Genomic DNA, 55266 nt, shown 5'->3' on the forward strand with positions numbered 1-55266 from the left:
CGGATAGAAGTTCGTTCCGGTACTGGCTGGAACGCTCGTCACACCCCGACCCTGGATCAGACGTTAATCACACGAAGGGGCAACATGAAACCCGATCCGTACGCCCGACGATGCAGAAGGCTTGACAAACGAGTCCCCATAGAAGCGGACGTTACAACTTAGCCACTACAGTACGAAACAATGCTAATTTGGTTTATGTCAAATGCATAGGATACCGAAGGAATGTGCCGTAGTGATCATGCCCGTCATAGCCAAACGACCTGAGCATTCGATTCCCTCTTACTCTCAGTTTAAATCTCGTTATTAGAGCAGGCGTTCAAACATAAGGCGACTATGAACCAGTTGATCGCCGATTGTAACATTGCATCGCACTCGGGCTATTAACCGATGCGTTTGCGAATATTGCTTCGCGGTCGGTTCACGGTCTCTGCCAGTAGCGCATAGGCGACGTCGAGTTGCTCGCAGCCGCCTTGCTGCCGTGCAATCACCTCGATGGCGCACAGCAGATGCTCGGCAAGTTCAAATTCTTCCTCCTTGCAAGCTCTCGCGAATGCGGCAAACACATCGTCATGCAATGAGCGTCTCATGGCCAATCAATGTTTGGGGTTGTTCGACAGACATCCTTCTCACAGGCTCGTCACTAATGCAGTATTACCCTTCCCATCACAGGAAGGTCAAGCGAGGGACCTGCGTCATTGCCCCGGTGACGGCTCGCGGTGAGTGCTGGTCAGCATTCGCCCTTTTTCGCGTGCCCCGGTGGACAGTGATCATGTCCGTGATGGTGGCGATGCTCCTCCCATTCGTCGCGGTCCCAGTAGCGGTGTCCGTCCCACTAATGGTCCCCGTGCCATCCCGGCGATACCACGACCACGGGTGCCGGCGCGACCATAACGGGCGGCGGTACGCCGATATTGATGCCAACCCCGACGTCGGTGGCATTCGCAGTTCGTGACGCACCGATTCCAATACCCGCTAGTACCGCGGCAATGAAAAGATGTTTCATCGTTTCCCCCCGAAAGAGCAGCAATAAGTTGCTTCGTAGGCACGCTGGTGTCAGCACAGCAAACTGTTACAAGAAGAGTCTGGTTTCCTTTCTGCTGAAAGCGACCCATCGGTTGGGTCCGCGCGAGCCACCTTACGCAATGTTGACGGAGCAAGGACAAATTTCGGTGATAGCAGTGCAGACTCGCTGGCAAAAGGCGGGAATCGTACCAAAGCGCAAGGACGCTTTAACCATGAAAACAGGGCCGCTGGACGTGCGATTAACAGACGATTACGTTTGTTTCGAGTGGACGACGTTCGCAGCTGCAGCCCGTTTTGCTTCAGCCGTTTGTGCATGGCAGGGTGGTCGGGGGGGGGCGCCGCAGCGGCCGTTTGCACCTGATCATGATCCGCTCGCGGGGAGTGACCGCTTACTGTGAGTGCGGCCGACGTCTGAATGTGCGCGCGTAAAAGTACGGTTACGCCAGATAAGCGATACCCCGGGCCGCCGGCCCATAGCGCGTCAGCGCGTCGACGCGGTGCAATGGCCACTTTGCAAACGCTGGCTCACGACATACGCTATGACTACGGGAAGACTCTTTCATTGGGGCATTTCATGACCTCCGTTCGTCGATACGTCTTGGTGGTGCTGGCCGTAGCCGTTCTCGCGACGTTGACCTACATGACTTTTGGTCGGACTCGCACCGTGCCAGACGTTACGTTCGGATTGCTGTCCGGTCAGAAGGTAATGACAAGCGAACTGCGCGGCAAAGTGTATCTGGTTAATTTCTGGGCGTCGAATTGTGCGCCCTGCATCCGCGAGATGCCCCAGATGACCGAAACTTACAACAAGTTCAAAGGAAAGGATTTCGATCTCATTGCCGTAGCGATGCATTACGATCCGCCCGCGAATGTGGCCAACTACACCCAGACGCAGCACTTGCCGTTCAAGGTTGCGCTGGACCCGGATGGCGGCCTGGCGCGGCAATTCTATAAAGTCCGCATGACGCCGATCACCTTTGTGGTCGATAAAAACGGGAGGATCCTCAAGCGGATCGTTGGGGAGCCTGATTTTCCCGCTCTGCATGCCCTGATCCAGCGCGAACTGGCACGACCGCTTTGACGGACCGACCAGGATGGTTATTGCGGTGTTTGCGTCATATTTCCAGGGGCTTACGGAAGAGGCTGAGATTCAATTTGAGGTCGAAGGCAATGCGCGCGTCGCTGCCGACGCGACGCTGTCCCGTCGTGCCGTGAGCAACGTGATGTCGAACGCCCTCGAACACGCATTTCCTGGCTCATCGGTCGAACTCTGTGCGTCCGATTCGGCAAAGTACACCGTCATCGAGGTAACGAACCAGGGGCATGCGATTGCGCCCGAACACGTCGACAGATTTTCGAACGGTTTTATCGGGTGGACGCTTCCCGGCACGGCTCAGCGAAGAATGCAGGTCTGGGGCTTGCTATCGTGAAATCCATCATGGAACTTCACCGGGGCAAGGTGGACGTTGCCAGCTATGGCGAACGCACAACCTTCACGTTGTACTTCCCAGTGCCACCCGTACGTGACCGAATCGGCTGAATACACAAGAGCGCTTGACCTTCCTGTCATGTGAAGTTTCAGCATCAGGCGATTTTCAACTGATGAGAGGTGACCGTGAAATTTGAAGTGAAGGACATGTCGTGCGTTAGATGCGTAAAGGCGATCAACAGGCCATCACACAGGCGGACGCGAGTGCCACGTTTGCAATCGATGTAGCCGCGAAAACGGTTAAGGTCGAGTCTACCGTGAACGAAGAACGGATGATGGCTGCAATAGGCGGAAAGCCGCGTCGCACGCGCGCTACTTCGCAGCGGTAGAGCGCCTGACTGTAACGAGTTGGCGTCAAGGTGAGGAATAGTTCGGATGCCGCGGAAACTTCAGCTGGCGAACGAAGATTGAGTGAAGTCTGTTGTGTTGATGCCGAACCAGACAATAACGTATCCTTGCACCCCGGCCTTTCGGGCGTTGACTTGAGAAGGGATGTTGCGGCGATAAGGTACGCGTAGGACTCCATAAAATAATTGCGGATTTCATCAAACAAGTTGTGCCGTGAAATGCCGCCATTGTGATTGGCAGCACTCGGCCATCGCTACGTTCGCGCACACACATTCTGCCGAACAAACGGGTTGTGGCGGCGATCAGTCCCACACGGCGCGCGTACTCGAACCGGCCAGTAATCGAAACGGTTCCCCTGATGTGACCGGAACTATGTCAGCTTATGCGTCCGCCTCGTCAGGGCCTTCGGCTTTCGCCGCTTGCCTCGATGCGCAGAGACAACTGGCCTGTTCATTCAGGCCTGGATGCATCCAGGCCGACAGACGCCACAGTGCCTGGAGCCGTCGACGACCATTTTTGTCGCGGTCGACGATCCGGCCGTCCCTCTTTTGGCTTTCTTGATATAAGTCAAGGGCGCCAGTAGCCCGCACGGCAGGATATCCATGGGAAGTTTTCCGGCAAAGATTGACCGAGCAGACGCCTTGTCCGGTGACAGGACGGCGGCCTTGTTGGCAGAGGAGGGGACAATGTCTCCAAGAATTCCCATCCTTGCGGTGTTGTTCATGATGCTGACGGCTCCGCTTCAGGCTGCAAGTGAGGACGTGCGCCCGGAAACGCCCGCCCTCCTTGAGTCGGTGCTGGAGACGGCTCCCGTCGAAATCGATGGTCAGCTCCTGTTCACGGTCCGAGGGGTTTCGTCCTTTCCCGCCGGGCAGCGCGCCGAGGCCATCAGGGGAAGAATCGAGAAGGTAGCGGCGGACGCTTCATTCCCGAGCGACCGGCTGAGCACCGAAGTTGTCGAGAACGTCACGATCATCATGGCCGGGGAGGCTACGCTGATGATCGTGAGCGAAGCGGACGCGCAGTTGGAACACACCAGCCGCGACCATCTCGCCACATTGCATCGGATGCGGATCCAACGGGCTATCGACGAATACCGGCAGTCCCGAAGAGGCGACGCCCTGCGCAAGGCTGGGCTGTATGGTGCCGGAGCCACGGCTTTGCTAGCGCTGGTGATCGCAGTTCTGCTGGTGCTCAACCGGTGGTTGGACAAAGTGCTCTCCCAACGTCTGAAGGGTCGTGTCCACGCCGTCGGCATCCAGTCCTTTGAGATCCTCCGTTCCGAGACCATCTGGAAGGCATTTCATGGCCTGATGCTTGTGGCTGGCGTCGCGACCATCATCGTGTCTGCGTACGCCTACCTGCACTACGTACTTGCGCTCTTTCCCTGGACCCGCTCCATCTCCAACGGCCTGTTCGACCTTGCCGCTGGCGGGGTCGAGCATATGGGAAGATCCGTGGGCGCCAGCATTCCGGACATTCTCATTCTGGCCGTCATCTACTTTCTGTCCCAGTTCGTCCTGCGCCGGCTCCGTAATTTCTTCGATGCGATGGCGCAGAAGCGCGTTACTTTCGCCCAATTCGAGCCGGAATGGGCCCTCCCGACCTACAAGCTTGTCCGGGTCCTCATTCTCGCCTTCGCGCTTATCATCGCGTACCCGTACATTCCTGGCTCCGAGTCTGCCGCTTTCAAAGGGATTTCGATCTTCATTGGCCTGGTACTCTCCCTCGGCTCCTCGACAGCGATTTCCAATCTCATTGCTGGCTACCTGATGACTTATCGAAGGGTGTTCAAGGTCGGCGACCGGGTGAAGGTAGGGGACGTGACCGGCGAGGTGATCGCCATCCGCCTCCAGGTGACCCATCTGCGGACGGTCAAGAACGAAGAGGTCACGATTCCCAATTCCCAGATCCTGAACGGCGACGTAACAAACTTCAGCTCCATGGCCGGCACGCGAGGACTAATCGTCCACACCACGGTCGGAATCGGGTACGAAACCCCCTGGCGACAGGTGGAGGCGATGCTGCGCGTGGCCGCGGAGCGGACTTCGCGTGTACTCAGGGAGCCGCAGCCATTCATCCTGCTAAACAAGCTGGGGGATTTTGCAGTCACCTACGAACTGAACGTCTATGTCCGTGAGCCGCATATGATCGCCCAGATCTATGCGGACCTGCACCGACACATCCTCGATGTCTTCAACGAGTACGGCGTGCAGATCATGACCCCCGCCTACGAGGGCGATCCCGACGAACCAAAGGTTGTACCGCGGGAACAGTGGTATGCGGCACCGGCATCGCCCGATCAAAAGGAAGAAGCGGAGAGCGCGGAGGACGGCGAGTCGCAGCGGTGCACGGGCGCGAGCACGCAGAGCTAACGAAGGCCACCCCGGCGCGGCTGCTCAGCCCATGGCATGGGGGCAAAAAGGGTGGCGTTTTTTCTATCGAGCAACGAGGCGTGCGTGGATCCGCTCTGGCCAGCAAGTTTGCCCAGAATGTCCGCGGTCTGGCGAACCAGGTGACTGATTGCGAAGGGGGAAGTGATGACTCATGTGCGCCAATTGACAGGCTCGATCGCGCCGCTACGCAAGGCGAACATGGCCGTACTTCTGACGTTGCTTGTCATTTCCGTGTTCGGTGTCCCATCTTTCACCGAGCCCGGCGGTCTTGTTGGCAGAACCTTGCAGGATCTGCTCCTCTCTTTGATTCTCATAACCGGCGTCGTATCGGCAACAGAACGGCCAAGAGCCTTCCTGCTAATCACACTGGTCGCGCTCGCCGCCATTACCCTTCGCCTGGCCGGTTGGGTAGTACCGGCTCATCTTACATTGGCTATACGTGACGCAACCACTCTCGTTGCAGTAGCGCTAATTACCGTGATCATTGGAATGAATGTATTCGGTCCTGGCAAAGTGACATTTGACCGAATCGATGGAGCCATAGCACTTTACATATTATTGGGCGTGCTCTGGGCACAGGCTTATCAACTCGTTAGTAGCGTAATTCCGATGGCGTTTTATAGTGCTTCCCTTCACACGAACTCATTGGATCGCTCCATCTGGATCTATTTCATTTTTGTCACGTTGACCACGGCCGGCTATGGCGACATTCTGCCCATCGCACCTCAGGCGAGATCGCTCACGAATCTTGAGGCGCTAGTCGGTCAACTCTATCCGGCGATCGTGCTTGCGCGACTCGTATCGTTGCACTTGGCGGGCGAGAATTCCGGCGCATCCAATTCGTGACCGGCACTGTCCAGATGATCATTCATTTTCGGAGCGGTGCGCGCGTACCGGGGGTCCGCGACACCCGACACATTTCATTTCACGTCGCCCGAGCGGAACGACCAGTGAGCGCGCTTTTCTCGCTGGCGCTCGCGCTACATGTGCGGCTGCCTAACGGCGTCGAATTCGACGTTCGCCACGCTAACGTTGAAGCGATTGCGTGATCATCCAGATGCTCGGGAGGCTCGCGTGTTCCCGTTCGACGAAGGTCTGAAGGTCATTTTCCACCGTGATCCGGTTGATTTCCGCTACGGAATGAACAGCCTGTCGATCATCGTTGAGCAGGCGATGCGCATGAACCCGATGGATTTGTCGCTTTACGTGTTCACGAACCGACGATGTGATCGAATCAAGATCATCGGCTGGGACCACAACGGGTTCTGGCTGCTGCCCAAGAGACTCGAAGAAAAGGACCGCTCCGTTTGGCCCGCCTGTAGTACCGGGATCGTCACGCTGGATGTCGGACAGTGATCCGGTGACGGCCTCCTTGCCCATAAGACGGGCAAACTCGATCGCCGCCTGGACTTTCGGGCCCATCGAACCACTTGCCAAGTTTCTCGAGATCGTCCGGGTGCGCCTGCGCGATGGCCCGACTGTCCGGTGTACCCCAGTCAACGTACGCCGCATCCACATCGGTCGCCACGATCAACATCTCTGCAGCCAGTTCCTGCGCGAGCAACGCGGAGCACAGGTCCTTGTCGATGACCGCCTCGACGCCTATCGGCTTGTGATTTGCGTCATAGCAGGTTGGGATTCCGCCACCGCCCGCGCAGATAACAATTGTGCCGTGCTCGAGCAGCCACCTGATGGAACGGATTTCGAAGCTATGATTGGGTCGAGGGCTCGCGAGGACCCGACGGAATCTGTCGCCGTCCGGGGCGATGCTCCATCCCCGCTCCTTTGCAAGCCGCTCGGCCTCTTCTTTTGAATAGACCGGACCAATCGGTTTCGTCGGATGCTGAAAGGCGGGATCATGCGGATCGACCTCGACCTGCGTCAGAATCGCTGCGAACGGCACGTCGAAAGGCAGCAGGTTGCCGAGTTCCTGTTCGATCAGGTAGCCGATCATCCCTTCCGTCTGCGCACCGAGAACGTCGAGCGGATAAGCCTCGACTTCCTTGTAGGCTGCCCCCTGGAGCGCCAGCACCCGCGGAGCGTTGCCGTGCGCAATGACGATTTCGTTGCCCGGCGCGACCAGCGCCATCTGCCGGGCGGCGAGCCGTACGCGTATATCCCGATGGAGCTGCAGCACGGCGAGTGGCGCCTGGCTGCATGGCTGTCGCCCAGAAACGAATTGTTGTCCGTGAGGCGATCGGCCTCCTGAGATGCGTTGACCTGCATCAAGCCAGTGAGGCATCGCTTGTGTATCGTAAGTTGCAGGTCACGCAACTACAGCAGAACGCTTCCTGTTTCGCACGAGACTCCTGTCGGAGTAACGCCTCGTTCGCGGGCCGGTTTCAGTACGCGGAGCGATCAGACCGGTAGGGAATATTATGGACAAAGCCGTTTCACGCAAGGCCGCACGCGATACGCACGAAACGCCTGTTTTGTACCGCACAGCTGAGGAAAGGGCGGCACAAGGGCGGGCCATACGCGATTCGGTGCCCAGGGCGACGCAGGGAGGGTGGAAGTTGCCCGAACAGCGCCGGGATCCTATCGAACTGCTCCACGAATCCAATGAAAGTCGCCTTCCTGGCCTGATTCCCGTTCGCTTCGGGCGAATGTCGGCGTCACCATTCGCCTTCTATCGTGGCGCCGCCGCTGTGATGGCGGCGGATCTGGCGACGACGCCAACCAGCGGTCTGCGTGTACAGGCATGTGGTGACGCACACCTGATGAACTTCGGCGGCTTTGCGACACCCGAGCGCAACGTGATCTTCGACATCAATGACCTGGACGAGACGCTGCCGGCCCCGTTTGAATGGGATCTGAAGCGGCTGGCGGCAAGCGTCGTGATTGCAGCGCAGCATCTGGAATTGCCGTATGGCGACACGACACGCCTAGCCACGGAACTCGTGCGTGAATACCGTGAGCGCATGCACGACTATGCCTCCATGCGCGCGCTCGATGTCTGGTACGACAGGATCGACCTGCAAAAGTACCGGGATCGGTCGGGCGATCCCGCGATTGTCGAAGCCGTACGCAAGCGGATTGCGCAGCGAATCGAAGTGGAACGCCGCAAGACCGTGCCTGACTATCTGTATCCGAAGCTTGTCTCGGAGGAAGGCGCTCACCCCCGGATCAAGGACGAGCCGCCGCTCATCTTTCACCCCACCGACGAACTCGCCCCTGGTCTGCAGACGGGTTATTCGGAAGCGATTGCGTCGTATCGAGAAAGCCTCGCCGAGCACGTGCGCGTTCTCTTCGACAGGTTCCATTTCGTCGATCTTGCGATCAAGGTCGTGGGCGTAGGCAGTGTGGGCACGATGTGCGCTGTGGGGCTGTTCATGGCCTCCGACAATGACCCGCTGTTCCTGCAGGTCAAGGAGGCGAAGAGGTCGGTACTTGAGCCCTATGCGGGCGCGAGCCGTCATCCAAATCACGGCCAGCGCGTCATAGCCGGGCAGCGCCTGATGCAGGCCGCCAGCGACGTATTTCTCGGCTGGAGTCGTGGACAGAATGGGCGCGACTTTTATATCCGCCAGCTTCGCGACATGAAGATGTCCGTCGTTATTGAAGCACTCGATACAGCGATGCTCCGGCAGTACGCGCGCATGTGCGCGCACGCGCTTGCGCGCGCTCACGCGCGTTCGGGCGATGCGGCAATGATCGCCGGCTACATGGGTTCGGGCCAGACCTTCGACGACGCGATTACCGAGTTCGCCACGGAATACAGCTCACAGAACCGCCGCGACTACCGCGAATTTGTCCGGGCGATCCATGAAGGTCGGATTAAGGCAATGACAGAGGAATAGGCGGGGCGTTGGTGCTGCATGTCAGGCTATTGACAGGAGTCAGCTAGACCAGCCAGAAGAGCGCTGCTTGTGGCGGCCTCGTTTGCACGCATGCGCGATGAGGTTGTTTTTTACTGGAGAATGAAAGTGATCCGCCAGTTCACTCAGGCTGCGCAGAGGAACCTGCCGTGGCTGGCAGGTTCAGTCGCGCTCCTGCTTTCGTTGAGCGCGAGCGCAGCCATCCATCAGGACTTTGGTGACCGGTTGCCCGACAATCCGCCAAACGTGGAGGCTCCATCAAAGCCGGAAATGGGTGGTCTGGATGACATGCTGAGCCAGCAGGGAGTCGCAGAAGGCTCGGAGAAAGCGCGCATTCTCATCGCATGGTTGGAAAAGGTCGTGAACAACCCCGTTATCGAACGGCGTATTCCGGGTGGTGCCCGTGCGCTTGACGCGATATTTCTCGACGAGGGAAAACGCGAAGCGCTCATGTCGAGCGGGCTCGCGCGTCTTACGCCGGCAGACCGACTGCTCTACCTCCAACTGTTCACTCGCCTGCTTGACGAACTCGTTCCTGTCAACTGCTTTGGCCTTGTCGATATCAGCGCTGTGATGAACCGCATCACGATCGCCCAGATGTCCGACGCGGATGCGGAACAGTATCTTCAACTTCTTTATAAGGTGCTCGTGAGTAGTGCGTCCGACGTTACCGAACGTTTGCCCACACCCGAGCAGTATGCGGCGGCAATGGAAACACTCTCGAGAGAGATCGTCATTGAACTGGATGCCGATCCTGTCAATCTCGACCGGTACCAGTTGTACACGACGCACCCTGCGTCGGCCACACCGTCTGACGTGTGCTGGATGACGAGGGTCACACTGCATGCGATCGAGAAGATGCCCGAAACGGAGCGCGACATCGTCCTGATGGCAGCGATCACGACTCCCGACGCGACATCGCTTGCCAGACCTGACGAGACGAACCCTGAGCATGTGCCGCTTCCTTCGTGGGCCAGACCGCCCAACACCACGATACCGTGAAGGTGCACGCCTCAGGCCGGTCCCTCGAGATATGACGCGCCAGGCGATCGGGTTGCGGATTCTGGCGTGATACAACCCGCGTTCGCTGTATCGGCAAACTGTGCGTGATTGATTCAGGTCAACGGGACGGATCCGCGTGGGTGCCTAAATTCAATTCACAGTCGACGCAAATGCCGATACGTACCACGCGAACTTTCTCGTTTGGTTTCCTTAACACGACCTTGTATTCGATCGCGTAGGGTTTTGGCTACAACTGCAACCGATCGGTAGGCACGGTCCCATTCTGAACCGGCCCAAAAGGAGAGTGCGATGGTCGAGGAACACGTTCCCATCGTCGAGGTTGAAAACAAGTCGTCCGCCAGAGGATGGCGCGCGATACTGCCGCCGGCACAATGGCTGTCGGGCTATCAGTTGCAGTGGCTTTCATCTGACATCGTCGCGGGCGTAACACTTGCCGCCTACGGCATACCTGTTTCGCTTGCTTACGCGACGCTTGCCAGCTTGCCGCCGGAATACGGTATCTACTGCTATCTGGCTGGCGGAATGTTTTACGCCCTGTTTGGCTCGTCTCGCCAGTTGGCCATTGGGCCGACCTCTGCGATTTCGATGCTCGTCGGGGTAACCGTCGCGGACATGGCCGGCGGAGATCCGGCCCGTTTCGCATCGATCGCGGCATTGACGGCGATACTAGTCGCAGTTATGTGCGTGCTCGCATGGATTCTGCGGCTAAGCTCGCTCGTCAATTTCATCAGCGAAACGATACTACTTGGCTTCAAGGCCGGCGCGGCGCTGACCATTGCGCTGACACAACTGCCCAAGCTGTTTGGGGTCAAGGGCGGCGGTGAACAGTTCTTCGAGCGGATTGTGATTCTGGCCGGACAACTTCCTGATACGCATTTCGTCGTGCTCGTGTTCGGGATGGGTGCGCTGGTCCTGCTGCTATTGGGCGAAAAGTTTCTGCCCGGTCGCCCAGTCGCGCTGTTTGTGGTCGTGCTGTCAATTGTCCTGCTCACGGTGACACCAGTCGGCGAGATGGGATTCAAGGTCGTCGGCACATTGCCCCGCGGGTTGCCAGAATTTCGGTTACCCGGGCTGCGTGTACGTGATGTCGATGGCATCGTTCCGCTAGCGTTCGCATGTCTGCTGTTGTCATATGTGGAAAGTGTATCGGCCGCGCGCGCCATCGCACAAAAGAACGGCTATGAAATCGATCCACGCCAGGAACTGCTGGGATTAGGCGCGGCCAATCTCGCCGTAGGTTTTTTTCACGGCTATCCCGTTGCGGGCGGCTTGTCGCAGTCCTCCGTCAACGACAAGGCTGGCGCAAGGACACCGCTCGCGCTGGTGTTTGCGTCAGTCACAATTGGCATCTGCCTGATGTTCTTGACGGGTCTGCTCACGAACCTGCCGAACGTCGTGCTTGCCGCAATCGTGCTGGTGGCGGTCAAGGGCCTGGTGGACATTCGCGAATTGCGCCACGTATGGCGCGTGAGTCGTTATGAGTTTCTGGTGGCGATGGTCGCATTTGCCGCCGTATTGCTGCTCGGCATCCTCAAAGGTGTGATCTTTGCGGTGCTCGCATCGATGCTGCTGCTCATCCGGCGCGCCGCGCATCCGCATGTGGCGATCCTCGGACGCATTCCTGGTACGCATCGCTATTCGGACACCGAGCGTCATCCCGACAATGAGGATATTTCCGGTGTTCTGATGTTTCGCGTCGAAGCGTCGCTGCTTTACTTCAACATCGAACATGTACGGGAGACCGTATGGGAAAGGATCCGCTCAAGCCCCACTCCCATCAGGCTTGTGATATGCGACCTGTCCAGTTCTCCGACGGTCGACATCGCGGGTGCACGCATGCTCGCGACATTGCACGCGGACCTTGTCAAGGGCGGCATGCGTCTGCGAGTCATTGCAGCCCACGCACACGCACGCGATATCCTGCGTGCTGAAGGACTTGAACAGCAGGTCGGCGACCTCGGCCGACGCGTCTCGGTCGATGACGTAGTCGAGACATTCCTGCGTGAGCTCGATGCGAAGTCCGTGACGTCGGCCGAACCGGCACCCGGAATGCTGCCCCCGGGTGCGGGAACGCTGGCTTGAGGCCATTGGGTAGCAATGCAGACGTGCGATTCTGCATCTGGTCTGGAACAGAAGATACAGCGTGATCGGCTACGTGGGATCGTCACTCTGGTTCGTGCCGATTCTTGCTGTGATGGCGGGTCTTATCCTGAAACAGGTAGCCGATACGTCGGCGCGTGGGAGAAATGAAGACGCTGCCCGTAGCGCGTCACGCCGCGCTGCTTCGCGAACCCGATCTGCTGGACGCTGCTATCTTGCGCGAGCATTTCCCGGGCGAAGATAGGGCAGTGGCCCGGATTCCGCACACGCAGGGACTGGTTGGCGCGTCGGAAACAGGTTTGCAGCGAGCGGCGGGCAACGCAGCTGTGAAGGGATTCGGCGCGCAGTTAGACAGTGTTCCGAACCGGAATGAAAGCGGCAATGCATAGGCTCGCTGAAACGACAGCATTCGCACATATGATGAGATGCTGATCTGTATCAGATTCGCGGGGCCTCGCGCGATTAATGATGAAATTGCTTGACGCACAGGATGCGTGGACGGGGCACCATCAATGAGCCAGGTAGCACCGCATCGTCACATTCGACTCTTCTTGTCGCCCATCGGAAGGCGTTCGATCTGGATAGCAATATGTTCAGGATGGGGGCGCTTCTCATTGAAATACATGCAGGAGTGTCCAGAGCCGGGCACCCGCTGTCCATGGCGACACACACGGTCGTAAAGCCAGCGCTGTGTGCCCGACCGTATCAGATATTGACCTCTACTCTGGTGACTTCGCTACCAGCTTTAGCCGCTTCTATCGCAAGGTTTGTCCGCGACATTGCGAACGCCAACCGGGATGGAATGCGTCCAAATTCTCGCACTAGGGAAACTCGTCATGAGAATTCGTTGGCAAAGCAGATTCTCTCTTGGCATTGCTGCGCTTCTGATAGTGATGGCGCCCGCGGGCAAGGCCGTCGGTGAAGAGGGTATCCACAAATCCGTACCTGCGGGGCAGTTCTCGGGAACGAGCGTAACGCAGACGAAAGCCATCATCTTCGAGATTGACGCGGAGCGTAACAGCGTAACGCTTCTGCAAGAAAACGGTGAGCCGATTGATGTCATAGTTGACCGATCAGCTGGAAACGTCAACGCATTGAAGCCCGGTGACGCCGTTTCCATCACATATAGCCGCGCGCTTCTGCTAAGGGCGGAAAAGGCATCCTCGAATGGAATACGCGAGCGGGTCGATAGCGGATTTACCACTGCCCAGTCGTTGGGATCGTCGCTTGCAATGCACCGGGTTCAGGCCGTCACGACTGTCGAGCGGATCGATCGCGGCAAGCGACAGTTGACCCTGCGGGGCGCAACCCGTACGGTAACGTTGGAAGCGACATCGGATAGTCTGTTGGACGGACTGAAAGTCGGTGACAGTGTACGCGTTGACTTCGTTGAGGCGACAGCCATTCGCATCTCACGTGACGGCAATCCACTGAACTAGATAAAGTAGCAGTACAAATGAGATGAGGCATTAGTCTATAGATTGGGGTTTTGATAAGTCTTCAGCAGCACTGTCGCATGGGAAGTCTGGCGATCAACGCAAAGCCGAGTTGATGATGGATCGTGTGATCATTTAGCTGCGTGCGCGCTGGTCTACCTCTTGGGATGTAATCTGCGGCAGGCTGCTGGCGAGCGGTGAAGTTATCTTTTGAACTGACGAAGAAGCCAGCGGTAGTCGTTCACAGATGAGGAATCCATACGTCGCAATACTCGGCGCGGTGCGGTGGTGGAAGCGTCGCTTGGTCTCGTCCGTCATCGTGTCTGAGCCCCAGTTTCTGCCTTCAATCGAGGCTCAAGAAAGCAGTTGATCTGCGTCGGGTCCCGCGCATCCCACCTGGCGCGCGGTTGCGGCACAGCTGATTTCACGGCAAACCATTTCGGTTGTCGATGGCGTCGTCGTGGCGACTTCGGCCGACGCAGTGGCCGTGATTGCGCCAGATCCGCTCATCCAGTGCTTGCTGAACTGCGTAGCGGAATGGTCGCGCGTCGTGGACATGGCGCCTTGATTCAGGTCATGCATTTCCGGCGTGCAACGTCACCTCGACTTCGAGACCCCCGAGGCGTTTCGAGCGACGAACATTGACCGTCGCCGCGTGGAGGGCGACGATTCGCTGAACGATCGACCAGCCGAGCCCGCTGCCACTTTCGGTGGTTCCCCGAACCCGGAAGAAGCGCTCACCCAACCGCGGACGATCCGCATCGGCGAGGCCAGGGCCGCTGTCCTCAACTATCAGGAGGGCTTTGGTGTCATCTATGGCCGTTTTGATCAACACGGACGCGCCGGGCGGGCTATAACGGATGGCATTGTCCACGAGGTTGCGAACCAGGGCCGCGAGCAACGTTTCGTCGCCGGTGACGTGGCAGGGCCTTTCACCGTCGAATTCTAGCGACTGCCGCTTCGCGATCGCCGTTGGCGCCAGTTCTGCGGCGACCCGTTGTGCAAGTGCGCTCAGATCGAGCTTCGTGAATTCCAGGGTAGCTCCCGAATCGAGCCTTGAAAGCACCAGCAACTGGTTCACGAGACGCGTCGCACGGTCACAACCTTCGAGGGTGGCGCGTAATGCGTGCTGACGCAGGCGATCGTCCGTCTCTGCCAACGCGACCTGAGCCTGCGACCGGATCGCCGCGATAGGTGTGCGCAATTCATGCGCGGCGTCATCAGTGAACCGGCGTTCTGCGTCACGTACCGTCTGGATACGCTCGAATAGCTGATTGAGCGCGTCGAGCACCGGGGACATTTCGGCAGGCGTTTTCGTCATCACGACTGGCGCGAGATCATCCGGCCCACGCCGGGCAATGCTCCGGCCCAGTTTCTTGAGTGGCGTCACGCCTTGTCGCACCGCCCACCAGGTGGCAAATCCAAGAAGGGGCAGGGCCGCCGCCATAGGCCACAACGTACCGCGCAACACCGCTAGCAGTATCGCGGTGCGTGAATCGATACGCTCTCCGACATAGATGCGTGTCTCCTTTCTCGTTCCGGGCACGGAAAACACGCGCCACGCATCACCATTTATTTGCACGGTTGCGAAACCCTGTCCGAACTCACCATTGGCGGAAATCATCGGCTCAGCCGGTGCATTGGCGGAACGCACGACTGCCTGTCCCTCATGAAAAATCTGGAAGGCAACCTTCGGTGCATACGGATGCGGTACGCGCGTATCGACCTCGCCATCGTCGTCGTCCATCGACTGAGTCTGCTGGACAATCAGCAGTGCCGCTGCCTGTGCGAGGTGACTGTCAAGCAGTTCGTCGAGTTCCCTTCGGGCGTCACGCCAGATGAACAGCGCAGTGATCAGCCATACGCCGATTACGCCGCCAATGACCAGGACCAGCAAACGTCCCTGCAATGAGCGAGGCAGGATCATCACGTAGCGCAATCTTGTCGCATGAGAACGTATCCGACGCCACGAACTGTCCTGATCAGGTCGCTGCCGAGTTTGGAGCGCAGGCGATGGATGTGCACTTCAACTGTGTTGCTCTCCACTTCCTGACCCCAGCCGTACATGGCCTGTTCCAACTGCTCGCGCGACATGACACGGTCCGCATTGAGCATCAGCACGTAGAGAAGATCAAACTCGCGCGTGGAGACGGTGATGGGTTCTCCATTCCGGTAGACAAGTCTTGCTGCCGGTTCGAGTGTGACGTCCCGCACTTCCAGCTTTTCCTGCGGCTGACCGTGCGCGCGGCGCACGAGCGCTCGCAGGCGGGCGGCAAGCTCCAGAAGATCAATGGGCTTGACGACGTAGTCGTCGGCACCGATGTCGAGTCCACGAACGCGCTCGGGAACCGTATCGCGTGCGGTCAGCACCAGCACGGGCATGGTCACGCCCGCGTGACGCACCGACGACAGGACCTCGATGCCATCCTTGAGCGGTAGTCCGAGATCAAGCACGGCCGCCGCGTAGAAGCGGGTACGCAGTTCGGTTTCGGCAGCCTGGCCGTCGCGAACCCAGTCGACCTGAAACCCTGCTTGCCGAAGCCCCGCGCGAATTCCATCGCCAAGCAACGGATCGTCTTCGACGAGAAGGATACGCATTATGTCCTTAACCTTTGAAGGTCGTCAGTCGGCATCTTCGCGCGCGGTCTGGTGCGAAGTAGCTGCACCGCGATCGGGCATCATCGGCGCAGGTGCGACTTGCCACTGCCACCACCAGAATGCAAGCACACTGGCGAGCACAATCGCAGCAACGCTTCGCCACGCGCGCTTGATGCCTTCGTCGGGGCGCCCGGACTTATGCCCGCTCAGCATCGCGCCGACCAGGTTCTCCCGATGAAGCCAGCTGCTCACGACGACGCCGGTCACATGTATACCAATGAGCGCAAGCATGACGCTGGCCAAACCCTCGTGCAGTTCATCCAGCCAGTTACCTCCGATATCGTTATAGGTCGCCCAACCCGTCATGGTCAATGCGCATGCCAACGCTAGCATGGCGACGATGACGACGGCGCCGGCCGGGTTGTGTCCAACATGGCGTTGTGGATGGCCACGCAATATCCCAAGAAGATAGCGCCCCACGTAAGCGGGGCCGCGAACGAAGCTGGAAAAACGGGCGTACTTCGTCCCGACCAGCCCCCATACAAGTCGAAAGATCACAAGACCACCTGCCGTGTAGCCTAGCGCGACATGCACGAGCCGCCAATTCTCGCTTTCCGCGGTCAGCCATGCACCGGCAAAGCAGGCCGCGAACAGCCAGTGGAAGATCCGTACGGGCGCATCCCAGACCAGAATGCGACGTACCGCGGTGTCGCCTGCGCTGCTGCTATTGCGGTATGCGGATGAAGTGTTCATTGAAGTTTCCTTGTTCGGCGCGGGTATGGCAAGCCGCGCAATTTGACGCGCTCTTGATCATGGGACGCTTCCATACGTCGGCAGGCACTTCTGCATGCTCTTGCCGGAACCAGTGGGAGCGGGTAATGCGATCTTCGGGCGGAGCAGCGTGCGCGGCCGCGTCTCCTGCCGAATTTGCGGCGAGCCACGTCGAAATCTGTTTGACGGAGTCGACATCGAGTGACGCATCGGTGCCGAAATGGTGCTGCAGGTTGCCCAGAATGCGCTGCCATGACGCGGCAGGCAGCATGCCCGGGGGGTAGGCGATATGGCAGGTCGCGCATTCCTGCCGATACTTTGGCAGCACGTTGACCTGGCTGGGTGTCCCTCCAGATTCGGCGGCAGCAATCGCGGCCGTCAGAGTAGCTATAACTGCGGCGACGCAAACCATAAGAAGACGCGGAACAAGGGTGAACAGCATGGGAATCGCTCCGAGGAAGGACTTTCGATAGTGCAGGGAGCCATCTACGGCTTGAGCGTCAGAAGCCATGCAAGCAGATCAGCCTTCTCGGCTGCGCTGCACTCTCGTCCGACTACGTCGTTGCAATTGCGGCGAAACCATTTCTCGGTCTTCGAGGCGTCGGTAAAGCGGTCCGGGTTGAACGCAGGTGATAGAGGTGCGATTGACTTGCCCGTGGCGGCATGCCTTCCCGTCTGCGTGGGCACTGCGCCGTGGCACGAAGCGCAACGCCACTCATGGTCATGTGAAGAATTGAAGAACTGTTGCCCGCGCGACGGGGCGGGCTCCGCATTGCCCGACTGCGTACGGTAAGTGCCGAGGAGTTCTAATGGCGTGACAGCATTGGCTGTCGCCATTGAGGTCACGGCAAGGACCAGCAGAAGTGCCCCGTACGGACCCGGCAGCGAATGAAGCGATTTGCTCACGAGAATCTCCGGTAGTTGCCGATCATCCTGGGCAAGCTTCCTTACCGGAGTCTTAACGCTTCGATCTCGCGGTTTGCTCACGTTGCGTTTGCTGTAACAGGGAATCGGGTCAGCCTTTAGCTTGCGACGTCCGTTATCGGCACACGCATAACGGTCACACCTCATCCAACTGCCTCAATCCTTTGACGCGCGTCAAGGAGTGGCGCATATCGCCAGGCAGTATCCAATCGGAGACCGTTACTTATGTGGAGCCGCCATGTCTTCGTCCTCTTATCGGGAACTCGAGCGCGATGTTGCGCATCTCAAGGCTGTGATCTCGTTGCTCGAACTGAACAGAGCGTATTTTGCAGTGCGCAGCCCCGTGAACGATCCGGCGTATTGGAAGGCGCGCCTGAGAATTGCGCTGAATAGCACCGCATGTGACGATGCTATCGCCGCGCAGATCGAGGGTCTGCTCGGACGATTAGCCCTGTTACAAGCCGACGTCGACGGCGATCAAGGCTCTGACCGCAGAACACGGGCTCGAGCGTCACCGAGGAGCACTTAGCGCTACGGCTGGAGCGAACACGGATACGGAAGATCTGCTCAGGCTTATTCGCCCATCAGCTTTCCCCGCATCGGCAGCCGGATCATGTCGACGTGACCGGGCAGATTCCCCGACAATTCGTTTTCCGTGTAGCTGAAATACACCACTGCCAGGCGGCCCGGGTCCAATATCCGAAACACGTGCACGGTGCTGAAAATCGGATCCGTTGATGCGTCGAACACTTGCGCGCGTCGTGGCAGCTTGCCCGTCGCCTCCAGTTTGCCCACCTGATGACAGGAGACTTCCGCATCAGATGTGCCCGTAGTCGGCGCGTTATCACGGAAGCTATTCTCGTCGTGCGATCGGGAGAGGTAACAGGTGACGCCTTTCAGGAGAGGATCGTCAAATGCCAAAATACTGATCTCGCCGCCATAGCGGTGAGAGTGGGTTGCGATTCTCGCTAATTCCTCGCCAGCAACAGGGAATGTCATGCAGGTTGCCAGAATTGCCGAGGTACAGAGTGTTGCAAGACGACGTGCCATGATGTGTCTCCCATTCTCGCCTGGAATGCCAGAACGAAAGCCATTGATGGACGTCTGGCCGGTTAAGCCAGCTTACGGGGCTCCATCTTTTGAGGATTGACCGATATCAACGGGCGATCAGGCATCGTCGGGACCGTTCTGCGCAAGGTGCGGACGTCAGCGATGCGGTTCTGAAGAATTGACCTGATGTCCCAGTCGACTCAACGCAACGCGCTGCGTGGTCTTCAAGCGCTCCTCGCCTCAATAGCGGAGAGCGGCAGCAAAACGGTTACTGCGAAGCCCTGGCCGGGAGCGCTCTGGACTGTCAGTTCGCCGCTCAGGGCCGCGACTCTTTCGCGCATGCCTATTAAACCGAACGAGCCTGGAGACGGTCGAACATCGTTTCGACAGCCGCGTCCGTTGTCTGCGATACGCACGATACAATGTGATTCGCTGCTCGCGATCTCAAGCGTAACCTGCGTCGCGCCGGCATGGCGTGCCACGTTGGTCAGTGCCTCCTGAACAATCCGGAACACGGCAGTGGAGCTGTCGTAATTGAAGTCGATATTATCCGCGTCGATATGCTGGACGACGGATATCGGGTATCTCGACGAGAACCGTTCGATGAACCACTCGATAGCGGGCAGCAGCCCAAGATCGTCGAGCATGGCGGGACGCAAATCGGTCGCTATGCGCCGTACAGAAACGACCAACTGATCGATTAGCGCATAGATATTGCTCATGTCGGCCTTTTCGTTCGTCGCGTCGACATCTCCGGTACGATTGCCATTTTTCGCGCATTCAATCTTGAGCGCGGCCAGTTGTTGACCGAGATCGTCGTGCAGTTCGCGTGCAATCCGGGTCTTTTCCTCCTCGCGGGCTCGCTGAATGTTCGCCGACAGCCGTTTCAGTTCTTCGCGCGACTCACGCAGCGCCTCGTCGGCAAGTCGACGCTCGGTTACGTCGATAACCCATCCGACCATGCGGTAGGCTTCGCCGGACTGATTCCACAGCGCCTGGCCTCGCGCGTGCACCCAACGGTATTCACCGGTTTTTGTGCGTATCCGGTATTCGATCTCATAGGCGCACCTTTGCGCGAGGTGCGCGGCGAGCTTTGTCCTGACTCGTTCGACGTCGTCCGGATGTATCAAGTCGAGGATGAGCTGGCTGTCATTGGGCAGTTCGTGCGCCTCGTACCCCACGATTTCCTTGAATTGGGGCGACAGATAAACGGTGCCTGTCTGTGGATTCCAATCCCACAGTCCAGCGCTTGCGCCCCTGACTGCGAGCTGAAACCGTTCCTCGCTTTCCTTGAGCGCCTTCGCGATCCGATGACGCTCTATTGCATAACGTATGGCGCGACCAAGCTCCGACGAGTTGATGTCCCGCTTTGACAGATAGTCCTGTGCGCCCTCCTGAATCGCCTTTAGCCCCACCGACATATCTTCAAGTCCTGTCAGAACCAGTACAGGCAGTTCAGCGGCATGCTGCTGCAACGCTCTGAACGTTTCGATTCCTTGTGCGTCCGGCAACCCCAGATCCAGAAGCACGATATCAAACTGCGTCGACCGAATACTCTTAAGCGCATCGGACAAAAGGCTGGCATGGAACAAGCGGTGCTGAAAATCCAGCACGTCAGACAGTGCTTCCTTTATCAGCAAGGCGTCCGTGGGGCTGTCCTCAACGAGCAGGACCCGGACTTCCGGTGCCGCGTTCATGATCTGGCGGGAGGCAAGGTCACCACGCCGAACCAGAAATCACTGATTCTGTGCACGACCTCGACAAACCTGGTGAAGTCGACCGGCTTGGTTATATAGCAGTTCGCATGCAGCCCATATGTCCTCGCCACATCTTCTTCTGACTTGGAAGTCGTCAACACGACGACTGGAATGTTCATCAGCTCGGGATCCGCCTTCAGTTCCTGAAGAACTTCGCGTCCGCTCTTTTTGGGCAGGTTCAGGTCGAGAATGATCAAACCGGGTCGTGGCGCATCGCTATGCCTGCCTTCGCGCCTTAGAAATTCCATCGCCGCAACGCCATCCCCGGCTACGTGCAAAGGGTTGAGCAGCTTGTAGTACTCGAACGCTTCACGCGTAATCATGACGTCAGTCGGGCTATCCTCGACCAGGAGGATATGGATCGGATCGTCGGCGGCCTGCGTAAGCATGAGCTACTCCCGCGGGTTGTGCTGTGGTGGGATACGGTCTTCAGTTACCGCGTTTAGCGTGAAGAAGAATGTCGTGCCGTCGCCCGGTTGGGACTCGACCCAGATGCATCCTCCGTGCTGCTCGACGATACGCTTGCAGAGCGCAAGGCCGATCCCCGTCCCGGGGTACTCGGCCCGGGAATGAAGGCGCTGAAAAATCATGAATATCCGGTCGAAGTATTGGGGGTCGATGCCGATACCATTGTCCTTCACTGAAATCACCCATCTGCCCCCTTCAAGGCGTGCACCGATGTCGACACACACAGCCCGATCGACCTGCCGAAACTTGACTGCATTGCCGATCAGATTCTGAAACAGCAGTGCGAGTTGCGTCGGAATCGCCATGACGGAAGGCAGTGCACCCCGAGTGATCTGCGCGCCGGACTCCTGCAGCACGACGCTCAAGCTCTTCAGTGCCTGGTCAAGTGCGGCAGCACACTCAGTCAACTGCTGAACTGCGCCCGACCGTCCGACACGGGAATAGGAGAGCAGGTCGTCAATCAGCTTTTGCATCCGCGTCGCGCCATCCACTGCGTGCGTGATGAACTCATCTGCGCGCGCGTCGAGCTGTCCTTGATAGCGACGCTGAAGCAGCTGAAGCGGACCTGCAACGGCACGTAACGGTTCCTGCAGATCGTGGGAAGCCACGTACGCAAACTGTTCGAGATCCTGGTTCGAGCGGGCGAGTTCTTCCGTCCTGCGTATGAGTTCCTGTTCCGCGCGCTTTCTCTCCGTGATGTCGACTATGGCGGCGAGCACGAAGTTTTCATCGGAGGTCGTGACTGGATTGAGCCCGATCTCCACAGGAAACTCCGAGCCGTCCTGACGAAGGCCGTACAGGTCACGCCCTCTGCCCATCGGGCGGGGTTTCAGATCACGCAGATAGGCGGTGCGAAAAACTTGATGACCTTTCCGGAAACGTTCTGGCACAAGCGTTTCGATCGACTTCCCGAACAACTGCTCGCGGCCATAGCCGAACAGATTCTCGGTCTGCGCATTCACGAGGACGATCTTTCCTTCCTGATCCACCATCACCATCGCATTCGGCGCAGCTTCCACCACTTGCCGGAAGCGCTCCTCCAGGCGTCTGCGTTCGGTGATGTCCACGATGGCGGCAAGTACAAACATGCCCTCGGCCGTCGCAACAGGGTTCAGCCCGATTTCGACGGGAACTTCGGTACCGTCCTTTCGCAGCGCAAACAGGTCACGGCCGGTGCCCATCGGTCTGCTCCTCAGGTCGCCGTAGAACATGCGGCGGTAGTCTGGATGCGCGCGGCGCAGGCGCTCGGGCACGAGCATGTCGACACTGTTTCCGACAAGTTCGCTGCGCAGATAGCCGAAAAGCTTTTCCGCCTGCACGTTGACGAGAACAATCAGACCCTCGCGGTCGGCCATGACCATCGCGTTGGGTGCGGCTTCTACGACTTGCCGGAAAAGCTCGTGAGTCAAGCTGCTCAGTTGCCTGTACGGCTCCATTCGGTCTCCGTCGTTTAAAGATGCAACCGCCATACCGACGCCGCCTGGCGGAGGCCGTGCCCTTGCCGCGGCAGCGGTAGCTCGTTTATGGCCTACGCACCGTACAAATATGATCGCTCGTTTCTGTCCCTGTGTGTGCTGCCGCCACCTTTGCGCCGGACAAGTAGGCATCCGGGTTTTCCCTTCCCCGTGCCGACCTTATAAGGGTGAGCCCGAGGCGGAATTTTTCTGCCTCGCGTGAGTGCACGAGGTCAAGCCGATTGATACAGGTCAACGACGACAGTTCGGCGCACGCGATGATGTCAGGGAGGCCTGAGCGGTTAGCAAGGCACGGTGAATCTGGGCACCGGACGGAGGCGAAGATGGGCATTGGCATGCAGATCGTCTATCAAGGCTTCTGTGGAACGGCACGACTGGAAGGCGAGGCTGCCGCGCAACTGGTACGGCTGGAACGTTACAGCGGGCTTCTTTCAAATTGCCATCTGGCAATCGAGGAGGTACGTACGCAATCGGCCAAGCCGACCTACGACGTTCGTCTCGATCTGATCACTCGTGCGCGAGACTTCAAACCCATCGAACATTGTTCGAGCGAAGATGCGGAACAGGCCATCCGCTGGGCGTTCGATGCCGCGGAAAGGGAACTTCAGGCGACTGAGAATGCAGCGAAACAGCGGCGGCAATAACGTCTGGCGGGAGGACACAGTTTCAGAGACCACCCTCCGCGAACACGCCGTTCTCGGGATCCGATTCTGTGTTATCGACACACTGAATGTGCCACTTACCAATAATGGGCACGTGATGAGCATGGCGGTACCACAACGCTAGACCCGACTCGCCCTCGCACGGAGCTGCGGGCGAACCGAGATCGAGTCCCGTGAGTTCGCAGATCGCACGGTCGTGGTCCGCGCCATGAATGCGCGTGTTTCCTTTCGGGTACGCCAGGGTACCCCATTCCGGCAGATCGATCACTGCGTGTCCTTCCCGTGACCATTTGCGCGATTCGCGGTCGAGCCAGAGAACCGCATAAGCTACGTCAGTGCATTCGAATGTATCGATGTGGACCGTAATTCTCATCGTAGTCTCCGTGATCGAAAAAGATAAACGCGGAAAAAGAAGATCATTGCGACATGACCCACTCGATCAGTTTATGGGCATCTTCGGCGGACAGCGGGCCGCCGCGTTCGGGCGGCAGAGGCATGGGCGTGTCCCCCCAATGCGCACGGCCACCTTTTCTGAGCTTGATCTCCAGCATCGCCTTCGCATCGGGCACGTCCCGATACCGGTCCGCGATCTGACGAAACGAAGGAGCAAGGAAGGGCGCATCCGACGTGTGACAGAACATGCAATGCTGCTGGTCGACCAGTTCGGTCGGTTCATCGACTCGCGCATTGGCCGTGTTAAGTCCGGCAGCGAAGAGACCAGAGGTGAAGGCAAGCAGGATGGACCAACGGGCATGAGTCACGGTAAAGGCTCCTCTATGGATGTGATGATTTTCCTGTTAGTCAATGACGTCAGATAGAGGTCGTCTCGGCGAGTGATCGACCTGCGGACCACGGCCCATACGTAGCAGCAACTGCGGCGTCGCATCGACGTTCAGCAGGCTTCTTAGCGTTTCGCGCAGCGTCGTGACTTCGATAGGCTGATTGAGGTACGACGCCGTCAGTCCTCTGGACGCCGCGAGCAGCAGCATCCGTTCGAGCGCCTGCCCGGTCGCCAGCCAGGCTTCGGGGTCGTCGCGTTCCGTGGAGATACCGACGAACAGCGGCGACCCTTCGACTAGCCGCTGATGCGTGGCCGGTGCGCCGGCGCCAACGTCAAACACACGAACGACCGACGTGACCAGGGGCGCCGCGATATTGAGCAGCCCGCCGACAGCCGCGCCATACGCGGGCATACCATCATCCCGGCGGCGCGAATGAATCCAGCTCGCGAGCTCCCTCCGAAAGCGCGCATCGGCGAATTGCGCATGGTCTGCCTCAGCTATCAACTGAGCGATCGCGTGTCGTGCAGTCTCCGCTTCCACGCAAGTCGCGATCGCACCTTCCGCGTCACACGCGGCGGTCAGATCCCACTGAAGGCGCGGCGCTACGGGTTCGTCGACGAATGGCGTCCGGGTTGTAACGCGGGTCGTCAACGCAACGAACAGAGTGGCTAGCGCTTTGTCGAGGTGACCATCTCGTGAGACTCGCAACTGGGCGACGATGTCGGGATCGGATTCGGAGGGAAATACGGTGATCGCATAGGACAGCCCGAAATGGCTCAATGCGACTCGCAGGTTAAGCAGCGCTGCACCGCAACTTATGAGAAGTTCGCGATCGAACGGATCGACAACGGGCAACGCCCGCGTGCGATCCGCGCACACCTGAACGGTGGGACCATCGACGATGAACCGCCAGGGCTGCGTGTTGTGATTAGAGGGAGCGAGAACCGCGTACTGCAGTGCAAATCGCAACTGCTGTTCGGGTGACGCGCCAGCATCGAAATCCGTTTCGTTCAGTTCCCACGCGGACAGGGTTATCGCGTTGTTCATGTGAGATCTTCCTTGGCCCGTGCGACGAGGACGTCCCTTGCCTGGTGTTTATCGTGGCATGTCATGGCGACTCATCCTTGAGGCAAATCAACGTCTTTATTGACGTCGTCGGTCGTCACGCCTGGGTGCCACCGATGCTGCACAACCTGCTTCTCGCGCCGCGCGGTCAGACCTTTGCGAGCCGCTCGGGGTCGACGATCCGGACCGTTTTGCCGTCGGCATGCACGAGATGCTCACGCTGAAATCTCGAGAACATACGGCTCACGGTTTCAAGCTTCATTCCAAGGTAGCAGCCAATTTCCTCGCGCGTCATCCGCAGGTGGAACTCAGCAGCCGAAAAGCCGCGCGTCTTGAAACGCCGGGAGAGATTGAGAAGGAACGTGGCCACGCGCTGCTCCGCCGACATGGTGCCGAGCAGCATCATTTGCACGGACTCTCGCACGATTTCGCCGCTCATCATCTGATAGATGTGATGCTGCATGGACTTTACCTCGCGACAGATGATCTCGAGCTGCACGAACGGGATGATGCAGACAACACTATCTTCAAGCGCGATCGCGTCGCAGTTGTGCTGGCCGGCACATACGCCATCGAGGCCAAGCGTTTCGCCCGAGATCTCGAATCCCGTCACGTGCTCCCGACCGTCACGGTGCATGACGACCGTTTTGAACGATCCAGCGCGTATTGCATAGATGCTCTTGAAAGTGTCGCCGGCGCGATACAACGTGTCGCCGCGTTTGACGGCCTTCGTAGAGCAGATGACCGCGTCGAGCTTCGACAGATCCTCTGCGCTCAGATCAGGCGGCATACAGATGGAGCGCATCGAACACGAGGAGCATCGCGTCGTGCCTCGACGCGGCGCGTTGCTTTGCTCGGCGGGCCGAATCGGAATGATCGCGGCAACGGCGCGTTCCGGGGCGGGACTGGACATCAGCGTGTTTGGCGCCAGCATGTGCATCTCCTCATTCGTCAGTTGCGCGCGCGATGCGCGGCAAGGACCTGATCGACTGCGTGCTGAGCCTGGTTATGCTGTCTTCTTGTCGGGATACGGTGCACGCTTGCCGCATCGGTGTGATGGCGGCGTCGATACGCTTCAAGTATCGGTGCTCGTATCTCAAAAAAGTATCGGCAGGACTTTAAGAGGAGATAGGATACGAGGCAATGAAGCTAAGAATATTCCTACCGACATTGACACTAATAAGCTGGGTCATATCTCGTCGTCATCGACGAGTTTGTAACGAATCGCGTATCGTACAAGTGCGTTCTCGTTTGCCAACTGCATTTTCTCAAGCACGCGTGTCTTGTGCGTGCTGACGGTCTTTACGCTCACACATAGTTCGTGAGCGATTTCTGTAATGCTCTGACCGGCGACGATTCGTCTGAAAACATCAAACTCCCGATCCGACAACCGTTGATGCGGCAGCGCTTCGACAGGTTCATTCAGGGTTTGCGCGAAGCGTTCGGCCATCGCCAGGCTGATGTACACACCTCCGGCAGCTATCTTCGTGACGGCGTTGACGAGCTCCACGCTTGCGCTTTCCTTCGTCAGATAGCCGGAGGCGCCCGCCTTGAATGCGCGCACCGCGTACTGCTGCTCGGCGTGCATCGTCAGCACGAGGATGCGCAGGGCGGGTTGCTCGTCCTTGATCTGCCTGATGAGTTCGATGCCGTTGCGACCGGGCATCGTCAGGTCGAGAACCAGCACGTGCGCTTGTGTGGAACGAATGAGCGCGATGGTGGTCACGCTGTCCCATGCTTCGCCAGCCACTTCGAATCCGCTGGCGCTCTGGAGTATGTGACGCAAGCCGTCGCGTACGAGCGCATGGTCGTCGGCCAACAGTACCTTGATCATGGTTGGGTTTCTTCCTGTCTGACAGATTTGCAGGGAAACTTGACCGTTTTCGCGAAGCCGTCGTCGGTCGCCACAACGACGCATTTGCTGCTTCAAGACGTTGCCGGGCACGACCGGGGCCGATATTTTTCGATTGTACGCGTTCGTATGTCGCCCGCATGACCCCAAAAACAGTCGCGGCATCCTGCCTACGGCCCGGCCGTGATCTGTGTGCTTACATAAAAACGCCGTCACCCGCCGTCCCAAGGCGCAGCCGTAGTCCGGTTGACCTGAGTCAATCGGTGGCGAGAGGGCAGGAACACACTGCATTCATGCAGGTTCGTCGCTGTTTCGAGTGGCCCGTGCATCACGACTGGAGGTTCATCATGTACGACCGAATCGTTGTTGCGCTTGACGAAAGCGCGAGCGCGCAGATGGCGCTCGGCGAGGCGGTCAGGCTCGCGAAACTGTCCGGCGGCGTAGTGTATGCGCTGTCCGTCGTGGACCGTGGCCGGTGGCCGGGGGAGGTGAGCGCACGATTCGAGTTCGAACCTGAACCTTCCGCCGCGTCAAACGCTGCCACTCGCATATTTGATGAGGCGAATGCGCTGTTCCGGGAATCAGGCGTCAGCGGAAAAACGCGGGCGATCGATGCTTACGGTGAAAGCGTGTCGGAGGTATTGGCACGCGCGGCTGAAGAATGCGACGCGGACATCATCGTGGTCGGTACGCACGGAAGGCGCGGCACCCCGCGGTTCTTGCTCGGCAGCGTCGCCGAGTCACTCGTGCGCTCGACGCAGAGACCTGTTCTGCTGCTCCGGCATGACGGCTCTGGCGCGCGCACACAATCGTGATTCGTCACGACGCGGCGTCTTGCCCATGCAGATGCGCCCGCGCAATGCTTCTTCTGTCGCATTGGCGAAGCGGCAAGGTGGCGTGACAACCGACGCAAATGTGCATCGGCGTCACGCCATTGTTTGCGTCAGGCAGTTGTTGCCGCGCCGTTTGCGCTCAATGCGACATCAGCACGGGCAAGGTCATCGATTCCAGCATCGTCTGGGTTACGCCGCCGAACACACGTTCGCGGGCCCGGGAATGGGCGTAAGCGCCCATCACAAGCAGATCGATGTGCATATCCGACGCCCGGTTGAGCAGGATGGCACCGGCATTCGCACCGATGTGGATGCGTGTCGTGGAAAACGATGCGCTTACACCATGCCTATCGAGCCATGCGGCCACGTCGGTACCCACGGGCGCCTCACGGGCCCCATCGGCGTTTTGCACGATGTCGACGGTCACGTAACGGGCGCTCTCGAGCAGCGGAAGTGCGTCAGCCACGGCGCGAGCGGCCTCGCGGCTGCCGTCCCATGCGATCAGAACGTTTTCGCCCAACGCGTGCACAGTGCCCGCATGAGGAACGACGAGCGCCGGACGGCCCGCGTCGAGAATCAGATTGCCGACGAAATTGGGCGCCACATACGAAGCAGCGTCTTTCGAATCGTCCTGACCCAGGATCACCAGGTCGGCATGACGGGCATGGAGCATCGCGACTTCCGGCGCGGGTCCGCGCGGCGCACGCCATTCGACGCTGCGGTGGCCTGCCTGCTCCGCAGCAGCGAGAAAGCTGTCATGCGCTTTCTGCCGGAGTTCAGCGTGGCGGGCATCGAGTTCCGCGAACGGGCGACTCTGGCTCTGTCTGAGCGCGCCGGGCAGCAGATCGGTGCAAACCGCATACAGGCCAATGAGATGGGCGTCCCAGCGCTTCGCGAGATCAAGGGAAAGCGCGATCCGGGCTGCGCTGTGACGGCTATCGTCAATGTGGACGAGCAGAGTCTTGTAGCTCATGTCAGTTCCTTTTCGACAGGTGTGTCGGTGGCCATCTCCGAGGTCGATCCGGCGGTGTTCGCCGGAATCATCAGGACGGGACAGGCCGCACCTCGCAACACCCGTTCGGCGACACTCCCCAGCACCATTCGCCGGAAGCCCCGCCGTCCATGCGTGCCCATGACGATGAGATCGGCGCGCCACTCGTTGGCCGTTTCGGTGATGCGATGGGCGATGTCCTCTCCTGGCGTAGCGACGTCGACGACACGCGGCGCGCCTGTCAGGCTGAGCTTTGCGATTCGTGCGCTCGCATCGGAGGCGATGCGCTTGCCTTCTTCCTCGAGAGCGTCCCGGATGATGGAAGGATCGAAGCCGGGGACGTCGTAGGCGATCATGGGCACGTCGATCACATACAGCGGCAGAACCTGAGCACCGTGTTCAGCGGTGAGGTACAGAGCGATATCGAGGGCGCGCGACGCGGTGTCGCTGCCGTCGAGTGCGATGAGTATGCGGTTATACATGGCAAATCTTCCACGACACTAGTGCGAGAAGAGAACGGGCACGGTCATCGACCGGAGCAGCGTTCGGGTGGCGCCGCCCATCACCAGTTCACGCAGACGCGTATGCGCGTAGGCGCCCATCACGATCAGGTCGCAACCGAGATCCGCCGCTTGGGACAACAGCACTTCCCCGACGGGCGTGAAGCGTTCGGCATTGACTTCGCGCACCTCGACTTTCACGCCATGACGCGCAAGCGTGAGCGCAATGTCGGCGCCTGGAATACGTTGTCCCGTCGGCTCATCGCGATCCGCGTTGACTGTGAGCAGGGTGACGTTTGCAGCGCTCGACAAAAAGGGCATCGCATCGTGGAGTGCGCGGGTCGCTTCGCGGCTGCCGTCCCACGCGATCAGCACGTGCCTGCCACATTCCGCGAACGAGCCGCTCGACGGCATCAGAAGCACGGGCCGGCCGGCCGCCATGATCAGATTCTCGACAAACTGCTCGGCAATGAACGACTCTGGATCGTTCAGGTCCGTCTGCCCCGCGACGACCAGATCGGCAAGGCGCGCATACGGTGGCATCGATTCATTTGGGTAGCCTTCGGCCGATATCCACTGTCCGTCGACTCCCAGCCGGGCCAGTGCGGCGAGAAAGAGACGTTTGAGATCGACACACCGCTCCTGCCGTTGGCGCTCGTGTTCGACGTAGTAGCTGGCCGTGCCGACCATGACCAAGAGGGCGTGCGAGTCTGGAACATACGCCGAGAACACACCCGTCAGTCTCGCGTGGAAACGGCGCGCAAACTGCAACGCCAGTTCGAGCCGCGCCGGTGCATGAGTGCTGGCATCCAGATGAACAAGAATGGTTTGGTAGTTCATCGCCATTGCTCCAAATGGAATGCGGATTAACGGGCGGTGCCCGCGGTGCGATGAAGTCTATGACCCGTTCTCGCACGTCGGTTGACGCAGATCAACCGTCTACCGGTGGCGGGCCAGCTTGATACAAGTCAATTGCGATGAAGTACGCGCGTCTAGAGTGAAGATCGAAGCTTGCCGACGTACGCACCGCATCGCACAAGGAGCAAGGATCATGATCCGGTTACCAGACCCTTCTGCGCCGAAAGGGATTTGCCGGGCCGAACGCGCTGAGCCGATCCGGCTGACTGACCGCGGAAGACTGGCCGCGCGATCTGAACGCATTGGAGAGCCGTAGCATCAGACGAGATCGCGATGCCGTGCGCCGTATCGAGGCGGGGCTGGCGCGATCGGGTGACTCGTATGCTTTCACGTCCGCCCGTCAGTCCGCAATGCAGGCCTATGCCCACGAGACTCTTTCTGTTTTGGGGCGACGCTGCGTTGAACACGGCGCAACACCAGGCCGAACTGATCGATGAACTCACGCACCTTTTTAGCGCATGGCGAATTTTCTGGTTCGCTTCGCTGCAAAAGCTGCCCGGCGCTGATGCACCGCTTGACAGTTTCAGCGCATGGCTGCGTGCCTGCCGGGACGAAATGATGAGCGTCGTCGGCTCGCCGGCGGTGCAGTCGCGGGCGCCTGCCAATACGGCAACAACAGGAGTCTGAGATGAAAACAGATCGTGTGGCTTTTGTCACGGGTGGCATGGGCGGCCTTGGCGCTGCGATCAGCAGGGCGCTTCACGACGCGGGATTCAACGTGGCGATGTCGTATTCGGCGCGTAACGATCACGTCGCGACATGGCTGATGAAGGAGCGCGACGCGGGCCGCAAGTTTCACGCGTACGAAGCCGACGTTGCCGACTTCGATTCGTGCGAGCGTTGCGCACGCCGCGTGCTCGATGAACTCGGGAAGGTCGACATCCTGATCAACAACGCGGGCATCACGCGCGATGCGACATTTGCACGAATGAGCAAAACCGATTGGGACAGCGTGCTGCGAACTGACCTCGACGCTCTGTTCAATATGACGAAGCCATATTTGCCAGGCATGGTCGAACGCGGATATGGACGCATCGTCAATATCGGATCAGTGAACGGATCGCGGGGAGCGTTCGGACAAACCAACTATTCGGCGGCCAAGGCCGGCGTGCATGGTTTCACGAAGGCGCTCGCACTGGAAGTCGCAAAGCGCGGCGTCACGGTCAACACCGTATCGCCGGGCTATCTGGCAACGGCGATGGTCGAGGCGGTGCCGCGCGACGTCATGGACGCGAAAATCTTGCCGCAGATCCCCGTTGGACGTCTTGGTCGGCGGGAGGAAGTGGCTGCGCTGGTCGCGTTTCTATGCTCCGATGAAGCAGCCTTCATCACGGGAGCTAACCTGGCGATCAACGGCGGAATGCACATGGAATGAGGGCCTCGCGCCGGCTTGCACGAAGGCCTTCAAGTGGAGAAGACTCGCATGTCGGACGCTCATAGCGCGTTTCTTGTCGTGTACTACTCGCGCGGTGGGAGGACGCGGCGGATTGCCGAAATGCTGGCTTCGGAACTCGGCGCTGATATCGAGCCGATTTGCGAGCGGAGCCTGGGTGTCGCACGCGGACGCGGGCGCGGTTATGTACGGTCGCTGGTGGATGCGTGGCTTCGACGGCGGATCGACCTGTTGCCTGCACGGCATGACGTGTCGAGTTACGACGTCGTGGTGGTGGGGTCCGCGGTTTGGGCGAGCCATGCTTCGGCTCCAGCCGTGACATGGCTGAAGGATCACGGCGCACGCATCCGGCGTCTTGCGCTGCTCTGCTGTCTGCGTCGCCGGGGCGGCAGGCAGGCGTTGACGCAGATGGCGCGCGCGGCGGGCAAGCCGGCTATCGCGAGTTGCGCGGTCACAGCCCGCGACTTGCGATTCGGCATCGACGGGGTAAAGCGTCAGGCGTTTGCGCGAAGAATCAAACACCGGTTGCCGATCCATCAGGAGGCGGAATAGATCGCGTAACTCGCGCAGCATTGCACTGCGCCGTCGCCATCCTTCTGCGGCCTGTTCGCCCCCCGACAACCCCATCTGGTTCGGCAGGGAAAACTGGCGTCATCACCGGCGCCAGCTTTCCCTGGGCGCGATGCCGCTTCAATCGAGTTCCATCACGATCCGTCCATCCACCGTGCCTTCGCGAAGCGCGCCGAAGACCTTATTGATGTTCTCGAGCCGGTCGCGGTGAATGTGGGCGCGAACGCTGCCCTGTGCCGCAAAGTCGAGCGATTCCTGCAGGTCGCGCCGCGTGCCGACGATCGATCCGCGCACCGTAATGCCGTTGAGGACCGTCGAGAAAATCGGCAGCGGAAAGTCGCCGGGCGGCAAGCCGTTCAGCGCGACCGTACCGCCGCGCCGGACCATGCCAAGCGCCTGTGCGAATGCACTGCGCGACACCGCGGTGACCAGCACGCCATGCGCGCCGCCAATTTCTTTCTGGATGAAGGCCGCTGGATCCGTGGTATTCGCATTGATGGCGAGCTTCGCTCCGAGCTTGCGTGCGAGTTCGAGTTTCTCTTCGGAGATGTCGACGGCAACCACATGCAATCCCATCGCAATTGCGTACTGTACGGCGACGTGCCCGAGCCCACCGATACCCGAGATCGCGAGCCATTGACCCGGCCGCGTATCGGTCACGCGAATGCCTTTGTAGACCGTGACGCCGGCGCAGAGAATGGGCGCGATCTCATCGAACGCGACATTGTCCGGAAGATGTCCGACATAGTTCGGATCGGCCAGCACGTATTCGGCGTATCCGCCGTTGACCGAGTAGCCCGTGTTCTTCTGTTCGTGGCAAAGCGTCTCCCATCCGCTCAGGCAATGTTCGCACTGACCGCAGGCCGTATAGAGCCAGGGCACGCCGACGCGATCGCCTTCCTTCACGGCCCTGACGCCGCTGCCCACGGCGGCGACGTAACCGACGCCTTCATGGCCGGGGATGAAGGGCAGCGTTGGCTTGACGGGCCAATCGCCATCGGCGGCATGAAGATCGGTATGGCAGACACCCGACGCCTTGATGTTCACCAGAATCTGGCCCGGACCGACCTCCGGGATGGCGACTTCTTCGATGCTCAGCGGCGCACCAAACGCTCGGACGACAGCGGCTTTCATATGGCGGGTCATGTCACGCTCCTCGGAGAAAGGTTCGTGCAGTGTTGCGCAAGTGGACGCCGCGAGATTGATTCAGATCAACAGGGCATCGGCTGCCGCGCAAGAAGGACGGCGTGCCCGGTTGTCTTGCCCGGTCAAACACGTAACGAGCCGCGCAGCGCATCGAAGTCCGTGCGCGGACGGCGGTGCACGGGCGAACTGTCCCGGGTGGAGAAGGTGGGTTTGTCCTGATCGGCATGAAGGGCTTCCGCAAGCTCGAGCGGAAAGCGGTGCAACGATTCATTGTATTGAAGCGCTGCATGATCGTAGCGCTCTCGCGCAACCGCGATGCGAGCTGCCGACGAAGCAAGCCGCGTTTGCAGCGTCTGGAAGCGCGGTGCCGTGTCGAGCCGGCGCACGGATTCGCACACAATCATGAGTTGCGAGATTGCTTCAGTCATCTGACGCTGCGCTACATCGAAGCGCTCGAACAACGCGGGTTCGTCGACGAACGCTGGCGTCGCATGCACGGCTTCGATGGCTGAACGGGCATCTGAAACGTTCTTGAGCGTAGCGGCCTCCGCGGGCAGATAGCGGCGGGCCAAGGCGGTCGTTTCATCGACCAGTGCGAGGCGTTCGTCGTAGAGCGCGATGACGTCCGAGAAAGTGGCCTTGACCTGGTCATCCGCGTGGAGCGACGGAGCGATTCCACAGCCTGCCAGTGCATGGAGGGCGAACAGGACCGGAATTATCACCAAGGCTTTCATCATGTCGACCGTGCTCCAGGCATTGGCTATCAGATCGAGCGTAGACGGGCGTGTGCGTAACGGATTGATCGCTGTCAATCGCCGCGCGTTTTCAGAGGAACACTCTGGACATTGTTCGCTCGACGCGACTCACGCGCGCAGTCATTGCGCAGTCATTGATCAGGATCAGTTGTGACCAGGCCCTCGCCGTTATCTTGAAGAGGTTCAGGAATTCGACTTGGAGCACGGGACGTGTCGATTCACGAGAGTGGAGAAGTCAGCCAGGCTGCAAGCTTCGCGGCGACGGGACGCGTGATCGCGGCGCGCGGCGCCGTTGTCGACGTCGATTTCGCTGGCGAGGCGCTGCCGCCCGTCGATACGGCCATGTTCATTTCGACGCGCGATGGTCGACAGCCGATTCTTGCGGAAGTGCAGGCGCATGTTAGCGACACCGTCGTGCGGGCGCTCGCGCTGCAGTCGACGGCAGGCATCGCGCGCGGCATGCCCGCACGTTCGACCGGCCTTCCGATCGAGGTTCCCGTCGGCCCCTTGACACTCGGGCGCCTGTTCGACGTGTCGGGCGCCGTCCGGGATTCGGGCGCGCCGTTGCCACCGATCATCGAACGCCGTCCGATTCACCGTGCGCCACCGCCGCTGTCTGCGCAACGCGGCGCGACCCGGCTGTTCGCGACCGGGATCAAGATCATCGACCTGCTCACACCCCTCGCGCATGGCGGTAAGGCCGCGATGTTCGGTGGCGCGGGTGTGGGAAAAACCGTGCTGGTAATGGAACTGATGCATGCGATGGCCGAACAGCACAGCGGGATTTCCGTTTTCGCCGGTGTCGGTGAACGCTCGCGCGAAGGTCACGAAATGCTCGCAGACATGCGCGGCTCGGGCGTGCTGCCGCGCGCCGTGCTGGTTTATGGACAGATGAACGAGCCGCCGGGGGCTCGCTGGCGAGTGCCGCTGACAGCGCTGACCATCGCCGAGTACTTTCGCGACGAACGCCATCAGAATGTGCTGCTGTTGATGGATAACGTGTTCCGGTTCGTGCAGGCAGGGGCGGAAGTTTCGGGGCTGCTGGGACGCATGCCATCGCGGGTCGGCTACCAGCCGACGCTCGCGAGTGAGGTGGCGGCGTTGCAGGAGCGCATCGCGTCGGTGGGCGAGACAGCCGTGACGGCGATCGAGGCCGTCTATGTTCCCGCCGACGATTTCACTGACCCTGCCGTGACGACGATTTCGTCGCACGTCGACAGCATGGTGGTGCTCTCGCGCGCACAGGCCGCCGAAGGCATGTATCCCGCAATTGATCCGATTGCATCGACGTCGATCCTGCTCGATCCGCTTGTGGTTGGCGACGAGCATGCGAACGTCGCCAATGCCGTGCGGCGCGCGATCGAGCATCAGCGCGAGCTGCAGGATGTCATCGCGCTGCTGGGCATCGAGGAACTCGGTGCGGACGACCGCCGGATCGTGCAACGGGCCCGCCGCCTGCAGCGCTTTCTGACGCAGCCTTTCTCGGTGACGGAGGCGTTCTCCGGGCAGCCGGGACGGACGGTTGCGCTGGCCGACACGATCGCTGGGTGCAAGGCGATTCTCGACGGCGAGTGCGATGACTGGCAGGAGAGTTCGCTGTACATGGTCGGTACGCTCGACGAGGCGCGCGCGAAGGAAGCGCGCAGCAGGCAGACGGGCGCCGTTCCCGCTGCGGTCTGAAAGAGGCGCGCTCATGCCGGACCTATCGCTCAGATTGACCATCGCGACGCCGACACAGGTCGTGGTCAACGGCTTGCCGATCGTCTCGTTGCGCGCGGAAGACGAGAGCGGCGGATTCGGCATTCACGTCGGACACGAGGATATGGTGACGCTCCTCAGCGCTTCCGTCGTGAGGTGGACGACGCAGGACGGCATCGCGCATTTTTGCGCCGTGGACGGCGGCGTGCTGATCGTGTCGAACGGCGCGGCCGTGTCGATCGCATGCAGGGAAGCGGTGCGGGGCGAGTCGCTGCAACGGCTGGAGGCCGAGGTGCACGACGTGCGCGCGGCACAACTGGATGCGATGCGGCGCGCGCGTGTCGAACAGACTCGACTGCATGCTCACGCTGTTCGCCAGATGTTGCGCTACCTGCGTCCGCAAGCGGCGCGCGGAGTATCCGAATGACCAGGCAGCGCAATGGCCATGCCCCAGCCGACGATCGCGTCGCGAAAGCCGCGCGGCGCGCGGCGAACCGCGACGCGATGGGGCGCGAAGACCGGGAGCCGTCTCTCGCCGCGCGGCTTGGGCAGATCGGTATTCTCGGCTGGACGATCGTTTTGCCGACGCTTGTCTGTCTCGCCTTGGGTCGCTGGCTTGACCGGCTGATGGGAACGAAGGTGTTTTTCTCGGCGCCGCTCCTGATGATCGGCGCAGCGATAGGTTTCTGGTCAGCATGGAAATGGATGCATCGGCAGCAAAGGAGAGATCGTGACTAGTACCGTTTTCGCTCATCTGCACAGTGCACTGGCATTGTTTGTCACCGGGCTGGCAGTCGGCTTGCTCGTGGGGGCGGTGCACTTCGTTTCGCTGCGCAGGAACGCAGCGCTCCTCGTTGCAGGGCGTCCGGCCGGCGCACTGCTGCTGCAACTGTCGCGTTTCTCGCTGACGGCGGTCGTGTTCGTCGTGCTGGCGAAGGCGGGCGTGCTGGCCTTGCTCGGCGGAACGGGCGGCTTCATGTGGACGCGCAGCATCGCACTCACGCTTGGGCGAGTCGAACCATGATCCACTCGCCACTAACCACCGCGCCTTTGCTGCACGCCGGTCCACTCGCGATCACCTCGCCCGTGATCGTCGGCTGGGCAATTGTTGCGTTCATGGCGATCGGCGCGGCGCTGCTTACGCGCAAGCTCTCGATCGCGCCTTCCCGAGTGCAGGCGGTGCTTGAACTGCTCGTCGAAACCATCGATGCCCAGATTCGCGACACGATACAAACCGATCCGGCGCCGTATCGCTCACTGATCGGCACGCTCTTCCTGTTCGTGCTGGTCGCCAACTGGTCGTCGCTCGTGCCTGGCGTCGAGCCGCCAACGGCGCATCTGGAAACCGATGCGGCGCTCGCCTTACTCGTGCTTCTTGCGACGGTGGTGTACGGCGTGCGCTCGCGCGGCCTGCGCGGATACCTCGCGACCTTCGCCGAGCCGACGTGGGTGATGATTCCGCTGAATATCGTCGAACAGCTCACGCGAACTTTTTCGCTCGTCGTGCGCCTGTTCGGCAACGTGATGAGCGGCGTGTTTGTCGTGGGCATCGTGTTGTCGCTCGCAGGCCTCCTCGTGCCGATCCCGCTAATGGCGCTGGATCTGCTGACGGGCGCCGTGCAGGCTTACATCTTCGCCGTACTCGCGATGGTGTTCATCGGCGCCGCCGTCGGTGACACGCGGCATCCGGCTGACAACAACCAGAAGGAGCACGCATGAACCTGATCGAAATCGTCAGCATTGCCGCGGCGGCGCTCGTGGTGTCGTTCGGCGCGATCGGTCCGGCGCTTGCCGAAGGCCGCGCGGTGGCGGCTGCGATGGACGCGATCGCGCGGCAGCCCGACGCGGCAGGCACGTTGTCCCGCACGCTGTTCGTGGGACTTGCGATGATCGAGACCATGGCCATCTACTGCCTCGTGATCGCGTTGCTGCTGCTGTTCGCCAATCCTTTCGCGAAGTGACGCGGCGATGAAGATCGACTGGTCGACGCTGGCGTTGCAGACGGTCAATCTGCTGGTGCTGCTGTGGCTCCTGCAGCGCTACCTGTTCCGTCCCGTCGCCAGAATCATCGCGGAGCGCCAGGCTGCGGCGCAGACGCTCATCGGTGATGCGGCAGCAGTGAAGCTCGCGGCCCGCAAGGAACTCGACGCGATGACGGCCGAGCGCGCGCAGCTCGCCGCTCGAAGAGCCGAGGCCCTGGCGCAGATCGAACACGAGGCGAGCCAACAACGCGCCGCGCTTCTCGCGGCGGCGCAGGATGACGCCGACAGGCTGCGTACCGAGGCAGTCGCGGAAATGCAGCGCGACCGGGCCGCGTTGGCCGACGAGGAATCCGCGCGTGCTGTCCGGTTGGCGGTCGACATCGCGCGCAAGCTGCTGGAGCACATGCCCGATTCGATACGGGTAGAGCCGTTCATCGACGGGCTCGTAGACGGCGTGAACAGACTTTCCTCGACGGCGCGACAGGAGCTGATCGCGGACGCTTCACTGCAATTGACCGTACCGCGCGCGCTGACGGCCGACGAGCAGCGCGCGTGCGAGGCCGCGCTTTCCGCCGCGCTCGGACATGCTGTCGTGTGGCACGCGCAGATCGATGGCACGTTGGTCGCGGGACTCGAGCTGGGTGGCCGGCTTGGCATCGTGCGCAACAGCTGGCGCGATCAACTGGAGCAGGTTCGCAACGGATTGCGGGACGACGATGGACACGCCTGACGACACAAACGACGGATGGCTGGCCAGCAAACGCAGCGCACTCGCGGCTGTCGAACTGGAAACGCGCGCGATCGCGATGGGTCGCGTAGAGCGGATCGCCGACGGCATCGCCTTCGTGTCGGGATTGTCGGACGTCGCGCTCGACGAGCTGGTCGATATCGAAGGCGGCGTCACGGGCTACGTGCATTCGCTCGACGGGGACGTCGCGAGTGTCGTCATGCTCGACAGCAGCGAGTCGGTGCGGGCGGGTATGCGCGTGACGCCCCGCCATACCGTACTCGACGTGCCCGTTGGGGAAGCGCTGCTTGGGCGCGTGATCGATCCGCTGGGACGGCCGCTCGACGGCGGAGAAACGATCAGGACGGAGAGCCGGCTACCAGTCGAACGTCCGGCGCCCGCCATCGTCGACCGGGAGTTCGTCAGTGAGCCGCTCGAAACGGGCGTGCTGATCGTCGATGCGTTGTTTGCAATCGGCCGGGGCCAGCGGGAGTTGATTATCGGCGACCGGGCCACCGGCAAGACATCGCTCGCGATCGAGATGATCGTCAATCAACGACACAGCGACGTGATCTGCGTCTATGTGGCGATCGGTCAACGGTCGACCGCCGTTCAGCGCGCAATCGATGCGATACGGCAATACGGCGCCCCCGAACGGTGCGTCTTCGTGGTGGCATCATCAGCTTCGCCACCCGGATTGCAGTGGATCGCGCCGTTTGCCGGCTTCTCGATAGCGGAGTTCTTTCGGGATCGTGGGCAGCACGCGTTGATCGTTGTCGACGATCTGACCAAACACGCGGCCACGCATCGCGAACTCGCATTGCTGACGCGCGAGCCGCCAGGACGCGAGGCTTATCCGGGGGATATCTTCTATCTGCATGCACGTTTGCTCGAACGTGCGGCCCGGCTCTCGGCGGATCTGGGAGGCGGCTCGCTGACGGCCTTGCCGATTGCCGAAACCGACGCTGGCAATCTGTCCGCCTACATCCCGACGAATCTGATTTCGATCACGGATGGCCAGATCGTGCTCGATGCGGGCCTGTTCGCGGCCAATCAGCGTCCCGCCGTCGACGTCGGCCTGAGCGTGAGCCGCGTGGGAGGGAAGGCGCAGTCTCCTGCATTGCGGGACGTCGCTGGTCGATTGCGGCTCGACTACGCGCAGTTTCTGGAACTGGAGGTATTCAGCCGCTTCGGCGGGCTCGCAGACGCCCGCGTGGTCGCGCAGGTCGAGCGCGGCAAACGCATCCGTGCGCTGTTCGCACAACCGCGCTTTAGCGCATTACGGGGCATCGATCAGGTCGCCTTGCTCTCCGCGCTGGGCGACGGTCTGTTAGACGGCGTGCCCGTCGAAGCGATTGCACTGGCGCGGCAGCGGCTTGTCGCATCCGGCGCAGCGTACGGCCTGACGGGCGACACACGGGATGCCGGCGCGCTCTCCGCGCCGCTCGATGGCGCGCTGCGTCAGCGCCTGATCGATGTCATACGCGAAATCGTCGAACGCGCGCAGCCCGGGCCGGCTGGCGACGTTACCCGACGGGAGCACGCTGATGACCAGCCGGCTCAGTGAAATCGAAGGCAGGATGGCGACCGCGCATCAACTTGATGCCGTGATCCGCGCGATGCGCGGAATCGCGGCGGCGCGCGAGCGCGAGGCGCAGGCGCGGCTCGCCGGGATACGTTCCGTTGCGGCGACGGTTGGCGAGGCGATCGGCATGGTGCTCGCGGCAACGGCACATCGAGACACGAGCGATTCCCCGCCGGAGCGCGATCTTACTCCCGTCCTCATCCTGCTTTGTACGGAGCAGGGCTTCGTCGGCGGATTCAACGAGAGGCTGCTGGAACGGGTCGAAAACTGGCCGTCGCGTGGCGCGGGTGCGCTGTTCGTGGTCGGCACGCGCGGTGCGGCCCTGGCGGACGAACGAGGGCTCGCGTACGACTGGTCCGTGCCGATGGCCAGTCATGCCGACGACGTGATGCGTGTGGCCGGGCGTGTCAGCGATGCTGTGTTTGCGCGGTTCGTAGCGCATCCCACGTCGGCGATATGGCTGATACACGCGTTACCGGTGCAAGGGGCGCAGGTGGCGGTGGTGACGAGGCGGCTCGTGCCGTTCGATTTCGACCGCTTCAAGACCGCATCACGTGTGCGGCCGCCGTTGCTCACGCTACCGATAGACAGGATGCTGACGGGGCTTGCCGAGCGTTACGTTTATGTCGAGCTATGCGAAGGTCTCATGTTGTCTTTTGCTGCGGAAAACGCGGCTCGCATGTCGGCGATGCTCGCGGCGAGCGATCACGTCGGTGAGAGATTGAGCGCGCTGACGCGCGACGCTCGCATCATCCGCCAGGATGAGATCACGACGGAAATCGTCGAACTTGCGGTCGCGCCGGCGTCGGGAATCGTGAACGGGAAGGAGGCGTAATGACGCGTGCACCGGTCCTGCTGTACGCCGCTCTCACGGGCTCGATACTGCTGGCCGCGTGCGCGACGGCATCCCGGGAAGCGGCGTTCCGAAACGAGGAGATCGAACTTTTTCGGGCACGTCAGGAGGCCAGCATCGCGTGCGAGACGACTGTCGCTTGCGACAAGGCGTGGGTGCGAACACGGACGTTTATCCAGACACACTCGGCAACGCGGATCGTTCAGGCGGACGACTCGACGATTCAGACTGCATTTCCGCATGCATTTGGCTTCGTCTATCTCGCGGCTTCGAGAAGCGCCAACGATTCGGGCAATATCGTCATTCGTCTCAAGGCGATGTGCAGGGGCATGTATGACAGCGACGGCGCCGCGGGTCTCCTGTATTCGACTTGCGCCAGATCGATCGAGTCGGTCGAGACTGAATTTCACGCATGGGTGAGAGAAAACCGCTGACGGTCCCTGCGACGGCCACGCGCGACGATCGAGCGCGCTGTGCGGAGATGGGATCAACCGGCGAATGCAGCTAGGAATATTCCTACTTCATGGCTTCATCGACTACCGACGTTTAAAGGATCGCCGATTTCAATCGAAACAGCTGCCCTCAATAATGTAATTAACGCACCGCCGACAGATAGACTCACGCTCGGTCATGGGTGCAGGCAGAACGAGGAGCACGAAATGAACGGCAATGGCATTTCCCTCAGAGATCTCGTCGACAAATGGCTCGCGCCGACGCGCTCCATTCCCGCCAGGGTGACCCAGATCGGGCGTTTCGGCTCCAGTGGCGTGAGATTCGTTCGTCTGGAAGGGGCGGTGTCGAACAGTTCGTTGAGCATTGTTTTCTTCCGGCACGGTCAAGGCGCCTGGGACGTCTTCCCGCCCGTGCCGCATACGCCCGCAATGGGGACACGCCTTTTTTCGCCGCATGATTCGCGCGATCGGCCGAAAGCGGCGCGGCAGGGGACTGATCTGTATCAAGGCCCGCATCGGAACGTGGCATAGCCTGAGAGGCGGAGACCCACTTCATTTTGTCCGCCGGACGGTCCCGTCGCGATGACGGTGTACAGTCCCTGTGCACAGCACGTTCGATTTTTCATCGCACAATGGCCAATAGCTTCGGCTTTTTAACAATCGGTGGCGTGGATTCCCACGATAGTCCACGGGCGGTCCGTGCGTGGCGTTACATCCGCTGGTGCTTGTGCGCATGCAGTCTGCTCGCCATCCCGGCTTTCTACGGTGAACTCACCGCGACCACCGATGGAGCACTGTTCGCCGCACGCGCGCTGTATGTGTTCATGTCCGCAGGTTTCGCTCTCTCGATCCTTCGCCTGCTATATCTCAGCAAGAAGCGCAAGGCGCTGCTCTCGCATAATCGCCTCGATGTTCTGATCACCGTCGGTGCGGCGCTGAGCGCCGCATGGGGCGCGCCACCGTGGCAGACGGCCGAATGGGTGCTGCGGCTACTGTTCGTGGGTCTCGTTGCGGTGCGGATCGTATTGTCCCTGCACGACTTCTTCACGCCGAACCGGATCGTCTGGTTGCTGGCGGCGGGCGCGGCGGTCCTCGCCATGGCGGGCGCGGGTTTCATGTGGCTCGAGCCCAGAGTGCATTCGTACGCTGAGGGCTTGTGGCTCGCATTCGAGAGCAGCGCAACGGTCGGATATGGCGACATCGCCCCGACCACGCCCGCCTCGCGTGTGTTCGCTGTATTCGTCGTTCTGCTTGGGTACGGCATGCTGTCGCTGGTCTTTGCCAGTATCGCAGCGGCATTCATCGGAAAAGAGGAGCGGGCGCTGCGGCGCGAGATGCATCGGGACATCAAGCGTCTGAACGATGAAATCGCCCGGCTGCACGGTGAGCTTCATGCGCTGTGGGACAAGCTGGCGGACTCGACCGTCGAAAGTGGCCGGGCGCCCCGTCAAGGACAGCGCGAGCGGGGATAAAGCGCGTCGCGGATCACTCGCCGCGAAAACCCGATACGGGTATCGATCGCTTGACAGCGCCCTTGGTGGACGGTGCTTGCGCATGCGTGACGTCGGGAGCATCTGTCTCGGCGGGGCTCGACGACGCGTTCACCGGCAGTTCGATGGCGACTGCGGGCTTGCCGATCTCCGGGGCCGTAAGTGGCATGCTCGCCGCCGGGCACGCGCCCGCAGTGATGTCCGAGATGCGTTTGCAGTACAGCATTGCCCGGGACGCGCAGGCGGGCAACATCAAGCTTCCGATCGTGGCGTATTCGAGCGGGTTTCGAACTGCCGCGGCGCGCATCCACGTTTCCTTGCAGAGCGCCATCCAGACCGCAAACGCTTCGGTGTTTGCCTGCGCGAGCGCCTGCATTGTTGCGGAGCCGAAGGGCTCGGGTGAAAAGGTATCCATCAGTGTCTCCTGTTCCATTCGGAATCTCGATGTCCCGTTTGACTGTATGACGGCCACGCCTCAATCCGTTGAGGCAGGTCAATCGACGGGACCATTCGAGCAAAACAATTGCTGACGTTACGAGACGTTGAGCCTTGATTCAGGTCAAGCGAGCAACCGCGCAAACATCGAAGATAAGAAGCATGTCATGCGACGCGTTATGGAGCGCCGCGAATCGTGGTGCTGGAATATTTCAGGGGGGGTCTTCATCATGTACAAACAGATTCTGATTGCACTGGACGGAAGCAAGACGTCGGAGCGGGTGCTGAACGAGGCGGTGGCGATGGCGCGCCTCACGGGCGGGAAAATTCACGCCGTGTACGTCGTCGACAAGACGCCCCTCTTCAGCTACGCGGGGTACTACGATCCCATCGCGCTCGTCGATGCGCTGCGGAAGGATGGCCGTACCACGCTCGAGAGGGCGGAAGCAGCCTGTCGTCAGGCCGGTGTCGCTTGCGATGCGGAGATGGTCGAGACCGAACGTCTGAACGAGGACGTCGCGACGACGCTGCAACATTACGCCGAGCGGCTGGGTGCGGATCTGGTGATCCTGGGTACGCACGGCCGGCGAGGGGTGCGCCGCATCGTGCTTGGCAGCGTGGCCGAGCGCTTCGTCCGGTTTGCGCAGTGTCCCGTGCTGCTGGTGCGTGGCGCCGAGCCAGAACACGGTGAGCAGGGCTAAGCCGTGACATCTGGGGGCGGAAGATAATGCAGCGCCTTCGTCCGTCGTCCAGATGGGAAAAGAGATAAAAGGCATCATCGGGCTCGCGTTCAAGCTGCTCGTCAACGATAGCGCCAATTCACGGCGCTGATCGTGGGCATCACGGCGGGATGTCATTCCACCGCCCGCTTGTACGTCGGCCATCGCGGCGTCGTCGCGACGCGCGACACACGTCGCGCGGCTGCGGGCCTTCGCCCAGCGCCTTCAGATGCCGGTTGCACTCCATGCGGCGCGAGGCGGCGATCCGATTTCCCACTCCTGATCGCCGTCGGCAAACGCAGGGCCAAACGGCAAGGGCATCGCACTGTGATTACGCCGCCTTTTCGGAAAAGGGTGCGCAGGCTTCGGGCAACCCGCCCCAGCCAATGGGCGCAAAAACAGTTCCACCCGCCAGTTCGATCAGTTCGGTCGACCTCAGCAGCGTGACGCCTGCCATGATGTGAATCTGCGTTCCGTGAAAATAGCTTTCGGTGTGCAGCCAGGGTGACACGCCCGCATTGAGTTCCAGCGCGCTTAGCGCGTGACCGTTGGGTCCGGCCTCGGGCGGGAAAAGCGGGCCGTCGAAAGCGATTTTCAGAATCTGATCGGTGCTGTCACCGTAGGGCGGACGTGCATGAACCTGATACGGCGCCTTGTCCCACCCTTCGCCCCACTGTCCGTCGAGACCGATACGGGTGAAATACGCCCACGGCCCGCGTACGAAGCACAGGCGATAGATGTTGCCCACACCGTCGAGATCGACCCGCAATGTCATCTATGAACCCATCCACACGCAGAATCTGTGCCTTCGTGCCTTGCCTTGAAGGCGGCAAGCCTATCGTTGCACGCGCCGGACGGATGGCGTTGATGCAGGTCAACTGGTGCTTGGTCGATTTCGGTCTTGCAGGCGTTGACGTGCATCAAATTCACCGGGAAACGCCGGGCTAATCTGGTGTTGCCCTTGCGATCCACGTGGAGTTGTTGCCATGCAAATATCGTTTCCTTCCTGTCGCCCTGATTATTGCGCGCGCGACCTGGTGTTGACGTTTCCCGCGCTCGTCGATCACCAGTCCGTGCAATGCGCAATTACGGCAGAAGCGCTCGAAGATCATTTCAGCGCGCGGTCGCTGCGAGAAGAAGACCTGTGCGACGCGTTCACTGCGCATCGTCATGATATTGAGGTGGCTGCCCGGCGGATGCTGAACGAGGTAGGCGGGAAGCCTGTTCTGCTGCATAGCGGCTATTTTCGCTTTTGCACCTGACCCGGCGGATATCGGAAGCAGGTTCGGCGGCGGGAGAAGACATCAGATCGAGTACCGGTCTCCAGAAGGCAGGTTCCTCGAAGGCCTCGACGGGAACGACGGTATCGAAGGCGAACGTCTGCGCCGTTTCGGCGCAGGTCAGCGGTTCGGCGGTGGCGAGTTGCAGTGACAGCGTGGATGTATCGGCGTCAGAGGCATCACGCTGGTTGCGCTGACGTGTGCTGATACGTTCTGCCAGGACGTCGGAGGCGGCGCAAAAATCCAGCACGCGCATCGGTACGCCCAGGCGCTTCCCCAGCGAAAAGAAGGTGCTGCGGTGGCGATGCTCCAAAAAAGTCGCGTCGACGATCACACTGTAGCCAGCCTGTAGAACAGAGGTTGCGAGGCAAAGCAGATGGTCATAGACGGCGTGTCGCGCTTCCGTCGTGTAGTGCGTCGCGTCAAGACGGATATCTGCCGCGGCTATCGATTCGAGACGCTTGCGTTCGACATCGCTGGACAGACACACGGCGCCGCTCAAGTCGGCCAGTGCACGGCTGGCGACCGATTTGCCGGAACCCGAAAAACCATGACACAGCAGCAGGACGGGCGGCGGCTTTCGCGTCTCGGCTGCGGCGATCTCTATGTAGCGGGCGGCGTCGCGCGCTGCGGCGGTGGCTTTCGGATGTGAGCCGCTCTCGCTGTATAAATATGCGACGAGCGCCCGAACCAGCGCGCGATATACGACACAGAGCGGCATCAACTCCAGTGCCGCGTAGTCGCCCGATGCTTCCAGCCAGCGGTTCAACAGCCGGTTCGACAGACGCGCGCCCGCGCGCGCATGCAGATCCATGACGAGAAATGCAATGTCGTTGGCGATATCGATCCAGCGCAGCGCGTCGTCGAAGTCGATGCAGTCGAACATCGATACCTCGCCGCGCCAGCGCATCACGTTGTCGAGGTGCAGATCGCCATGACAGGCGCGCACGAAACCGTTGGCCCGGCGCCTGTCTATTGCCTCCGTGCGTTGCGCGAGTTGCCGTGCGCACCAGACAGCGATCTCACGCAGAGCCGGCTCGCCGCAGCCAGCCTGAAGGGATGCATTGACGGCGTCGACCTGCGCCTTGAGTAGCGCGGCGCTGCCGTACCGGGCAAGAGGCGCGCCTCGCGGCGCGTGCTGATGCCAGGCAGCAAGTCTATGGGCCGCGCGATCGACATCGCGCGGCGACAGCGCCCCGCTTCGGGCGAGACTGGAAAAAAGCCCGGATTCGTCGAAGCGACGCATCTTGACTGCGTGTTCGACTGCGCGGCCCCTCGATTCGAGCGTGAGCGTACGTCCACGGCGCTCGATCGGGAGCACGCCGAGGTAAAGTCCCCGCGTAAGCGGTCGGTTCAGCCGCACCTGGGCCTCGCAGCAAACTCGCCTTGCTTCTGCCGCCGTGAAATCCGCGAATCCCGGCGCGACGGGCTTGATGATCTTGTATGCGAACCGGCCCGCGAGGTACACGATCGAGATATGCGTTTCTATTCTGGTGATTCGCCCAGCCGGATGGCGATAGGTGCACGCTCGCTGCATGGCCGAGTCGACTCCCCGCACCTGTCGTCGCGCGGCCCGAATGCGGTTCGTGCCATGTAGTGTGCTTGAATCCGTTGAATGGGCGCGTCGTTTAGTCGGCCTGCATATGAATGGTTGGGTCACGCCTGCCTCCTGTCGCGGGTTGGCCTGTTCTTGTCTTGCCTGATCGGCATGCTCGACGCCGCGTCCTAAACTTCACGCCAGAAGCCGCACAGAGCCGGATGGACGGCGTCGCGCCAGCGCGACCCGGTGGAAAAGGTCATAGTGATTGCACGCCGGAACAGTAACCCGACGCTCGGCTATGCGCCGGAAGCCACCGCTGCCGCACATATTCCCCTTGTCGTGCTAGACCGGCCCAACCCGCTGCGCGCGGACCGCTTTGGCGGTCCCCCTTCGCCGGACGCTGGGCGCGAAAGCGCATTGGAGGCAGCATGACAAGCAATGACGCGACCGCGGCGAGCAGAAATAGCGCCGCGCCGCGATATGGCGCACCGCGAGCCACGGGCGGACGGCGCTGCGGCAGGGCGTTCATGCAAACTGCCGGCCCCGGTCGCCGCGATCTGCGCCATCGGTGCGATCCCTCGGCGGATGCACGATCATGCAATCGGTGGTCAGCAGGAGCGACGCCACGGAAATGGCGTTCTGCAAGGCGGTGCGCGCCACCTTGACGGGATCGACGATGCCGCGCTCGATCATGTCGGCATAGTCGCCGTGAGCGGCATCGTAGCCGAATGCGTCGCCCGCTTCGGCGACGGCATGGACGACGGCCTGAGCATCCGCGCCGGCGTTTTGCGCGATCTGCCGCAGCGGCGAGGCAAGCGCGTCGTGTACGATCCGTGCGCCGATTTTCTGCGCCTGTGTCTCGCCGTAGCGTTCGAGAACCCGGCGCGCGCGCAGCAGCGCGACGCCTCCGCCCGGCACGAAACCTTCCTCGACGGCGGCGCGCGTCGAATGAAGCGCATCTTCGAAGCGGTTCTTCCGTTCGCGCAGCGCGGTTTCCGTTGCGGCGCCTACCCGGACTACGGCGACCCCGCCCGAAAGCTTGGCGAGCCGCCGGTTGAGGTTCTCGCGCTCGTATCCGTCCGCGGTTGCGTCGATGCGCTTCTTCAGTCCGGCTATGCGATCCGCGACGCGCGCATGATCGCCATTGCCTGCCACGATGGTCGTCGTGTCGCGCGTGATTTCAATGCGCCGCGCGGCACCGAGATCTTCGAGGGTGGCGTTTTCGAGCGTGCGTCCCGTCTGCGCGGAGACGACGGTGGCCCCCGTCAGGGCCGCGAGATCGGCCAGTTGCTCGGTGCGGCTCGCACCGAAGCCGGGCGAGCGGATCGCGCAAGACTTGAAAGTGCCGCGCAGATGGTTGACGACGAGCGTTGCGAGGGCTTCGCCTTCGATCTCGTTGGCAATGACGAAAAGCGGCTTGCCCGTTCCCATGACTGCTTCGAGGATGGGCAGCAGTTGTGGGATCGACGAGATGTTCATATCGCACAACAACACCCTCGGTTCGTCGAGCACCACATTGCGCTGGTCTTCGCCGAGAAAGAGCGGCGAGACGAAACCCCGATCCAGCAGCGATCCGTCGACCGTTTCGAGTTCGTCATCGAGTTTGGAGCCGTCCTCGATACTGATCGCACCTTCTTTCCCGACGCGCGAGACTGCGTCGGCCACCAGCGTGCCGATGCTCGCGTCGCCGCTCGCGGAAATCGTCGCGATCTGCCGCATTTCTTCAACGGTCGAACACGGGCGTGCGAGTCTGTGAAGTTCCGCGATGACCTGTTTGCCCGCGTATTCGATGGCACGCTTGAGGGCCATCGGATCGTGCCCTGCCGTCACGCATTTGTTGCCTTCGACGACGATCGCCTGTGCAAGCGTCGTGGCAGTTGTCGTGCCGTCTCCCGCGACTTCGCTCGTGCGGGTTGCGACCTCGCGCAGCAACTGCGCGCCCATTTCCTCGTACGGATCAGAGAGGTCGACCGAGCCCGCGACCACCACCCCGGAGTTTGCGACGAGCGGCGCGCCCTGCACGCGCTCGACGATCACATTGCGGCCGCCGGGGCCGAGCGTGACCTTGACGGCTTCAGCGATCGCGTTCACGCCGTTGAGCAGCAACTGGCGTGCGTCCTGATGAAATACAAGCGTCTTGTGTGACACGGCAGACCTCCGCACGCGTTGGCCGATAGCGCATTCAGAGCGCAACGGTAATGGACTGTCTGCCTATTTAAGTCGCCGCGGGCGGGAAACCGGTTGATCTGCGTCAATCGGCACGGGGCGATTGACGCAGAACATCATGAAGCCGGACACGCCACTCCTCGTTGCCCTGAGAGACCATGATGCCCATACAGCGTCCTTCGCGCGATGCGCGCAAATCGCCCCGATGGTTCGATCTGGTGAGTGTCGCGCGCACGACGTTCTTCGGTCGCTATACGCAATTTCCGTCGTCATGCCCTGCACTGTCAGGAACTGCAGTACGACGACCATAATGTAGCTCCGCTTTGGCTTCATCGATTCCCGCGATGTCATCGAAGGTAATGCCTGTCTCGTTCTGCACCGAATATGACCGTTGCCGCGGCCCATCTTTGTGTACTGTTGCAAACCGCCCGTGCGCCGCCATAGCAGATTCCACATGAAGAACATCGCCAGCAATGGCACCGCCCAGGACAGCAGCATGCCCGGCCACGCACTGTCGACCCCGCCCGAATAGCGGATGCCTGTTGCGGTGAGGTGTCAGCCAAGCTGTCATCGGCGACGCGCACCGTCGTGACGCGCCATGGCTCGCCGTTCCTGTGCGCGGCTATCGCGTCGGAGGCCGGCAGCAGCGAAGCGGCGCCCGGCATCTTCCAGAAGCTCGTTGCCGCCAGGCAGGTCGCCGACCTCGAGGTGACGCCTACGCGCATCACGGGTACGCTCAACGAAATTCGGCGGATGCTCGACGAGGCGCACGTGTCAAAGCCACGCTCTCCAACCAGCGCGCGACGCTCGAGTGCATCGCCCGGTTGCTGCTCGAGCGCGAAGTGCTCGATCACGAGATGCTGCAACGCGCGATCGACGGCAAATCGAAGACGTTCGAGCAGGTCGAGGGCACGCGTACCGAGGCGGATGTCGATGCCGGACAGGACGAGGAGTCGTGTTCAGGATGAAAGCCGTCTCGCGCGCGATGTCAACGTGCGTGTTGCGCGAGAAGGGAGGCCCGCGGGGAATTCGCGTCAGGGTCCGACGTTTCGGCTTTCTTCACACGCGCGCGATTGACATGAATCAACGGCGCGGCGTCGGGTATCGCTACGCTGAAAGCATGCCTTCACGATGCAGCGAGTCGTTAAGGCGGGAAGGTAGCAGCGGTCATCTTCGATCGGAACAGGAGAGATTCGATGAAGAGTGACATGCAACGGAAAAACGATGTGGAGCAGGAACTCGAGTGGCACCCGTCGATCAACGCGGCGGGTGTCGGCGTCGAAGTACATGATCGAATCGTGCCCCTCGCGGGGCATATGGGCAGCTCCGCGGAGAAGCTCGCGGCTAGCCGGCACAGCGCGTCTAGGGCGTGAAAGGCGGCGGCGTCGAACTCGACGTGCGCGTGCCGACCCAGGATCGACGCAGTGACGAAGAGATCGCTGCCGTCGTCCGGTCCGTTCTGGAATGGACGGCGGGCTTGTCGAAAAAGAACGCGAAGGTTACGGTGGAGAAGGGCGTCGTGACGCTTTCCCGCGAAGTCGACTGCGGCTATCAGATGAAGGTCGCCGAAGACGTTATGGACCGCCTCCAAGGCGTGCTGACGGTCGTCAACCAGATCGACGTGCGAGGCAACACAGGCGCCGCCGATATCGCCGGCAAGATCAGCGCCGCGCTGACGCGCCGTGCACAAGACGAATCGCGACATATCGAGGTCAGCGTGAATGACGGCACTGTGACGCTAAGGGGATAAGTGCGTTCGTCCTTGGAGCGATCGATTGCCTGTCATGTCACATGGTCTGCACCGCGCGTGCGCAACGTCGTCGACCATCTGTCGATCGGGGCGTAGCAAAATTCCGCATGAAATCGCGTTGCTGGGGCCATCGCGCCGCAGACACGCTGTGAGCCGGCTTTAGAGGTCGGACAATCGGGGCCATGTCCTGGCCTGCTTACTGAAGGAGAAGTGCAATGAGCAATCTGACGCGTTTTGACCCGTTCTCACTCGACCCGGTCGTTTCGGATCTGTTCCAGGGTTTTTTCCGGCCCATGCGGTCCATGGCGACGCCTCAGGACGCCGAGCTTGCGTCAATGAAGATCGACGTGACGGAAAACGATGGCGCCTATACGGTGAAGGCCGATCTTCCGGGCCTCGACAAAAAGGATATCGACGTGCACATCGACGGGCGCATCGTGTCGATCAACGCGAAGGTCGAGCGGAACAAGGAAGAAAAAGAAGGCGAGCGCGTGATCCGGCGCGAGCGGTATTCCGGCGCGTTCAGCCGCTCGTTTTCGCTCGCGGGCGAGGTAGATGACGCCAAAGCGACGGCCGAGTACAAGGACGGTGTGCTTTCGTTGAACCTGCCGAAAAAAGCGTCGACCGACCAGAAGCGCCTGACGATCAGCTAATGCGCGAAGGGCGCTTTTCTTGTCATGGCGCGCTTTTCGACGGTCCTTGTGCCGCGAACAAAGAAGAAGTTGGACGGATCTACGGGGGAATTCGAAAACGGGCCTGAGTTCCGGGCCCGCTTTTTCCTTGTTTATCCGCTTTGCTGCTGAGAACATGAACAAGCCGAGCATGCTGAACGCAAGATGTGCGCAAGATTGGCGTGCAGCGCACTGTAAGTCACGAGTTGCCGCACATGGAAAACAGGGGCGCTCGCGTTCGCGGGATAAAGCGGCACAGCGCAAGGCGGTCGATCAGCGACGTGCGGCTTGCCGTTTCGACCGCAAATGCAAGCACATTCAGTGCAGTCAGAAACAGTGTGATGGTGCCGGGCTTTCCGGAGCATGGGCATGCGGATCAGGCCGGTATCAGGTTAATGCCGAGAAGTCCGGCATGCTTGATCTGTATCAGTCCCATCGTCCGCCCGCGGGCCGAAGCTTCTTTCTGGTGGCGCGAGCCACGATTCACATCGAGGAGATGCGTGATGAAATCAGACCGCCAGTTGAGGAAGGAAGTCGAGGATGAACTCGAGTGGGATCCCGCCGTGACAGCGACGGACATCGGGGTGGAGGTGACGGATCGGGTGGTCACGCTCTCCGGTCATCCTCCAAGCTACGCCGAGAAGCTCGCCGCCGAAAAGGCGGCGCATCGTGTGGCGGGTGTGAAGGCTGTCGTGGTGGACATGCAGGTCCGGCTGCCGCAGAAGGACGAACGCACCGATGAAGACATCGCCAGTGCCGTACACGATATCGTGCACTGGACAGTGGGCCTGCCGGATGATTCGGTAAAGGTTCAGGTCGAAAAAGGGTGGGTCACGTTGACGGGCACCGTGGACCGGGCGTACCAGGCCCACATCGTCGCGCGCGCGATCAGCCACATGCGTGGCGTGCGCGGCGTTGGCAACCGCGTCGAAGTGCGTGGCCACGTCGCATCGGAAGACATCGGCGCACAGATCGCTCAGGCGATGCAGCGCCATGCGGACCGCGAAGTCAAACACATCGGTATCGATGTCAAGGATGGAACAGTCACCCTGACGGGTAAGGTCGGCTCTTATGCTGAGCGTGCCGTCGCAAGAGGGGCCGCGTGGAGCGCGCCGGGCGTTCGAGCCGTGGTCGACAATCTCGTTGTCGAATGACATACCGCCTGTCGCCGCCGCGCCTCTTCGTAATCCGCGACGGCGAAAGAATAGGAGCCCGTGATGACTTTGTCGGGAAACGTGCAGGAAGGAGCATGGTCCGTGAACGTGCAGACTGAACCGGTTGAAGATGGCGGGTATCAGTCCACGATCCAGGTCAGGCATTCATCGCCGAACGGTGACTTCGAACATACCTTTCGGCTTGGAAAAAAGTTCAGCACAGAACGGGATGCCGTGCTGGACGGATTGCGTGAGGGGATGGTGTGGATAGGGCTGAAGATGGCGCGGACCATCAAGGTGTGAAAGTTACACGTGTTTTTTGTGCCTCGACGCAAGTCAATATTCGATTTCATGCCCGCATAACGTAGGCACGGGTCACTAGCCGGATCAACCGAACGACGATGGCAACGCTTCCCCTCGCGGCCGACGATAAGCTTCAAACACTGCCCGAACATACGGTTCGACTCACGACGCCCGCGTCTGCGTCTCACGTTTCCCGAGGCAATGCACCGGGCCGCGCCCAGATCGGTTGTCACGGAGGAGGCCGATCTCGCCCGTGCTTTCACGTAACGCGCTTGACCGCGCGGCGCATGCCAGCGTCGCCGCTCTGACGGGCGGCCTGTCCCCGACGTCCGTGGCGCTTGCCTTCATGGATTGGGCCTGCACATGGCAGTCTCGCCTGGGAGGTTGCTGGAGCTTTCAAGCGAGGCCGTATTGGCGAGCGCCGAGGACGTGTTCGAACGATAGTTGCCGACTGCGCCTATAGCGACGTCAAGCGTAGCGCGCGTCATAGCGCCTCGAGTTCAACCGTTTGTTGATCGACGGGCACCTCGCACGTCCACCCGAGTGTTTCGGAGATTCGACGCCGCATCGCGTCTGCCGCCGCGGGTTCGCCATGTGTGACGAACGTGCGCATGGGCGGGTCAGTCAGATTCGACATCCATTGCAACAGTTCGCGGTAGTCGGCATGTGCTGAAAGCGAGGCAATCGACTGGACGCTTGCCAGCACGCGTACATACTCGCCGTGCAACTTGATGGGACTCTCGTGAGCGGCGAGGGCGGCGCCGCGTGTGCCTGCCGCCTGGAACCCCACCAACGCGAGCGTGTTGCGAGGATCCGGCGCGTACAGGCGTAAATGATGCAAAACGCGGCCGCCCGTCGCCATGCCGCTGCCCGCGATAATTACCATTGGACCGTGATGCGACGCGATCGCCTTCGACTCTTCGACGCTTCGGGTCATGATCGCCACCTTGTCAATCGCCTGAGCCTCGGAGATAGTCAATCGGTGTTCGTCGAGGTATTTCCGGTAAACCTCCGTGACGCTCGTCGCCATCGGGCTGTCGAGGTATACGGGTACGTTCGCCATGCGTCCCGTCTCTTTCAGTTTCGCAATGTAATAGAGAATCTCCTGCGCGCGCCCGACAGCGAAGCAAGGCATCACGACGACGCCGCCTTTCGCGAAGGTCTTGCTGAACATCTGCGCAAGCTCGTCTTCTGGATTCGACTCCGGGTGCAAGCGGTCACCATAAGTCGACTCGACGACGAGATAGTCCGCGTGCGCAAGCGGTGCGGGTGGACGCATGATGGGATCGTTCGGCCGTCCCACGTCGCCCGAGAACGCCAGCACTTTGTGATTCCGGCAGATCACCACGCTCGCGGCGCCGAGGATGTGACCGGCGGGCAAGAAGCGAAAGCCGAATCCATGTTTCAGATCGACGGGATGGTCGAAAGGGCACGGCGCCAACAGGCGCAGCGCACGCTCCGCATCTTGCATCGTGTACAGCGGCAGCGCCGGGTGATGCTTCGAAAAACCGTGCCGGTTCGCAAAGTCGGCTTCTTCTTCCTGCAGCCGTGCGCTGTCGCGCAACATGATCTCGCAGAGCGCGGCTGTTCCCGGTGTGCAATACACGCGGCCGTTGAAGCCATTGCGCACGAGCAGCGGCAGATAGCCGCTGTGATCGATGTGCGCGTGCGTGAGTATCACCGTATCGATGGAATCGGCGGGCACAGGCAGCGGCGCCCAATTGCGCATCCGCAAGTTCTTGACGCCCTGAAATAGCCCGCAATCGACCAGGATGCGGAAGCCGGGCTCCTCGAGCAGATATTTCGACCCGGTGACGGTCTCGCTCGCGCCGAGAAAGATGAGTTTCATGGGGTCTCCATGCGTGCCGACGTGTTCGTCAATTGCAATCCGTTTCAGATTGAGCCCATTGACCTAGGTCATGTCTCGTTCGGTCGTAGAGGCGGCAAGAGCGAAATCGCTGTGTCCCGATGCGCCATGGTCACGCTTGATTTAGGTCAATCGCATGCCTGATGCGAGTGTTAGCTTGATGTCAGTGTAAGTTGTCCGTGAAGATGGCAATGGTCAGATTGATTGCAGCTGGATGTGGATTCATCGCATTCCTGGCCGTCGTTGCACTTGCGGTGACTACTACGTCATCTGGAAGAACGCCGACTGATTGTTCGTCGCGCCCGATTCACCGGAGGCCGAGTCCAATATGAACATCCACAAACAGGTTGTTCTTCCCCTCTCAATTCTTCTTGCCTTTGGCACGGCGTGTATCGCCGCGTCTGCGCAGTCATTGCCGGAGGCGGTCAGCACAAACGGTGTGTTGTACATG

General features: G+C 60.7%; 62 protein-coding genes and 4 pseudogenes (1 of these 66 only partly in view). 38 read left to right on the forward strand and 28 right to left on the reverse strand.

The genetic code is table 11. The features are described 5' to 3' along the window. Nucleotides 1-380: 380 nt before the first annotated feature. Nucleotides 381-575, reverse strand: coding sequence for a hypothetical protein (locus J8I87_RS27535; protein WP_245254195.1), 195 nt, complete (start codon nucleotides 573-575; stop codon nucleotides 381-383). Nucleotides 576-727: 152 nt separating this feature from the next. Then, a pseudogene (locus tag J8I87_RS44990) lies at nucleotides 728-1003 on the reverse strand (hypothetical protein). Between the two features lie 594 nt (nucleotides 1004-1597). On the opposite strand from J8I87_RS44990, the gene J8I87_RS27540 reads away from it, so the two are divergent. The 5 genes and pseudogenes from J8I87_RS27540 to tnpB all read left to right on the forward strand — a co-directional run bounded on the left by J8I87_RS27540 (nucleotide 1598) and on the right by tnpB (nucleotide 6612). Then, a complete protein-coding gene (locus J8I87_RS27540) occupies nucleotides 1598-2104 on the forward strand; it encodes a TlpA disulfide reductase family protein (RefSeq protein ID WP_209935330.1) in 507 nt (168 codons plus the stop codon). 31 nt (nucleotides 2105-2135) lie between these two features. After that, nucleotides 2136-2563 (forward strand): annotated as a pseudogene (locus J8I87_RS45745) (ATP-binding protein); the annotation flags it as partial. Nucleotides 2564-3546: 983 nt separating this feature from the next. Next, on the forward strand, nucleotides 3547-5235 hold the full coding sequence (locus J8I87_RS27550) for a mechanosensitive ion channel family protein (protein WP_209935244.1): 1689 nt from the start codon (nucleotides 3547-3549) through the stop codon (nucleotides 5233-5235). Nucleotides 5236-5400: 165 nt separating this feature from the next. Further along, nucleotides 5401-6102 (forward strand): potassium channel family protein, encoded by a 702-nt coding sequence (locus tag J8I87_RS27555; protein WP_209935245.1) that lies wholly within the window; start codon nucleotides 5401-5403, stop codon nucleotides 6100-6102. A gap of 294 nt (nucleotides 6103-6396) precedes the next feature. Next, nucleotides 6397-6612, forward strand: coding sequence for an IS66 family insertion sequence element accessory protein TnpB (gene tnpB / locus J8I87_RS45000; RefSeq protein WP_245254202.1), 216 nt, complete (start codon nucleotides 6397-6399; stop codon nucleotides 6610-6612). Here tnpB and J8I87_RS27565 read toward each other — a convergent pair. Continuing rightward, nucleotides 6571-7498 (reverse strand): annotated as a pseudogene (locus J8I87_RS27565) (carbamate kinase); the annotation flags it as partial. The gene tnpB and the pseudogene J8I87_RS27565 overlap by 42 nt on opposite strands. A 136-nt stretch (nucleotides 7499-7634) precedes the next feature. Here J8I87_RS27565 and J8I87_RS27570 point away from each other — a divergent pair. From J8I87_RS27570 to J8I87_RS27590, 5 genes are all read left to right on the forward strand, one after another. Further along, nucleotides 7635-9056: a DUF2252 domain-containing protein gene (locus tag J8I87_RS27570; protein WP_209935246.1), complete on the forward strand. Its 1422-nt coding sequence runs from the start codon at nucleotides 7635-7637 to the stop codon at nucleotides 9054-9056. Nucleotides 9057-9125: 69 nt separating this feature from the next. Continuing rightward, a complete protein-coding gene (locus J8I87_RS27575) occupies nucleotides 9126-10076 on the forward strand; it encodes a hypothetical protein (RefSeq protein ID WP_313066247.1) in 951 nt (316 codons plus the stop codon). Between the two features lie 309 nt (nucleotides 10077-10385). Continuing rightward, nucleotides 10386-12179: a SulP family inorganic anion transporter gene (locus tag J8I87_RS27580; RefSeq protein ID WP_209935248.1), complete on the forward strand. Its 1794-nt coding sequence runs from the start codon at nucleotides 10386-10388 to the stop codon at nucleotides 12177-12179. A gap of 164 nt (nucleotides 12180-12343) precedes the next feature. Then, nucleotides 12344-12586, forward strand: coding sequence for a hypothetical protein (locus J8I87_RS27585; protein ID WP_209935249.1), 243 nt, complete (start codon nucleotides 12344-12346; stop codon nucleotides 12584-12586). A gap of 447 nt (nucleotides 12587-13033) precedes the next feature. Further along, entirely contained in the window at nucleotides 13034-13636 is a 603-nt protein-coding gene (locus tag J8I87_RS27590; RefSeq protein WP_209935250.1) for a hypothetical protein, read from the forward strand. Between the two features lie 571 nt (nucleotides 13637-14207). On the opposite strand, the gene J8I87_RS27595 is transcribed toward J8I87_RS27590, so the two are convergent. The 5 genes from J8I87_RS27595 to J8I87_RS27615 are packed head-to-tail and all read right to left on the reverse strand — an operon-like array spanning nucleotide 14208 to nucleotide 17908. After that, a complete protein-coding gene (locus tag J8I87_RS27595) occupies nucleotides 14208-15560 on the reverse strand; it encodes an ATP-binding protein (protein WP_209935334.1) in 1353 nt (450 codons plus the stop codon). After that, complete coding sequence (locus tag J8I87_RS27600) at nucleotides 15560-16231, reverse strand: response regulator transcription factor (RefSeq protein ID WP_209935251.1); 672 nt, start codon at nucleotides 16229-16231, stop codon at nucleotides 15560-15562. The genes J8I87_RS27595 and J8I87_RS27600 overlap by 1 nt, the downstream gene beginning before the upstream one ends. Before the next feature lie 24 nt (nucleotides 16232-16255). Then, nucleotides 16256-16984 carry a cytochrome b/b6 domain-containing protein gene (locus J8I87_RS27605; RefSeq protein WP_209935252.1) on the reverse strand — a complete coding sequence of 243 codons (729 nt, stop codon included), beginning with the start codon at nucleotides 16982-16984 and terminating at the stop codon, nucleotides 16256-16258. After that, the gene (locus tag J8I87_RS27610) at nucleotides 16956-17444 is read right to left on the reverse strand and encodes a diheme cytochrome c (RefSeq protein WP_209935254.1); all 489 of its coding nucleotides are present in this window, start codon (nucleotides 17442-17444) and stop codon (nucleotides 16956-16958) included. Before J8I87_RS27610 ends, J8I87_RS27605 begins: the two co-directional genes overlap by 29 nt. A 44-nt stretch (nucleotides 17445-17488) precedes the next feature. Next, on the reverse strand, nucleotides 17489-17908 hold the full coding sequence (locus J8I87_RS27615; RefSeq protein ID WP_313066257.1) for a DUF1924 domain-containing protein: 420 nt from the start codon (nucleotides 17906-17908) through the stop codon (nucleotides 17489-17491). A gap of 256 nt (nucleotides 17909-18164) precedes the next feature. Here J8I87_RS27615 and J8I87_RS27620 point away from each other — a divergent pair, with 256 nt between their 5' ends. Then, the gene (locus tag J8I87_RS27620) at nucleotides 18165-18455 is read left to right on the forward strand and encodes a hypothetical protein (RefSeq protein WP_209935255.1); all 291 of its coding nucleotides are present in this window, start codon (nucleotides 18165-18167) and stop codon (nucleotides 18453-18455) included. A gap of 44 nt (nucleotides 18456-18499) precedes the next feature. Here the strand turns inward: J8I87_RS27620 and J8I87_RS27625 are convergent, their stop codons facing one another. From J8I87_RS27625 to J8I87_RS27640, 4 genes are all read right to left on the reverse strand, one after another. Further along, nucleotides 18500-18976, reverse strand: coding sequence for a CreA family protein (locus J8I87_RS27625; protein ID WP_209935256.1), 477 nt, complete (start codon nucleotides 18974-18976; stop codon nucleotides 18500-18502). A gap of 224 nt (nucleotides 18977-19200) precedes the next feature. After that, entirely contained in the window at nucleotides 19201-20676 is a 1476-nt protein-coding gene (locus J8I87_RS27630; protein ID WP_409518813.1) for a PAS domain-containing protein, read from the reverse strand. Beyond that, nucleotides 20670-21122 carry a response regulator gene (locus J8I87_RS27635; protein WP_209935258.1) on the reverse strand — a complete coding sequence of 151 codons (453 nt, stop codon included), beginning with the start codon at nucleotides 21120-21122 and terminating at the stop codon, nucleotides 20670-20672. Before J8I87_RS27635 ends, J8I87_RS27630 begins: the two co-directional genes overlap by 7 nt. A 3-nt stretch (nucleotides 21123-21125) precedes the next feature. Continuing rightward, complete coding sequence (locus J8I87_RS27640) at nucleotides 21126-22808, reverse strand: PAS domain S-box protein (RefSeq protein WP_313066261.1); 1683 nt, start codon at nucleotides 22806-22808, stop codon at nucleotides 21126-21128. Nucleotides 22809-22999: 191 nt separating this feature from the next. Here J8I87_RS27640 and J8I87_RS27645 point away from each other — a divergent pair, with 191 nt between their 5' ends. Beyond that, a complete protein-coding gene (locus J8I87_RS27645; RefSeq protein WP_209935261.1) occupies nucleotides 23000-23320 on the forward strand; it encodes an HPF/RaiA family ribosome-associated protein in 321 nt (106 codons plus the stop codon). Nucleotides 23321-23342: 22 nt separating this feature from the next. Here J8I87_RS27645 and J8I87_RS27650 read toward each other — a convergent pair whose 3' ends face one another. From J8I87_RS27650 to J8I87_RS27670, 5 genes are all read right to left on the reverse strand, one after another. Continuing rightward, nucleotides 23343-23711, reverse strand: coding sequence for a DUF3564 domain-containing protein (locus J8I87_RS27650; RefSeq protein WP_209935262.1), 369 nt, complete (start codon nucleotides 23709-23711; stop codon nucleotides 23343-23345). 43 nt (nucleotides 23712-23754) lie between these two features. Continuing rightward, nucleotides 23755-24099 (reverse strand): c-type cytochrome, encoded by a 345-nt coding sequence (locus tag J8I87_RS27655; RefSeq protein WP_209935263.1) that lies wholly within the window; start codon nucleotides 24097-24099, stop codon nucleotides 23755-23757. A 36-nt stretch (nucleotides 24100-24135) separates the two neighbouring features. Then, nucleotides 24136-25167, reverse strand: a complete 1032-nt coding sequence (locus J8I87_RS27660) for an Acg family FMN-binding oxidoreductase (protein ID WP_209935264.1) — start codon at nucleotides 25165-25167, stop codon at nucleotides 24136-24138. A gap of 166 nt (nucleotides 25168-25333) precedes the next feature. Beyond that, complete coding sequence (fnr, locus tag J8I87_RS27665) at nucleotides 25334-26119, reverse strand: fumarate/nitrate reduction transcriptional regulator Fnr (RefSeq protein WP_209935265.1); 786 nt, start codon at nucleotides 26117-26119, stop codon at nucleotides 25334-25336. A 255-nt stretch (nucleotides 26120-26374) separates the two neighbouring features. Continuing rightward, entirely contained in the window at nucleotides 26375-27019 is a 645-nt protein-coding gene (locus J8I87_RS27670) for a response regulator transcription factor (protein ID WP_209935336.1), read from the reverse strand. 365 nt (nucleotides 27020-27384) lie between these two features. Between J8I87_RS27670 and J8I87_RS27675 the strand changes: the two genes are divergently transcribed. Continuing rightward, nucleotides 27385-27852, forward strand: a complete 468-nt coding sequence (locus J8I87_RS27675) for a universal stress protein (RefSeq protein ID WP_209935267.1) — start codon at nucleotides 27385-27387, stop codon at nucleotides 27850-27852. 157 nt (nucleotides 27853-28009) lie between these two features. Here J8I87_RS27675 and J8I87_RS27680 read toward each other — a convergent pair whose 3' ends face one another. From J8I87_RS27680 to J8I87_RS27690, 3 genes are read right to left on the reverse strand one after another with little or no spacing between them, the layout of a single operon-like run. Continuing rightward, nucleotides 28010-28843, reverse strand: coding sequence for a universal stress protein (locus J8I87_RS27680; protein ID WP_209935268.1), 834 nt, complete (start codon nucleotides 28841-28843; stop codon nucleotides 28010-28012). Further along, nucleotides 28840-29343: a universal stress protein gene (locus J8I87_RS27685; protein ID WP_209935269.1), complete on the reverse strand. Its 504-nt coding sequence runs from the start codon at nucleotides 29341-29343 to the stop codon at nucleotides 28840-28842. The genes J8I87_RS27680 and J8I87_RS27685 overlap by 4 nt, the downstream gene beginning before the upstream one ends. Nucleotides 29344-29361: 18 nt before the next feature. Beyond that, nucleotides 29362-30201: a universal stress protein gene (locus J8I87_RS27690; protein ID WP_209935270.1), complete on the reverse strand. Its 840-nt coding sequence runs from the start codon at nucleotides 30199-30201 to the stop codon at nucleotides 29362-29364. 438 nt (nucleotides 30202-30639) lie between these two features. Between J8I87_RS27690 and J8I87_RS27695 the strand changes: the two genes are divergently transcribed. From J8I87_RS27695 to J8I87_RS27705, 3 genes are read left to right on the forward strand one after another with little or no spacing between them, the layout of a single operon-like run. Next, nucleotides 30640-30906, forward strand: a complete 267-nt coding sequence (locus J8I87_RS27695) for a hypothetical protein (protein WP_209935271.1) — start codon at nucleotides 30640-30642, stop codon at nucleotides 30904-30906. 1 nt (nucleotide 30907) lies between these two features. After that, entirely contained in the window at nucleotides 30908-31654 is a 747-nt protein-coding gene (locus J8I87_RS27700; protein WP_209935272.1) for a beta-ketoacyl-ACP reductase, read from the forward strand. Nucleotides 31655-31702: 48 nt separating this feature from the next. Continuing rightward, nucleotides 31703-32224 (forward strand): flavodoxin family protein, encoded by a 522-nt coding sequence (locus J8I87_RS27705; protein WP_209935274.1) that lies wholly within the window; start codon nucleotides 31703-31705, stop codon nucleotides 32222-32224. Nucleotides 32225-32362: 138 nt separating this feature from the next. Here the strand turns inward: J8I87_RS27705 and adhP are convergent, their stop codons facing one another. Further along, complete coding sequence (gene adhP, locus J8I87_RS27710) at nucleotides 32363-33388, reverse strand: alcohol dehydrogenase AdhP (protein WP_209935275.1); 1026 nt, start codon at nucleotides 33386-33388, stop codon at nucleotides 32363-32365. Between the two features lie 122 nt (nucleotides 33389-33510). Further along, nucleotides 33511-34200: a LemA family protein gene (locus J8I87_RS27715; RefSeq protein ID WP_245254196.1), complete on the reverse strand. Its 690-nt coding sequence runs from the start codon at nucleotides 34198-34200 to the stop codon at nucleotides 33511-33513. Nucleotides 34201-34353: 153 nt separating this feature from the next. Between J8I87_RS27715 and atpD the strand changes: the two genes are divergently transcribed. The 12 genes from atpD (at nucleotide 34354) to J8I87_RS27775 (ending at nucleotide 42912) form a co-directional block, all read left to right on the forward strand. Then, nucleotides 34354-35823, forward strand: a complete 1470-nt coding sequence (gene atpD / locus J8I87_RS27720) for a F0F1 ATP synthase subunit beta (protein ID WP_209935276.1) — start codon at nucleotides 34354-34356, stop codon at nucleotides 35821-35823. Nucleotides 35824-35836: 13 nt separating this feature from the next. Next, nucleotides 35837-36268 (forward strand): F0F1 ATP synthase subunit epsilon, encoded by a 432-nt coding sequence (locus J8I87_RS27725; RefSeq protein WP_209935277.1) that lies wholly within the window; start codon nucleotides 35837-35839, stop codon nucleotides 36266-36268. Beyond that, a complete protein-coding gene (locus J8I87_RS27730) occupies nucleotides 36265-36579 on the forward strand; it encodes an AtpZ/AtpI family protein (protein WP_209935278.1) in 315 nt (104 codons plus the stop codon). Before J8I87_RS27725 ends, J8I87_RS27730 begins: the two co-directional genes overlap by 4 nt. Next, nucleotides 36572-36865 (forward strand): ATP synthase subunit I, encoded by a 294-nt coding sequence (locus J8I87_RS27735; RefSeq protein WP_209935279.1) that lies wholly within the window; start codon nucleotides 36572-36574, stop codon nucleotides 36863-36865. The genes J8I87_RS27730 and J8I87_RS27735 overlap by 8 nt, the downstream gene beginning before the upstream one ends. Next, nucleotides 36862-37560: a F0F1 ATP synthase subunit A gene (locus tag J8I87_RS27740; RefSeq protein ID WP_209935281.1), complete on the forward strand. Its 699-nt coding sequence runs from the start codon at nucleotides 36862-36864 to the stop codon at nucleotides 37558-37560. The genes J8I87_RS27735 and J8I87_RS27740 overlap by 4 nt, the downstream gene beginning before the upstream one ends. Then, the gene (locus J8I87_RS27745) at nucleotides 37557-37802 is read left to right on the forward strand and encodes a F0F1 ATP synthase subunit C (RefSeq protein WP_209935282.1); all 246 of its coding nucleotides are present in this window, start codon (nucleotides 37557-37559) and stop codon (nucleotides 37800-37802) included. Before J8I87_RS27740 ends, J8I87_RS27745 begins: the two co-directional genes overlap by 4 nt. Before the next feature lie 7 nt (nucleotides 37803-37809). Then, nucleotides 37810-38553, forward strand: coding sequence for a F0F1 ATP synthase subunit B (locus J8I87_RS27750; protein ID WP_209935283.1), 744 nt, complete (start codon nucleotides 37810-37812; stop codon nucleotides 38551-38553). Beyond that, on the forward strand, nucleotides 38540-40117 hold the full coding sequence (locus J8I87_RS27755) for a F0F1 ATP synthase subunit alpha (RefSeq protein WP_209935284.1): 1578 nt from the start codon (nucleotides 38540-38542) through the stop codon (nucleotides 40115-40117). Before J8I87_RS27750 ends, J8I87_RS27755 begins: the two co-directional genes overlap by 14 nt. Further along, nucleotides 40098-40970, forward strand: coding sequence for a F0F1 ATP synthase subunit gamma (locus J8I87_RS27760; protein WP_209935285.1), 873 nt, complete (start codon nucleotides 40098-40100; stop codon nucleotides 40968-40970). Before J8I87_RS27755 ends, J8I87_RS27760 begins: the two co-directional genes overlap by 20 nt. Next, nucleotides 40970-41422, forward strand: coding sequence for a hypothetical protein (locus J8I87_RS27765; protein WP_209935286.1), 453 nt, complete (start codon nucleotides 40970-40972; stop codon nucleotides 41420-41422). The genes J8I87_RS27760 and J8I87_RS27765 overlap by 1 nt, the downstream gene beginning before the upstream one ends. A 225-nt stretch (nucleotides 41423-41647) precedes the next feature. Beyond that, complete coding sequence (locus J8I87_RS27770) at nucleotides 41648-41971, forward strand: hypothetical protein (protein WP_409518810.1); 324 nt, start codon at nucleotides 41648-41650, stop codon at nucleotides 41969-41971. Between the two features lie 101 nt (nucleotides 41972-42072). Next, entirely contained in the window at nucleotides 42073-42912 is an 840-nt protein-coding gene (locus J8I87_RS27775; RefSeq protein WP_209935287.1) for a potassium channel family protein, read from the forward strand. A gap of 13 nt (nucleotides 42913-42925) precedes the next feature. Here J8I87_RS27775 and J8I87_RS27780 read toward each other — a convergent pair whose 3' ends face one another. Continuing rightward, nucleotides 42926-43345 (reverse strand): hypothetical protein, encoded by a 420-nt coding sequence (locus tag J8I87_RS27780; protein ID WP_209935289.1) that lies wholly within the window; start codon nucleotides 43343-43345, stop codon nucleotides 42926-42928. Between the two features lie 250 nt (nucleotides 43346-43595). On the opposite strand from J8I87_RS27780, the gene J8I87_RS27785 reads away from it, so the two are divergent. Continuing rightward, nucleotides 43596-44066: a universal stress protein gene (locus J8I87_RS27785; RefSeq protein ID WP_209935339.1), complete on the forward strand. Its 471-nt coding sequence runs from the start codon at nucleotides 43596-43598 to the stop codon at nucleotides 44064-44066. 349 nt (nucleotides 44067-44415) lie between these two features. Here the strand turns inward: J8I87_RS27785 and J8I87_RS27790 are convergent, their stop codons facing one another. Further along, a complete protein-coding gene (locus J8I87_RS27790; protein ID WP_209935290.1) occupies nucleotides 44416-44859 on the reverse strand; it encodes a hypothetical protein in 444 nt (147 codons plus the stop codon). A 211-nt stretch (nucleotides 44860-45070) separates the two neighbouring features. Between J8I87_RS27790 and J8I87_RS27795 the strand changes: the two genes are divergently transcribed. Continuing rightward, a complete protein-coding gene (locus tag J8I87_RS27795) occupies nucleotides 45071-45346 on the forward strand; it encodes a DUF1488 domain-containing protein (RefSeq protein WP_209935291.1) in 276 nt (91 codons plus the stop codon). Here the strand turns inward: J8I87_RS27795 and J8I87_RS27800 are convergent. Both J8I87_RS27800 and groL read right to left on the reverse strand, forming a co-directional pair. Next, entirely contained in the window at nucleotides 45240-46901 is a 1662-nt protein-coding gene (locus tag J8I87_RS27800; protein ID WP_313066287.1) for an AAA family ATPase, read from the reverse strand. The genes J8I87_RS27795 and J8I87_RS27800 overlap by 107 nt on opposite strands. A gap of 528 nt (nucleotides 46902-47429) precedes the next feature. Then, on the reverse strand, nucleotides 47430-49052 hold the full coding sequence (gene groL / locus J8I87_RS27805) for a chaperonin GroEL (RefSeq protein WP_209935295.1): 1623 nt from the start codon (nucleotides 49050-49052) through the stop codon (nucleotides 47430-47432). Nucleotides 49053-49684: 632 nt separating this feature from the next. Here groL and J8I87_RS27810 point away from each other — a divergent pair. From J8I87_RS27810 to J8I87_RS27820, 4 genes are all read left to right on the forward strand, one after another. Continuing rightward, nucleotides 49685-50038: a hypothetical protein gene (locus J8I87_RS27810; protein ID WP_209935296.1), complete on the forward strand. Its 354-nt coding sequence runs from the start codon at nucleotides 49685-49687 to the stop codon at nucleotides 50036-50038. Between the two features lie 240 nt (nucleotides 50039-50278). Beyond that, complete coding sequence (locus tag J8I87_RS46055) at nucleotides 50279-50443, forward strand: BON domain-containing protein (RefSeq protein ID WP_313066292.1); 165 nt, start codon at nucleotides 50279-50281, stop codon at nucleotides 50441-50443. Further along, entirely contained in the window at nucleotides 50440-50820 is a 381-nt protein-coding gene (locus J8I87_RS46060; RefSeq protein ID WP_313066294.1) for a BON domain-containing protein, read from the forward strand. Before J8I87_RS46055 ends, J8I87_RS46060 begins: the two co-directional genes overlap by 4 nt. A 215-nt stretch (nucleotides 50821-51035) precedes the next feature. Further along, a complete protein-coding gene (locus tag J8I87_RS27820; RefSeq protein WP_209935297.1) occupies nucleotides 51036-51473 on the forward strand; it encodes an Hsp20/alpha crystallin family protein in 438 nt (145 codons plus the stop codon). A 150-nt stretch (nucleotides 51474-51623) separates the two neighbouring features. On the opposite strand, the pseudogene J8I87_RS46375 reads toward J8I87_RS27820, so the two are convergent. After that, nucleotides 51624-51730 (reverse strand): annotated as a pseudogene (locus J8I87_RS46375) (rhomboid family intramembrane serine protease); the annotation flags it as partial. A gap of 264 nt (nucleotides 51731-51994) precedes the next feature. Here J8I87_RS46375 and J8I87_RS27825 point away from each other — a divergent pair. The 3 genes from J8I87_RS27825 (at nucleotide 51995) to J8I87_RS27835 (ending at nucleotide 53411) form a co-directional block, all read left to right on the forward strand. Further along, nucleotides 51995-52645, forward strand: coding sequence for a BON domain-containing protein (locus tag J8I87_RS27825; RefSeq protein ID WP_209935298.1), 651 nt, complete (start codon nucleotides 51995-51997; stop codon nucleotides 52643-52645). A gap of 102 nt (nucleotides 52646-52747) precedes the next feature. Beyond that, complete coding sequence (locus tag J8I87_RS27830; protein ID WP_409518811.1) at nucleotides 52748-52948, forward strand: hypothetical protein; 201 nt, start codon at nucleotides 52748-52750, stop codon at nucleotides 52946-52948. Nucleotides 52949-53201: 253 nt separating this feature from the next. Beyond that, the gene (locus tag J8I87_RS27835) at nucleotides 53202-53411 is read left to right on the forward strand and encodes a poly-beta-hydroxybutyrate polymerase N-terminal domain-containing protein (RefSeq protein ID WP_313066302.1); all 210 of its coding nucleotides are present in this window, start codon (nucleotides 53202-53204) and stop codon (nucleotides 53409-53411) included. Between the two features lie 21 nt (nucleotides 53412-53432). On the opposite strand, the gene J8I87_RS27840 is transcribed toward J8I87_RS27835, so the two are convergent. Beyond that, nucleotides 53433-54797 carry an MBL fold metallo-hydrolase RNA specificity domain-containing protein gene (locus J8I87_RS27840; protein ID WP_209935301.1) on the reverse strand — a complete coding sequence of 455 codons (1365 nt, stop codon included), beginning with the start codon at nucleotides 54795-54797 and terminating at the stop codon, nucleotides 53433-53435. A gap of 307 nt (nucleotides 54798-55104) precedes the next feature. On the opposite strand from J8I87_RS27840, the gene J8I87_RS27845 reads away from it, so the two are divergent. After that, nucleotides 55105-55266, forward strand: the beginning of a protein-coding gene (locus J8I87_RS27845) for a carboxypeptidase-like regulatory domain-containing protein (protein WP_245254198.1). Its footprint extends 366 nt past the window's final position; the window shows 162 of its 528 coding nt (coding positions 1-162); its start codon is at nucleotides 55105-55107; the stop codon falls past the right edge of the window.

Source organism: Paraburkholderia sp. LEh10, from assembly GCF_017814945.1.
In the GTDB taxonomy this organism is placed as follows: Bacteria; Pseudomonadota; Gammaproteobacteria; order Burkholderiales; family Burkholderiaceae; genus Paraburkholderia.

Bases quoted from the DNA above. Each gene is read 5' to 3' on its own strand.
- J8I87_RS27540 (WP_209935330.1), top strand. From the start codon at position 1,598: ATGACCTCCGTTCGTCGATACGTCTTGGTGGTGCTGGCCGTAGCCGTT.
- J8I87_RS27550 (WP_209935244.1), top strand. From the start codon at position 3,547: ATGTCTCCAAGAATTCCCATCCTTGCGGTGTTGTTCATGATGCTGACG.
- J8I87_RS27555 (WP_209935245.1), top strand. From the start codon at position 5,401: ATGACTCATGTGCGCCAATTGACAGGCTCGATCGCGCCGCTACGCAAG.
- tnpB (WP_245254202.1), top strand. From the start codon at position 6,397: ATGAACAGCCTGTCGATCATCGTTGAGCAGGCGATGCGCATGAACCCG.
- J8I87_RS27570 (WP_209935246.1), top strand. From the start codon at position 7,635: ATGGACAAAGCCGTTTCACGCAAGGCCGCACGCGATACGCACGAAACG.
- J8I87_RS27580 (WP_209935248.1), top strand. From the start codon at position 10,386: ATGGTCGAGGAACACGTTCCCATCGTCGAGGTTGAAAACAAGTCGTCC.
- J8I87_RS27585 (WP_209935249.1), top strand. From the start codon at position 12,344: ATGAAGACGCTGCCCGTAGCGCGTCACGCCGCGCTGCTTCGCGAACCC.
- J8I87_RS27590 (WP_209935250.1), top strand. From the start codon at position 13,034: ATGAGAATTCGTTGGCAAAGCAGATTCTCTCTTGGCATTGCTGCGCTT.
- J8I87_RS27595 (WP_209935334.1), bottom strand. From the start codon at position 15,560: ATGATCCTGCCTCGCTCATTGCAGGGACGTTTGCTGGTCCTGGTCATT.
- J8I87_RS27600 (WP_209935251.1), bottom strand. From the start codon at position 16,231: ATGCGTATCCTTCTCGTCGAAGACGATCCGTTGCTTGGCGATGGAATT.
- J8I87_RS27605 (WP_209935252.1), bottom strand. From the start codon at position 16,984: ATGAACACTTCATCCGCATACCGCAATAGCAGCAGCGCAGGCGACACC.
- J8I87_RS27610 (WP_209935254.1), bottom strand. From the start codon at position 17,444: ATGCTGTTCACCCTTGTTCCGCGTCTTCTTATGGTTTGCGTCGCCGCA.
- J8I87_RS27620 (WP_209935255.1), top strand. From the start codon at position 18,165: ATGTCTTCGTCCTCTTATCGGGAACTCGAGCGCGATGTTGCGCATCTC.
- J8I87_RS27625 (WP_209935256.1), bottom strand. From the start codon at position 18,976: ATGGCACGTCGTCTTGCAACACTCTGTACCTCGGCAATTCTGGCAACC.
- J8I87_RS27635 (WP_209935258.1), bottom strand. From the start codon at position 21,122: ATGCTTACGCAGGCCGCCGACGATCCGATCCATATCCTCCTGGTCGAG.
- J8I87_RS27640 (WP_313066261.1), bottom strand. From the start codon at position 22,808: ATGCCTACTTGTCCGGCGCAAAGGTGGCGGCAGCACACACAGGGACAG.
- J8I87_RS27645 (WP_209935261.1), top strand. From the start codon at position 23,000: ATGGGCATTGGCATGCAGATCGTCTATCAAGGCTTCTGTGGAACGGCA.
- J8I87_RS27650 (WP_209935262.1), bottom strand. From the start codon at position 23,711: ATGAGAATTACGGTCCACATCGATACATTCGAATGCACTGACGTAGCT.
- J8I87_RS27660 (WP_209935264.1), bottom strand. From the start codon at position 25,167: ATGAACAACGCGATAACCCTGTCCGCGTGGGAACTGAACGAAACGGAT.
- fnr (WP_209935265.1), bottom strand. From the start codon at position 26,119: ATGCTGGCGCCAAACACGCTGATGTCCAGTCCCGCCCCGGAACGCGCC.
- J8I87_RS27670 (WP_209935336.1), bottom strand. From the start codon at position 27,019: ATGATCAAGGTACTGTTGGCCGACGACCATGCGCTCGTACGCGACGGC.
- J8I87_RS27675 (WP_209935267.1), top strand. From the start codon at position 27,385: ATGTACGACCGAATCGTTGTTGCGCTTGACGAAAGCGCGAGCGCGCAG.
- J8I87_RS27680 (WP_209935268.1), bottom strand. From the start codon at position 28,843: ATGAGCTACAAGACTCTGCTCGTCCACATTGACGATAGCCGTCACAGC.
- J8I87_RS27685 (WP_209935269.1), bottom strand. From the start codon at position 29,343: ATGTATAACCGCATACTCATCGCACTCGACGGCAGCGACACCGCGTCG.
- J8I87_RS27690 (WP_209935270.1), bottom strand. From the start codon at position 30,201: ATGAACTACCAAACCATTCTTGTTCATCTGGATGCCAGCACTCATGCA.
- J8I87_RS27695 (WP_209935271.1), top strand. From the start codon at position 30,640: ATGCCCACGAGACTCTTTCTGTTTTGGGGCGACGCTGCGTTGAACACG.
- J8I87_RS27700 (WP_209935272.1), top strand. From the start codon at position 30,908: ATGAAAACAGATCGTGTGGCTTTTGTCACGGGTGGCATGGGCGGCCTT.
- J8I87_RS27705 (WP_209935274.1), top strand. From the start codon at position 31,703: ATGTCGGACGCTCATAGCGCGTTTCTTGTCGTGTACTACTCGCGCGGT.
- adhP (WP_209935275.1), bottom strand. From the start codon at position 33,388: ATGACCCGCCATATGAAAGCCGCTGTCGTCCGAGCGTTTGGTGCGCCG.
- J8I87_RS27725 (WP_209935277.1), top strand. From the start codon at position 35,837: ATGCCGGACCTATCGCTCAGATTGACCATCGCGACGCCGACACAGGTC.
- J8I87_RS27730 (WP_209935278.1), top strand. From the start codon at position 36,265: ATGACCAGGCAGCGCAATGGCCATGCCCCAGCCGACGATCGCGTCGCG.
- J8I87_RS27740 (WP_209935281.1), top strand. From the start codon at position 36,862: ATGATCCACTCGCCACTAACCACCGCGCCTTTGCTGCACGCCGGTCCA.
- J8I87_RS27745 (WP_209935282.1), top strand. From the start codon at position 37,557: ATGAACCTGATCGAAATCGTCAGCATTGCCGCGGCGGCGCTCGTGGTG.
- J8I87_RS27750 (WP_209935283.1), top strand. From the start codon at position 37,810: ATGAAGATCGACTGGTCGACGCTGGCGTTGCAGACGGTCAATCTGCTG.
- J8I87_RS27755 (WP_209935284.1), top strand. From the start codon at position 38,540: ATGGACACGCCTGACGACACAAACGACGGATGGCTGGCCAGCAAACGC.
- J8I87_RS27760 (WP_209935285.1), top strand. From the start codon at position 40,098: ATGACCAGCCGGCTCAGTGAAATCGAAGGCAGGATGGCGACCGCGCAT.
- J8I87_RS27765 (WP_209935286.1), top strand. From the start codon at position 40,970: ATGACGCGTGCACCGGTCCTGCTGTACGCCGCTCTCACGGGCTCGATA.
- J8I87_RS27770 (WP_409518810.1), top strand. From the start codon at position 41,648: ATGAACGGCAATGGCATTTCCCTCAGAGATCTCGTCGACAAATGGCTC.
- J8I87_RS27775 (WP_209935287.1), top strand. From the start codon at position 42,073: ATGGCCAATAGCTTCGGCTTTTTAACAATCGGTGGCGTGGATTCCCAC.
- J8I87_RS27780 (WP_209935289.1), bottom strand. From the start codon at position 43,345: ATGGATACCTTTTCACCCGAGCCCTTCGGCTCCGCAACAATGCAGGCG.
- J8I87_RS27785 (WP_209935339.1), top strand. From the start codon at position 43,596: ATGTACAAACAGATTCTGATTGCACTGGACGGAAGCAAGACGTCGGAG.
- J8I87_RS27790 (WP_209935290.1), bottom strand. From the start codon at position 44,859: ATGACATTGCGGGTCGATCTCGACGGTGTGGGCAACATCTATCGCCTG.
- J8I87_RS27795 (WP_209935291.1), top strand. From the start codon at position 45,071: ATGCAAATATCGTTTCCTTCCTGTCGCCCTGATTATTGCGCGCGCGAC.
- J8I87_RS27800 (WP_313066287.1), bottom strand. From the start codon at position 46,901: ATGCAGCGAGCGTGCACCTATCGCCATCCGGCTGGGCGAATCACCAGA.
- J8I87_RS46055 (WP_313066292.1), top strand. From the start codon at position 50,279: ATGCAACGGAAAAACGATGTGGAGCAGGAACTCGAGTGGCACCCGTCG.
- J8I87_RS27820 (WP_209935297.1), top strand. From the start codon at position 51,036: ATGAGCAATCTGACGCGTTTTGACCCGTTCTCACTCGACCCGGTCGTT.
- J8I87_RS27825 (WP_209935298.1), top strand. From the start codon at position 51,995: ATGAAATCAGACCGCCAGTTGAGGAAGGAAGTCGAGGATGAACTCGAG.
- J8I87_RS27840 (WP_209935301.1), bottom strand. From the start codon at position 54,797: ATGAAACTCATCTTTCTCGGCGCGAGCGAGACCGTCACCGGGTCGAAA.